This is a genomic window from Streptomyces sp. NPDC023157 (assembly GCF_055560575.1).
This window is the reverse complement of the sequence record NZ_JBVHIL010000015.1, coordinates 1-55,909: the sequence shown is the minus strand read 5'-3', so window position 1 is coordinate 55,909 and position 55,909 is coordinate 1. Positions and strand designations below refer to the sequence as shown.

The window sequence follows — 55,909 nt, the reverse complement described above, 5'->3', positions numbered from 1 at the left end:
TGGATCGGCACAGGGCCTTGATGGACCCCTTGCGGGTCCTTCAGGTGCCATCGGACGTGTGTTGCGTGGAAGGAGTAGTGGGCGGCCTGGTCGTAGCCGCCTACGGCATCGCGCCTGGTGTCTGCCCGCGCGAGGGCTTCCTCGGTCTCCTGGAGCCGGGTGGAGGCGGTGTGCCAATTGCCGGTCATGGCGGCTGCGGCGGCCTGTTGGCCGCGCAGGAACGCGACGAGGTGTGGGCCTGCGACGGGTGTGGCTTCGGCGGCGGAATCGGCGTGATCGAGTCCTTTCTTGCCGTGCCCGAGGTGGGTGGCCTGCAGACTCATTCCGCGTAGGGTGCGGCAGTAGGTGAGATGGTCTCCGCTTCGCCGGCGAGTTCGAGCGCCTTCAAGGAGTTCTGCTGGCCCAGGCCGTGCCTGTTCTCGTACATGGCCACCCAGCCCGTGAGATAGACCAGGCCCGCGGCGGCGGCCTTCCTGTTCCGCTGTACCCGGTCGGTGCCCGACGCCCGCAGGTACGTCCCGACCGTGTTGACGAGGAACGCGGCGGCCTTGGGGCGGTCGTGACCGGCGCCTGCCTGGTCCAAGATGTGCGCGATTTGGTCCGTCATCTTCCGGACGGTCTGCACGTCGGATGCTCCGGCGTGCACCGTCCGGCCGGTGCTCGCGGCCGTCTTCTGGTCGTCTGCCTCCGCGCGCGTGGTGAACGTGGTGAACGTAGGGCCGGTCAAAGAAGCGGCATCCGGCCCGCCTTCGCATACCTCGACGACGCCGCCGCCCGGTTCGCCGCCGCCCAGACCCGCTATGGCCTCGGCGGCACGTTCGTCGGCCCGAACACCGTCCATCTCGGCGCTACGGACCGGGTCGGCGCCTGCGACCTCGAAACCGGGAGGCTCCTCCGGGGTATCACGTCCTCCCTCACCCCCCTCCACCTCCTCCACGCGGAGGCGGGTTCGTCCGCGCTCGTCTACGAGGCCGCCACGCCCAGCAGGCCGGGCGGGATCATCCGTCTGGGCCCGGGCGGCGTCGACACCCAGAAGCGGGTCCTCGATCGTCCGTCTGGGCCCGGGCGGCGTCGACACCCAGAAGCGGGTCCTCGATCGTCCGCCTGGGCCCGGGCGGCGTCGACACCCGGAAGCGGGTCCTGGGCCCATCCGGCCTCGGCCGCGTCCACGGAGTACGCCCTGCTCGCCGGACCCCTGGCTATGCCGAGGGCCGCATCGCGTTCACGCCGTCAGGTGGGATCGGCGACGATACGCATCACCAGGCGCGCAGGGGGTTCTTTGCCCCGGCGGCGCCGTGAACGGTATGGGCACGCCAGTTGTTCGGGTCATCCCGTACGGCGCGGTGGGTACCTCAACTATGTTACTGACGTGGACCAGTTGATCACCGAAGACCCGACGCGTATCGGCCCGTACCGACTCATCGCCCGGCTGGGCGCGGGTGGGATGGGGCTGGTGTATCTCGGCCGGTCCGAAGTGGGGCGGACGGTCGCTGTGAAGGTGGTGCTGGCCGAGCATGCCGAGCATTCCGAGTTCCGTCGGCGTTTCGCACGGGAAGTGGAGGCCGCCCGGCGGGTGGGCGGTGAGTGGACGGCGGCCGTGCTCGACGCCGATACCGAGGCACCGGTGCCCTGGGTGGCGACCCAGTACATCCCCGGACCCGACCTGACGACCGTGGTCGCACGCGACTTCGGCCCGCTGCCCGAGCACTCGGTCCGCACGCTCGCCCACCGTCTCGCCGTCGCGCTGCGGTCCGTGCACGCGGCGGGGCTGATCCACCGCGACCTGAAGCCGTCCAACGTGCTGGTGACCGTGGACGGGCCGCGCGTGATCGACTTCGGCATCGCGCGGGCGATGGACGGCCTCGGCGGCGACAGCCTGCACACCCGTACGGGCATGCTGATCGGCTCGCCGGGCTTCATGTCGCCCGAGCAGGTCCGCGGCCTTGAACTGACCCCGGCGTCCGACGTGTTCTGCCTGGGAGCGGTCCTGGTGTACGCCGCGACCGGCCGGCTCCTCTTCGGCGCCACGGACACCGGGCTCAGCGCGCACCTCTTCCGGATCGCGGAGGACGAGCCGGACCTGACCGGTGTGCCGGACTCGCTGCTCGATCTCGTACGGTCATGCCTGCACAAGGATCCTGCACAGCGCCCGACACCCGCCGACGTGGCGGCGCGCACGGCGACGGACCAAGGCGAGGAATGGCTGCCGGGCGCCGTACTTGCTCAACTCGGCCGCCACGCAGCCCGGTTGCTGGACTTCGCGCCCGAGACGCGCGCCACGCCGCCCGACCCGCGGATCCCCGCCCAGCACCCCGGCGATCCCCGGCCGCTCCTTCCGCGGCCCGCCCACACCCCGGCGTCACCGGCGTCACCGGCGCCGCCGATGGGCCAGGGCCCGGTGCCGCCGGGCTTCGGTCCGGTTGGAGCCGTGCCCGCAGCGTGGGCGGCGCCCACCGCTGCTGCCGGCCTGACGGGCCCGTCCCGCCGGCGGTGGTGGGGCCTGGCCGCCGCCGTCCTCGCCCAGTTCCTGGTCCTCGTCGCTTCGATGAGCGCGAACGTCGCGATGCCGATCATCCAGGCTGACCTGCACCTGTCCCTCGACGACCTCTGGCTGATGTCGGGCGCATACGTGATCGCCTTCGGTGTCCTGCTGCTGTTCGGCGGACACCTCGCCGACCTCCTGGGCCGCAAGCGGGTGGCGATCATCGCCCTGGTGGGCTTCGCCGTGGCCTGCGCGGTCGGCGGAGCGGCCCCGGCAGCCGGCGTGCTCATCGCCGCGCACGCCCTCCAAGGCGTGTTCGCCGCGCTGCTCTCCTCGGCCGCGCTCGCCCTGGTCGCCGGTGGCTTCACCGACCAAAGGACACGCGGCACGGCCTTCGGGATCTACTCCGTGTTCGCCGGCGGCGGCCTTGCCGTCGGCGCTTTCGCGGGCGGCTGGCTGGCCGAGAACCTGAGCTGGCGCTGGAGCCTGTACGCCGCGCTCCCGCTCGCCCTGCTGGCCCTGGTCCCCACCGCCCTCTTCATGGACGACCACCCACCTCGCACCCCTGCCCGCCCGGACGTACCGGGCCTGCTGCTCGGCACCGGCGCGCTGGCCGCCCTCGCCTTCGGCTTCCACCGAATCGAGGTGGGCTACCGCTCCTCGGGCACGGACGGCAGCGGCTGGACCACACCCCTGACCATGCTCCTCCTGCTCGCCGGCACAGCCCTCCTGGTGACATTCGTGTGGTGGCAGACCCACACGAGTAGCCCGCTCGTCCCACCCGGGCTCTTCCGCAACCGTGACCGCGCGGGCTCCCTCCTCGCGCTCGCGCTCACCGGCGTGAGCACGCCCACCCTGTTCCTGATCCTGTCGCTCTACCTCCAAAGCGGCCTCGGCTACACCCCAACCGAGCTGGGCCTCTCCTTGCTCCCCCTGGCCGGCGCCGTCCTCGCCGCCACCCAGGTCACCGGCTACCTCCAGAGCCGGATCGCGCGCCGCCTCCTCGTCGTCCCGGGTCTCGTCCTCGCGGCCGCCGGGCTGGGACTCCTGGCCCGCCTGGAGCTCGACAGCCCGTACGCCTCCGCCGTCCTGCCCGGCATTACCCTCGTCGGCCTGGGCCTCGGCATGGCCCTGGGGCCGCTGCTCGCCACCGCGACCGGGGCGAGCGGCTTCCAGGGCTCCGGCGGCACGGCGGGGACCGTGCTCGCGGCCCAGGGCCTCGGCACCTGGCTGGCCGTCCCCCTCTTCGGCAGCATCGTCACCTCAGCAGTCTCAAGCAGCCTCGACAATCTCAAGGGTCTGCCGCAGCCGCTGGCGCAGGCGGCTACGAACGGCGTCCTGATCAACCCGCGCATGCTCCCGACAGCGGCGGCCGAGTCCGTCGCACAGGCGAACGCGGCCGTTGTGGACGCCTACTCCGCCGTCCTGTGGACCACAGCCGGCCTCCTGCTCCTCGCAGGCCTCCTGGCGGGCCTGATGGTCACGACGAGCACCCCACGGCGAGAGCCCTGACAGCGAGGCCGCCGCAGGGCCTGGCCCCGGGAGGAACGTCGCCGACCACCCGGCGAGCACGCGGTTCGGCTCCAGGCCGTCGAGACACCTGGAACCGACCGGTCAGCGGCCCCGGCGCATCTGCGCCGCACGACGGGCCTCGGCCGCCTTGCGAGCCTCGGCCGCGCGGCGCGACTCGTTCTTCGCACGGCCCGCGCGACCCGGAACAGTGCCTACGCCCCGCAAGGCCGCACCGGTACGCGATACCGAGCGCCAGGCCAGGCCGAGGGCGACGACGGCGGTGGCGCAGAGCACCCCCGTACCGGCGGTGGCCAGCGCCGGCAACAGGGGCAGACTCCCAGAGCGAGGCACCTGGATTTCGGCTACACCCCGTGGGGGCAGGCATGAGCTGCAGCAAGATGTCCGGCCTCGACCTGGCCGAGGCCGCGATGCGGGCCGATGCAGGCGGCACGTGCCGACAGACGCGGCCGGAAGGTGATCTCCGCTCGCGCAGAAAGGACGGTGCCCGTCTTTCGCACTCTCCCATTTTCACAGCGGCACACCTCCGCCCGCGCGGAGAGGACCACTTCGGCCAGCTCGCGGTGAAGAGCGGGGCAGCGGCGCACCTCCGCTCGCGCGGAGAGGACGGGGCCGCCACCGCCCAGGCGTCCGACCAGTATTGCTCACCGCCGCTCGCGCGGAGAGGACGCGACAGCGCGCAGGGCCTGCTCCTGCTCGGTCGGCTCACCCCGGTCGCGCGGAGAGGACGGCCTGTGGCAGGGCGACTACCTGCCGGACCCGGCTCACCTCCGCTCGCGCGGAGAAGGCAGCCTCTGTGCACTCATCTGCGCCGGCAGCGTCGGCTCACCTCCGCTCGCGCAGAGAGGGCAGGTGGCGGCCAAGCGGCTGGCGGACTCACCTCCGCTCGCGCGGAGAGGACTTCCCCGTACGCCCCGCGCCGTTGGCCGGGGCCGGCTCACCTCCGCTTGCGCGGAGAGAACAACACCTCCGCCCCGCGGGGGGCGCCGGGCGGCGGCTCACCTTGTGCCGGGTGAAGAGGTTTGGCTCACCTCCGCTCGCGCGCAGAGGACGACGTGCGGGAACAGCCCGGCGGCGTCATCTGCGGCTCGCCTCCGCTCGCGCGCAGAGGGCGCAGGACCGGGACCGACCCCAGACGCTCATCTCGGCGCCAGTTCACCTCCGCTCGCGCGGAGAGGACGACGAGAACCGGCGGCACGAGCACGTCTGCAACGGCTCACCTCCGCTCGCGCGGAGAGGACAACGCCGGCGCCGCCGTCGCCCTCGTCGACGAGGTGACCGCGGGCCGGCTCCGGGAAGCCGTCGGCCCGCTGCTCACCGATCCCGTGCGACGGGAGTCGATGGCGCAGCGGGCCAGGGAGCACGGCCGCCCGGACGCGGCGGACAGGCTCGTGGACCTGCTCCTGTCCGCCGCCTGCGGCTGACAGGCCGCCCTACAACGGACGTCGCACGCCCATGCCCGTGTGCAGCGCTGTGCTGGCCTCGATGAGGACGGCGTAGTCGTTGAATGCGGCTTCGTCCTGGCCCATGGGGTCGGGGACGTCACGGCCTGGGAGGTAGAGGCCGAGCTTGTACTCCTTGCGCTCCCCGCAGATCGCGCGGAGAGGACAGGGTGTACGCCTGCGACAGGTGCACGGAGTGCGGCTCACCTCCGCTCGTGCGGAGAGGACCCCGGGAGCCCCACCCGCATGATCCGCTCACGGGCTCACCTCCGCTGGTGCGGAGAGGACGGCCCTCCCTCGGGCTCGGTCATGGGCACCATCGGCTCACCTCCGCTGGCGCGGAGACGACCCCGCGCTCGCCAGGTACACGTAGCCCTTGCGCGGCTCACCTCCGCTGGCGCGGAGAGGACGCCCGGTACTACCTGGAGTGGTCCGACTCCCACGGCTCACCTCCGCTCGCACGGAGAGGACGTCGAAGTAGCCGGGCCGGGCGGGGATGCGGCCGGCTCACCTCCGCTCGCACGGAGAGGACCCCCCTCTCAAGAAGCCGCGGCCACGACGTCGCGGCTCACCTCCGCTCGCACGGAGAGGACCAGCACGGGCAAGGCGCTGATCTTGCCGAGGACGGCTCACCTCCGCTGGCGCGGAGAGGACGACGCGGAGGACGGAGACGCCGCCGAGGTTGCCGGCTCACCTCCGCTGGCGCGGAGAGGACGCGGTGGCGCCGCATGTGGGACAGGCCAGGAGCGGCTCACCTCCGCTGGCGCGGAGAGGACACATGAAGCACCGCCTGGGGACAAGCATGTACCGGCTCACCTCCGCTGGCGCGGAGAGGACACATGAAGCACCGCCTGGGGACAAGCATGTACCGGCTCACCTCCGCTGGCGCGGAGAGGACCGGTCCTCTCCGACGTAGACGCGGGCGTGCACCGGCTCACCTCCGCTGGCGCGGAGAGGACGTCCACCACGGCACCGGCGGCGGCCTCGGCGGCGGCTCACCTCCGCTGGCGCGGAGAGGACGGAGATCTACCCGGTGGACCAGTCCCAGGTGGAGGCTCACCTCCGCTGGCGCGGAGAGGACTCTTCCTGACCTGCGGGTTCAGCGCGCCATTGCCAGTTCTTTACCAACGAGCATGCTGTGCATCAGGGGTCCATCCTGACAGATGAGGCAACTAGGTGAGTGACGGCAAGCGGTGCCACATAACGCATACAACCGCGAGGAGGCGTGCGGCCAAGTCCGCTCGAGCTCTACCTCCGCTCGCGCAGAGAGGACCAGGCCGCGACGCCCTCCGCCTCCGCCGTGAGCGGCTCACCTCCGCTCGCGCGGAGAGGACTGGGCCTTCCTGTGGGCGGCCGTGGCCCACGGCGGCTCACCTCCGCTTGCGCGGAGAGGACAAGGTCTGGACGACGCCCTCGACCTACTCCAGCGGCTCACCTCCGCTCGCGCGGAGAGGACAGGAGTTCGGGGGTGCCGCCGTCACGGCCGACCGGCTCAGCTCCGCTCGCGCGGAGAGGACGAATCCTGCGTCGTACGCGACCCGCGCGATCTCGGCTCACCTCCGCTCGCGCGGAGAGGACACGTGGGGCGCCGGCCTGAAGGACTCCGAGGGCGGCTCACCTCCGCTCGCGCGGAGAGGACACCGACCTCTACGCCGCGCTCGCCACCGCCCGCGGCTCACTCCGCTCGCGCGGAGAGGACCGGCCGGGCTCTCACGCACCGACCGGGGCCGTCGGCTCACCTCCGCTCGCGCGGAGAGGTCGCTCGCGGCCATGGTGCGCGAGTCCGTCGGTCCGGCTCACCTCCGCTCGCGCGGAGAGGTCGCCGCATACCTCGCGCCCGGTCTGGTCCGGGACGGCTCACCTCCGCTCGCGCGGAGAGGACACCGTTCCCCCGCCGGGCCCGGACACCTCGGTCGGCTCACCTCCGCTCGCGCGGAGAGGTCGCTCGCGGCCATGGTGCGCGAGTCCGTCGGTCCGGCTCACCTCCGCTCGCGCGGAGAGGTCGCCGCATACCTCGCGCCCGGTCTGGTCCGGGACGGCTCACCTCCGCTCGCGCGGAGAGGACACCGTTCCCCCGCCGGGCCCGGACACCTCGGTCGGCTCACCTCCGCTCGCGCGGAGAGGACCGAGACGAGCTGTTCCGTCGAGTTGCTGACGCCAGCTCACCTCCGCTCGCGCGGAGAGGGCGGATCCCCCGGCTCCAGCGCCCGGCCGAGATGCGGCTCACCTCCGCTCGCGCGGAGAGGACCCCCGCGGCAGTACCCCGGTGACCGCTGGTACTGGCTCACCTCCGCTCGCGCGGAGAGGTCCTCAACCCCCGTTTTGCAGACGTCTTCGACACCGGCTCACCTCCGCTCGCGCGGAGAGGTCGCGCGCAGGTACTCGAGGTCTCGTTCGAGCGACGGCTCACCTCCGCTCGCGCGGAGAGGTCGCGCAGACCCTAGGGCTCACCGTCTGGCAGGACGGCTCACCTCCGCTCGCGCGGAGAGGTCAAGACGAATCACACAGAGGCGATCGTCAAGCACGGCTCACCTCCGCTCGCGCGGAGAGGTCGACGTGCCCGACGGCACCCGCTTGGTGCTGGGCGGCTCACCTCCGCTCGCGCGGAGAGGTCTCTTCCTGACCTGCACGGCTAGAGGCCCTTTGCCGTTTCTTTGCATGGATTGCCGAGGGGGTTGAGTGGGCTGTCCATGGACGTGGGGGCCTCGTTGTCAGTGGTGCCTGCTATCCCTGGTCGCGTGATGCAACGTGAGGGCAGTTTAGGTGCTGGAGTGTCTGTCGACCCACGGCTGTGGGGGAAGCGGCAGGGTCTGACTCGGGCGTATCCGGTGATGTGTCATCTGCTGGACGTGGCGGCCATGTTCGGCGCTTTGTGGGATGAGCTGCTCGGTGCTGCCATGCGTGAGCGTATTGCGCATGGGCTGGGGCTGACGCTGGATGAGGCTCGTTCTGTGTTGTCGTTCTGGGCGGGTTTGCATGATCTGGGGAAGATCACGCCGGTGTTTCAGGCTCAGGTGCCCGAGTCGTTCGCCGCGGTGAGTGGTGATCCGTTGTATCGGTCTGCGCCGGGGGCTGAGGGGGAGCGGGGGTTGCGGCATGAGATGGCGACGCATTGGGCGTTGGCGGCTCTGTTGGAGGAGGTTGGGTATCCGGAGGGCCGGCGGGTGGGTGGTGGCCGGCAGCTTCTGCGGGGTGCTGTGGGTCACCAGGTGGCTCAGCTTCTTGGGGGGCATCACGGCTGTTTCGGCGGTGTGTTGCAGGAGCACGAGGTGCGGCAGGCTAGTGAGTATCAGCCGGGCCTTGGGGGGCCGGGGTGGGATGGGCAGCGTCGTGTTCATTTTGCCGAGCTGCGGCGGGTGACGGGGGCTGGGGCGGTGCCGCTGCGGGCGTTGCCGGCTGGCCTGGCCATGGTGGTGACGGGGCTGGTGGTCGTCTCGGACTGGCTGGTGAGCCAGGCGGAGGTCGTCGAGTCGCTAATGCCGCCGTTGGGGTGGCGAGGTACTGACCTCGAGGTCGATGCTCACTGGCGCCGGGCTCAGCGCAAGGTCGGGGGAGTAGCTGCTGCTGCGGGGATCGGCCGTGCCCGCTTCACTGCGGGCAGGTTTGATCAGATGTTTCCGTTTGATCCGAATCCTCTGCAGGCTGATCTGGTGGCGAACCTGTCCGAGTTGGTCAGGGCTGAGGGTCCGGGGCTGCTGTTGGTCACGGCGCCGACGGGGGACGGGAAAACGGAGTCCGCCTTGTTCGCGGCGTCGGTGCTCGGTCGTGCCGCGGGGTGCCGGGGGATGTTTGTGGCGCTGCCGACGATGGCGACGGCTGATGCGATGTTGCCGCGGGTTGGCAGGTTCAAGGATGTGGCGCTGACGGGTGAGCGGGCGTTGATGTTGTTGCATTCCCTGGCCTGGCTGCGGCCAGCGGGGGTGGATGGCGCAGGGGAGGGGGAGGTGAGTGCCGGTTCGGCGGCGGAGGCGTATGCGTGGTTGCGGGGGCCGCGGCGTGGTCTGCTCGCGCCGTTGGGTGTCGGGACGATTGACCAGGTCCTGAGTGGTGTCCTGCCGTTGAAGTACAACGTGCTGCGTTTGTTCGGTCTGGCGGAGAAGGTGTTCGTCGTCGACGAGGCCCATGCGTATGGGCCGTGGATGCATCAGCTTCTGGTACGTCTGCTCGAGTGGTTGGGGGCGCTGGGGGCTCCGGTCGTTCTCCTGTCCGCGACGCTTTCCGGTCGGACCGCGTCGTCGCTGGTTGATGCGTATCGTCGCGGGGCGGGGCATCTCGAGCCGTCCGTGGTGGAGCCGTGCTATCCGGGTTGGCTGTACGTGGGTTCGGCGTCGGGCAAGGTGTCTGCACCGCGGGAGGTCGGCAGTCAGCGGGCGCGGACGCTGGATGTTGCGGTCCGCGGGGTGGTGTGGGATTCGGAGGACGCGCCGGGCGTGCCGCTGCGGATGGGTGGGCGGCGTGAGGTGTTGCGGCGGGAGCTGCTGCCTGTCGTGGAGGGGGGTGGTACTGCTCTGGTGTGCTGTACGACGGTGGCGGAGGCTCAGCGGACGTTTCGTGACCTGGCCGAGTGTTTTCCGAGTCTCGTCCGGATGTCTGGGGGTCTGAGGATCCTGCATTCGCGTTTCCCGGGGGTCGACCGGCAGAGGGTCACTGCGGAGTGTGAGGTTGCCTACGGGAAGCCGGCTGATCCGGGGGATCTTGAGCAGCCGCGGCCGGCGTCGATTCTGGTCGCTACGCAGGTGGTGGAACAGTCACTCGACTTCGACTTCGACTTGGTCGTCTCGGATCTGGCGCCGCTGGCGCAGTTGTTGCAGCGGGCGGGGCGGTGCCGGCGTCACGACCGTGGGGTGACTGGGAGGCCGTCTTGGGCGCGCGGGGAGGATCGTCCGAGGCTGGTGGTGCTGGATCCACTTCAAGGGGATGCGGCCGCGGTCCGGCTTCCTGCGTCGTGGGGGAAGGTCTATGACCCGGGGCTGTTGAAGCGGACGTCGTTGCTCCTCGGGCGGGAGTCGGCGTCTGGGATCGCTGTGCCGGGGGACGTGCAGCGGCTGGTGGATGAGGTGTACGCGGCTGACTTCGTGGACGGTCTGGATGGCGCGGTTCGCCGGGAGCTGGAGCGGCTGGATGGTGAGCGGCTTGCCGGTGAGGCGGCCGAGTCGTATCTGGCTGACCTGGCCGGCATCTGCGCGCCGGCCGATGTGGCCGGGGACCTGCACCGGCTCAGCCGCCGGGAGAGCGGTGTGACGCAGGAGATGCTGACGACGCGCCTGGGGGCGGATTCGGGGCGTGTGCTGTGCGTGTACGAGCAGGAGGGTGGGGTCGTGACCCTTGATCCTGAGGGCAAGGTTCCTGTGCCGGTGAGGTCTGGCGGTCTGTCGCGTGAGGAGCTGGTGCTGCTCGTGGAGCATGCAGCGCCCGTGCCTGGACGCTGGCTCCTTGGCGACTCCGACGGGCAGCCGGCTCCGGAGGGGTGGGCCAAGCACCAGCTGCTCCGTGACCTCGTCGTGCTGAAGATGAAGCCGTCCGGGGTGGGGGCCTGGAGCGGCCGCGGTCCTGGCGGGCGGACGATCACGATCTCGCGTGTGGGACTCGAATGCGAGTGACCAGTCTCGCCAAAGCTGCTCCTACGCCCTACTAGCTTGCCTAGAATCCAACTGCCGGTCTATTAGAGCCTGTTGGCTCTCTGTTGGCAGGTTTGTGGTGGATTGGATCAGCCCGCTTGCGCGGGCATGGGGTCGGCCAGAGGAACGCGCTGCGCCCCACTCGTGGCTCACCCCCGCTCTCGCGAGGCCCCTGTCTCATTCTGTCCTATTGGATCGGACGTTCCCATGTCTGATGGCGTCTTCAACTTGATCGACGAGCCGTGGATCCCGGTCCGATGGCGGCCAGAGGGACAGGTTGAGCCTGAGCAGGGTCCCAGTCACGTTGGCTTTCGTGACGTGTTGCTGCGGGCCTCGGAGATTTCCGGCCTGGCAGTGGCGGACCCGCCGGCCCACTCGGCTTTGCTGCGGATCCTGTACGCGCTCGCTGCGAGGGTGAGCGGGCTTGATGAGGCAGGGCCCGGGGACTGGAGCGATCGGCGCATCGACGTCCTGGAGGAGGGGCGGCTGGCGTTCGAGGGGGTGGATCGCTACTTCGGCCGGTGGTGGGAGCGGTTCTTTCTGTACGACCCCGTCGGCGGGCGCCCGTGGATGCAGGATGCGCGGCTGGCAGAGCAGTGCGACGGGGGCAACGCCGCAGGGGTGAACAAGCTGATCGTCACGCGCCCGGCCGGCAACAATCACGCGTGGTTCCGGCACGGGAGCGATGCGAGTCCCGACCTGCCGACCTCTGCTGAGGCCGTGTTGAATGTGCTGGTCTGGCACTACTACGGGCCCTCGGGCCGGTGTTCGTCCCGTGAGGTGGGCGGGGTGAAGTCGGCCTCGTCGACGGCGGGACCACTGCGGACGTCACTGTCGTATCACCCGGAAGGCGACAGTCTTTTCGAGACGCTCCTCGCCGGCCTAGTGCAGCCTGCGCATACGGTGCGCCGCGTGGCTGATCTGTGTCCGTGGGAGTGGGACGAGCTGCCCGACCCGGACGCCGCTCCGCGGATGCCGGCCGGTCCGTGTTCTCGCCTGACCGCCTGCTCACAGCACGCCCTGCTTCTCGTGCCGGATAAGGACGGTGCCCGTGCACGTGACGCGTACATCACGTGGGCCTACCGGGCCGGCCGTATCGAGCGCGACGACGACTTCTTGATCTGGCAGATCAGCCAGCAGAACAATCGCTACCCGCGGCCGGCTGATGCGTCCAGGTCCCTGTGGCGTGACCTGGACGCTCTGCTGCTCCTCGAGCCTTCCGGGTCGGCGCAGCCCCAGCGGCCGAAGATCATTGCTTCTGCGCTGGAGGTGTCGCCGCAGCTGCGTATCCGGGCCCTCGGCTTTGACCAGGAAGGGCAGGCCAAGGACACCCAGTTCGTGGACGCGGTCACCCCGCCGGTGTTCCACCTGGCGGAGCGTGAGGCCGCCGCGACCGCCCCGGCGGTGGGCCGGCTGCGGCAGCTGGGCGAAATGTTCGGCTGGCGGCTGCAGCGCGCGGTCCAAAAGGCCTGGGCGGCCTATGTCCGGGACGCCAAGGCCGACGCCGGCACGTGGGTCGCAGAGGCGACGGGCCGCTACTGGCCTGCGGCCGAGGCCGTGTTCTGGCAGTACTTCCGGGAACTCGACCGCACCGGGACGCTGCCGGGAGCGGGGCTGGACGCGGCTCAGGCGCGCAAGGAGTTCCTGCGCCTGGCCGAGGACGCCTACGAAACGGTGACCGCGACTGTCACCCGTACGCAGCGGGGGGCCAAAGCCGTCGCGGAGGCCCGGATCGAGCTGTACGGCGGCCCTGCGAAGAAGAAGCCGAACGACTGACGCCCTGCAGCCCGATCCGACCCCCTGGAGAGATCCACACCCATGACGATGACCACCCCCCAGACGCCGGACTCCCTCAGCACCTCGGAGCCCGCTGTCCCCAGGCAAGTGACCCGGCAGCACGATCGACGTGAGGTGAGGTTCGTCGCGTGGGTCGAACAGCTCTGCGCGGCTGATCCCGGCGCGCGGTCCGCTCTTCGCACCGGACTGAGGAAGAACCTCGACGCGGTCCCCCAGATGCACCGCTTCGTCGCATCCTGGCTTCCGTCCGACACCACACCAGAGGACACCCAGCGCGCCTACTACACCGTTGCCTCCATGATCGCGGCACAGCCCCGTACGGCTTTGGCCACCCCCGCCCCGGAGGGTGAGGGCGATGTCCCTGACGTGTCAGCCGTTACCGACACGCCACTGCCGGCGCCCTCAGCGGCACCTGGCTACGGCCCCAGCCTGGGGATCGCCTTCGCCCGGGCCGTGGTCCAGTCGCCGGGCCGGGACAAGGCGATGCGCGAGGCGACGGCGGAGAGCCGCCTGAACCTGCTGACCCGGCAGAGCCTGCCGGGCCTGCACCGCCACCTGCCTGCCGCCGTCGCCTACCTGCGCGCCTGCGACGTGCCTGTCGACTGGGCGCAGCTGCTGACCGACCTGACGCGCTGGCAGCAGCACGCAGGCCGTATCTCGCGCCGCTGGCTGCAGGACTACTACCGGCTGCGTGAGAAGGACACCCGCGAAGCCGCCGCCCAGCGCGACGAGGAAACCGCCGCCCAGCCGTCCCCGGCTGACGCCGCGTCCCCGTCGTGACGCTCCGGCCACGTCGATCCGATTCACAGGCGCAGCAGCACGCTGCCGTCTTACGAAACCCGCAAGGAGCCCGATCCATGACCACAGCAGCCCGCTTCATCGACGTCCATGTCCTGCAGTCCGTGCCGCTGGCCAATCTCAACCGGGACGACACCAACAGCGTCAAGACCGTGCAGTACGGCAACACGATGCGCACCCGGGTGAGCAGCCAGTCCTGGAAGCGGGCGTTGCGCGGCGCGTTCGAGGAGTACATCGGTGAGGCGGCGCTGCGCACGCGGCGTATCGGCGAGCGGGTCAGCCGTCTGCTGGTCGAGGAGCGTGGTTGGGAGCAGGGTCTGGCTGAGCGGGCCGGGGCGCACGTGGCTGCGGCGAGCAGCATCAAGTTCGAGCTGGGCAAGGAGGGCAAGGAGACGGTGGACAACAGGGTGCTGACCAACGCCATGGTCTACGTGCCGGAGTCCGCTGTCGCCGAGCTGGCGGACCTGGCGCAGGAGCACCGCGCGGCGCTGGAGGCGGCCAAGGACATCAAGAAGCCGGCCGACAAAAGCGTCTTGCCCAAGGACCGGGTCGAGGCGGTCCTTCGGTCCCGCAACGGTGTGATCAACCTCTTCGGGCGGATGCTCGCGGAAGTCGACGACGCCGGTGTCGACGGGGCCGTCCAGGTCGCCCACGCCCTGACCACCCACCAGACCGACGTCGAGCTCGACTACTTCTCCGCGGTGGACGATGTCACCGCCTTGTGGAAGGACGTCTCCGGCAGCGGGCACATGGGCCACGCCGAACTGAGCGCCGGCACCTTCTATCGGTACGCCACGCTCGACCTGCGCGACCTGGCCCGCAACACCCAAGGCAGCAACGTCACCCTGCGAGAGCTGTCCCACGGGTTCCTGAGCGCGTTCATCCTGTCTTTGCCGCAGGCCAAGAAGAACTCCACCGCCGCGCACACCATCCCCGACCTCGTCCACGTGTCCGTGCGCACGGACCGGCCGCTGTCCTACGCCGCCGCGTTCGAAAGCCCCGTAACCGCCGCGCGCGAAGGCGGCTACGCCAGCCCGTCCCGCGACACCCTCGCCGACTACGCGCGCGCCGCCAACACCATGCTCGGCACCGGCAACATCCTCACGTCCGGCTGGACCAGCCTGGAGACCAAGGAACTCACCGGGCTCGGGACCCGCCACGACGCCTTCGACGACCTCATCACCACCGCACTCGACACCGCCCTGGCCTCCCCCCAGGAGCCGTCCGCGTGACCACCACCGCCCACCGCCCGGGACCCGAACACGGACTGCTCCTCCGCTTCACCGGCCCTCTGCAGTCCTGGGGCACCCACAGCCACTTCAACGAACGCGACACCGCCCCCTTCCCCACCCGCTCCGGAGTCATCGGCCTGCTCGCCGCAGCCCTGGGACGCCGGCGCCACGAACCCATCGACGACCTGACCGGCCTCTCACTGACCGTGCGAACCGACCGGCCAGGCGTCATCCTGCGCGACCTCCACACCGTGGGCGGCGGCCTGCCCGCAAAAGCCACCGTGACCACCGCGGAAGGCAAGAAGCGCAGCGGCGACACCACCACCCTCCTCACCCACCGCACCTACCTCGCCGACGCGGCCTTCACGGCCGCCCTCACCCACCCCGACGGCAACCACCCCATCCTTCAGACCTGCGCACACGCCCTCATCCGGCCCCAGTGGCCCCTGTATCTGGGGCGCCGGTCCTGTCCTCCCGAGGGGCCCCTGCTGCTGGGGGTCACGGATGACGCCCTGCACCACCTGCTCCATCTACCGATCGCCGCACCCCCGCCGAGCCGCCACGGTGCAGATCGCGGCATCACCTTCACCAGTGACCGGCCCCTCGACCAACTGCCTCCACTCGCCACCTGGCCGGACGCGACAGCACGCGAGCCGGTGCTGACGACCAGGGAGATCACCGACCAGCCGGTCACCTTCCATCCCCGCCAGCGCACCTACCGCACCCGCACACTGCACCAGCTCACCCTCCGGCCACCCCACACGCAGTACAAGGGCCTGGGAACCGCCCAGCTGCGCGCCCTCGCCTCCTATCTCACCGACAACCTTGACTCGACACGAAGGAGCGGATCGTGACCGTCTGGCTCACACGCATCACCCCAGACCCCCGCTCCAAAGACGCCCGACGCGACGCACGCGACGCCGTCGGCACACACCGCCGCCTGATGTCCCTCTTCCCCGACGACGCCGGCCCCGACCCCCGCGCCCGCTTCGGCGTCCTCTATCGCACCGACGACACCCCCACCGGCCCCCAACTGCTCATGCAGAGCAACCACGAACCCGACCTCTCCCAGCTCCCCGCCGGCTACGGCGCCGGCATCACCCGCCCGCTGGACGCACTGCTCGACGCCCTACGCGCAGGCCTCGCCATCCGATACCGGTGCGCCGCCAACGCTATTCGCAAGCCCGGAGCCACCACACGAGCGCTCTACAACCTCCCAGCTGTCGTCCCACTCAGCGGCCCGGCCGCCGCTGAATGGTGGACACGCCAAGCCGACACCGCAGGCCTGAAGGTGCTCACCCTGCACTCCCAGCCGCTCGATACGGCCCAAGGCGTCAGGGGAACCAGAGGATCCGGCACCGAACAACGCATCCGCCACGTCCGGACCCGCTTCGACGGGACCGCCGTCATCATCGACCCCGACACCCTCCGAACGAAGATCACCGAAGGCATCGGCCGCGGCAAAGCCTACGGATGCGGAATGCTCAGCATCGCCCCAGCACCCGGCACCGAACGATGAGACAGCCCCGCACGACGACAGCCACCAAAGTCAACTCCTCCAACGCCCGACGCAGACTCGCAGCTCCCACCGTCGCCATGCTGCCGCGGATCGCCGACTCCCTGTCGTTCCTCTACCTCGATGTCGTCCGTATCCGACAGGACGACACCGGAGTCAGTGCTGAGGTGACCAGCGATCAACGAGGCACCGAAACCGTCTATCTGCCCACCGCCGCGTTGAGCTGCGTCCTGCTGGGACCAGGTACTTCCATCACCGCCCGCGCACTCTCCACTCTCGCCCGCCACGGAACGACAGTCCTCATCACCGGCTCCGGCGGAGTCCGCTGCTACGCTGCGGCGCTCCCCGACTCGCTCACCACCGTCTGGCTGGAACGCCAGACCAGAACTTGGGCAGACGACGCCCAGCGCCTCAGCATCGCCACCGCCATGTACGAAATGCGGTTCGGTTCCGGCACGGTGCCTCAGGGAACGACCCTTGAGCAACTACGCGGTATGGAAGGCCAGCGCGTCAAGGCGCTCTACCGAATCCTCGCTCAACAGCACAAGGTAGGCCGCTTCCGACGTGCCTACGACCCCGCCGCGTGGGACAGCCAAGATCCCGTCAACCTGGCGCTCTCCTCAGCCAACACCTGCCTCTACGGCATCGTGCACGCCGCCATCCTCGCTCTTGGCTGCTCACCCGCTCTCGGATACGTACACAGCGGAAACCAGCAGGCATTCGTCTACGACATCGCCGACCTCTACAAAGCCGAGCTCACCATCCCCCTCGCCTTCTCCCTCAATGCTTCAACAAACCCTGAAGCCGAAGCCCGACGCTCCTTCCGCGACGGCCTACGCCTGTTCAAACTGCTTCCTCGCATCGTCGCGGACATCCAAACGCTCCTGGACCCTCACTCAACGCAGGCGACACCAGACCCCGATGAGCAACTGGTAGACCTATGGGACCCAGTGACCGGCGTCGTCCCTGGCGGCACAAACCACGCAGTGGCCACCTGATCGCACAGCCGAAAGGCCACTCACCATGGCTTCGATGATCTCCATCTCCGTAACCTCAGTACCGGATCATCTTCGCGGTGCCCTCACCCGATGGCTTCTCGAAGTGACACCCGAGTTGTACGTCGGCACCGTCTCAGCCCGCGTTCGTGACGAGCTGTGGAGTGCAGTGGCCGCCTGCGCAGGAGACGGCGTCGCCGTACTTACATACCCGAGCAACAACGAACAAGGCTTTGAACTCAGGACAGCCGGGTCTCAACGCCGCAACCCTCTGGACTTCGACGGGTTGACATTGATCGGCTTCCAGGCCGTCGGTAAAGAATCGGCAAAGGGCGGCTAGAGCTGCAGGTCGGGAAGGGTCCTCTCCGCGCGAGCGGGGGTGAGCCGTTCGGCGAGCAGCGGCACCCCGACGGCACGGCGTCCTCTCCGCGCGAGCGGGGGTGAGCCGTCGGCGTTGGACGCGATGTTCAACTCTTCCAGGTCCTCTCCGCGCGAGCGGGGGTGAGCCGGAGCAGGCGGAGGAGGAGCGCCGGCGGGAGGTGTCCTCTCCGCGCGAGCGGGGGTGAGCCGCTGGAGTACGGGCTGCCACGGATAGCGCGGGTGTCCTCTCCGCGCGAGCGGGGGTGAGCCGGGGAACGGGTAGCGGGGTCGGTCGACGATGTCGTCCTCTCCGCGCGAGCGGAGGTAAGCCGCCGCGGAGCGAAGCGGCGCCCCGGCATCAGCCGCGCTCTCCGCACGCTGGCCGATGTACTCCACGCAGGCCGCCTCGAACCACGCCACCCGCTCGGCCACGATCGTGCGCAGCAGCTCGACGTCGACCCTCGTGCGCAGCAGCTCGATGTCGACCCTTTGTACTCGTCGACGGCGACCAGTGCCTTCCGCTCGACGAGGCGTGGCGTGCTCCGAGGCCCTGTCCTCTGACAGTCCAGGGCGCCATGAGGCGCTCGCCTCGTGCTCTCCACGCGAGCGGAGGAGAGCCCCCGCTGGTCAACGAGCTCGTCGAGGCAGCCGACGAGAAGCAGCTGACCAAGACCATCACCCGCTACGGCCGCGTCGATCTTTTGTGCATCGACGAGCTCGGATACATGGAACTTGACCGCCGCGGCGCCGAGCTCCTCTTCCAGGTGTTGACCGAGCGGGAGGAGAAGAACAGCGTGGCCATCGCCTCAAACGAGTCCTTCTCCGGCTGGACGAAGACCTGCACCGACCCCCGCCTCTGCGCAGCCATCGTCGACCGCCTCACCTTCGGCGGCAACATCATCGAGACCGGCACCGACTCCTACCGACTCGCCACCACCAGGGCCCGAGCTGAACAGCAGTCCTTGGGCTGACGTCGACGCGGGAAGCATGGCCGACAGGAATCTTGGGCGCGTTCAACGGCAGTCGTTGAGCCAGTCGCCCGGAATCTGGTCACGAACGCGGTCGAGGTCTTCGGGTGTCCGGCCACGAGCCAGGACGGCCATGCCGTCGTCGCGCAGAAGGGCGTCCTGGCCCAGGAACCAGCGAGTCGCGTGTTCTTCCTCGCCGATGGGATAGGCCGGGAAGGGCAGCTGAACGCAGGTTTCTTCCAGCAGCTGGCTGCTGTCGTCATCGGGGTCGAGGAAGTCGCACGACTCTCCGTCGGCCTGCACGGACTCGGACAGAACGATCTCGACGAAGCAGAGGGAGAGCCGCTCCAGCCAGCCCTCCCACCGCTCGGCGGTCTTGTCGGCCAAGTCGAGCCGAATGAACACTGCAGGGTCGTCGTCCTGGAGTCGTTCGAGGAGGACGCCCCAGGATGCGGCTCCCTGGTTCTCGTGCCGGAAGACCAGGGCCTCTTTGGCGTCATCAACATACAGTTCTGCCGGGCTGAGCAGCTCGTCATGGTTACTGGTGAGATCCCGGCGGCGCCCGAACAGCAGATACGCCTCGCGCATCGCCGCCGGCAGCTGGACGCCCAGCCTCTCCTCCGCCGCGGCCAGGTCCGCCTCAGTCCACCCGTCGCCGCTCTGCAGCGCGTCGGCCCAGTGGGCGGCGAAGCCCTGGATGAAGCTCCATGCACCGCTGCGGCCGTCGACGCCTCTGGCGAGAGATGCAGCAAGATCGAACCCTTGTGTCATGCCAGGACGATATCCGTCCGGCTCAATCTGTCCTCCGTTGCCCCGACACGCCGGCCAGGCGCTCTCGGAAGTCAGCCACATTCCCGGCCTGCTTGATCACCATCTGCTGCCCAAACTCGGCATCAAACGCTCTTGCCTTATACCGACGAAGCCAGTCTGGACGACACCGGCGTCTGCGCGGAAGTGACCAGCGAACAGCGCGGCACCGAAACCGTCTACCTGCCCACGTCGTGGTGCTGTGCTCTCCGCGCGAGCGGAGGTACCAGTACTGCTCGCGTCCGACGGACCTCAGGGACGAGAGCAGGGCACCTTCGCGCAAGACGTGTTCGGATGCACAACCGCACGCTCGCTGATTGACGGATCAGTCACGGCAGATCGCCTCTGCCGGGGGCGGCGTACGCCTGTCGTTCAGCGGCCTGATGTCGCGCTCGGGCAACTGCGCGACCTCCGCCGCCGCGTCCCCACCCAGGCCGCGACGCAACGCGACTGACACTCTCCCAGCCCGAACGCTGGACGAATCTCTCCGAGGCGGAACCGACGCATGCCATGATCAACGCATGGACGAATACTCGTGGCCCGACGACGGCGTCGACGCCGGAGCTCGGTCGCGGGCAGCCTGGCCCGTGACCTGTCAGGCCCTGCCCGTCGGAACCTCGGTGACCGGCGATGTCATCGGCCGCCAGCCATTCGGCGTTTTCATCTCCCTCGACAACGCCCCGGACGCGATCGGCCTGGCCGAGATCACGACGATGCCCAGGGATGCAGTGCTCCCGCTCATCGGAACCATCGTCAGCGGCGAGGTCATCTCGCATGCCGACCACAACTGCCAGGTGAAGATCAAGCTCGACGAATGGAACGCAAGAACCTGATGCCCAGGCCCAGGCAGGACTGGCGCGGCCGACTGGGCCGACCCGCCACGGCCGTGCTGTTCCGGACCCCACTCAAGTGGCGCTTCGCGGTCTACTTCGCCGAGCCCGGCGGCGTCCTGGACGGCGCGCTTCCCAGCGAATCGCCCGACGGTTCAACCGAGTCCGCTCAGGAGGCCGTGTGCCGCTGGGTTGAGGACACCTTCCAGCAGCCGGTCAGCATTGACTGGACGCCCACCGACAAGCCGGATTGGTGGACAGGGGATATCACCGAAACCCGGCCCGGAACCGTCGTGGAGCAGCAGGAACCCCTGGCCAATGGGCACATCCCAGGAGCCCCCTGAACAAAACAGCCTCGCAGACACTGTCAGCGAGATAGATGACCTGCTCAGCCTGGCCTCTCTTCAGATCAGGTACAGATAACGGCCTGCTCATCCGTCAAAAACTCGACCGGCACCCCGGACCTCCAGACAATCGATCAATACGACTGCCGAAGGTTCGACCCCCACAGAAGCCCAGGTCAAAGCCCTCCCAAGGGCGGACAGGGCTTAGCGCCGGTTTCGTTCCGATGTTCCTCAAGCCCCGGGTGGTGGAGATCCTCGACGGCACGCGCAAGCTGCGTCCGTGGTCCTCGCCGGCCGCCGCAGAGATCACCGGCAGGCATGTGGGCGCGAGCTCGCTCGTGCTGTCCGCCGAGGAACGTCAAGCCGTCGTGACTGCAGCTGTGATGCGCGACGCCTCCGAACGCCTTGAAGCTGCTCGCCTTCGCGCTGGCGGGAAGCACCCTCACTCGCCGGATGACGTGGCTGCCCTTTTGCCAGGAGGCGATACGGCAGCGTCTATGGAGCGAGGCCGGCTACTGCTTCTGGCCACCCACCTGGATCACCCTCTTGTCCATTCGGCTCTGCAAGAAGTTCACCGACTGGACGAGGCGGGCCTTCTAGAGGAGGCCGCTTGTAACACCAGGGTAGGGTCCTGATCAGCCGCTTCAAAGGCGGCGTCATCAGGAGCTGTTGGACACCCAGCCGACGCGCTGGGTTGGGGGGGCATATGAGGCGGGCCATTGTCATGGGCGGCAGCTATGCGGGGCTTTTCGCTGCCCGCGTGCTGAGCGATTACACCGACGAGGTCTTGGTGGTTGAGCCCGACGAGATCGCCGAGGACGGTCTTGGCCAGCGCGTCCCTCAGCGGCAGCAGCTTCACGCTCTTCTGTCGATGGGCCACACCCAGCTGGAGAGGTGGTTCCCGGGAATCACCGACGAGCTGGTGAAGGGCGGTGCGCTGCTCGGTGAGGGGGAGGATGTCCAGTTCTACCTGGATGGGCGCCTCAAGGCCCCTGCGTCGGGAGCGCGCATGCTCGGGGCGACCCGCCCCTTCGTGGAGAGCCACCTGCGCCGCCGTGTGAAGAGCCTCAAGAACGTCCGCTTCATTCAGGCCGAGGTCACTGACGTCGTCCTGCGCAACGGATCTGTGGCTGGCGTGTCTGTCGCCTCCGCTCGCGGCGGCGAGACGATCGACGCCGAGTTCGTCGTCGACGCGATGGGACGCACGAGCCGCCTGAGTGAGTGGCTACTCAAGCAGGGATGGAGCTCGGCTCCTATCGACAGCATTCGTATCGACCTCGGGTACGCGACCGCGACGTTCCACCGCGGGGACGAGCTGGGAAGCACGGTCATCGCGCACTCCAGTCCCGGCCCCGACAGCGACTACCAGCCGAAGGTCACGGAACCTGGTGCCCTGGCCGCCGTGGAGGGAGACCGCTGGTCTGTCGTTCTGGCCGGCTACGCCGACTACCGTCCCGGCCCTGACCCGGAGGAGTTTCTCCGGCGGATGCGCCGCTGTGTGAAGCCGATCCAGACGGTGGCGGAGGCTTCCACCATGATCGGCGGTGTGAAGACGTACCGCTTCGTCGAGAGCCGTCGCCGGGTGCACACGCGCCTGAACCGGTTCCCCGGCGGCCTGGCGGTCGTCGGAGATGCGCTTGCGAGCGTGAACCCGGTCTACGGTCAGGGCTTGACGTTGGCGGCTCTGGAGGCAAACGCACTGGCCGTCTACCTCAGCTCCGCACCAGCATGGAAGGACCCTGCGTGGGGCTACTTCCGCCTCGCGGAATCTGTCGTCGAGGGAGCCTGGCAGCTCTCCACCGCTGCGGACCTCGCACAGCCACATGTGACCGGCCCGTACCCGCGCGGCTACCGCGTCCAGAAGTGGGTTGCCGACATGCTCACGCGGGCATCCGTGATCGACCCTGTTGTGAACAGCGCCTACATGAGTGTGGTCAACATGGAGCAGCCGCCGGCCGCCCTGACCGATCTCCGGCTCCTGACCCGAGCCACCCGAGTGCTGCTCAGCAGCTGAAGGCAGCTCGAAGAATGTGGCAACGCGTGCTCACCCGGGCGGGGATCCTGGAGCAGCCTGTCCGCCGTGCCTACACGGCCCAGCGCAGAGCGGTACGACAGTTCGCGCCGGCTGAGTACGCGGCGGCTCGACTCCTTCTGCCTGCGCCGCTGCAGCCTGACGTCGTGGTGCTGGTTTCCTTCATGCACGAGACCACGGAGGTCTCTACGCCGCGCTCGCCCGGGGCCGGGTCGATGCGGACCGGATGCGGTGGGCCCTGGCCTCGGTGCCGCTGCCGCGGGCGGCCGATGGCCGGCTGGTCCTGGCCGTCGATGTCACATGCTGGCTGCGGCCGGACGCCCACACCTCACCGGAGCGGATCCTGTGTCACACCTACGGCCGGGGCAAGGACCAGCACATTCCCGTTCCCGGGTGGCCGTATTCAATGGTCTGCGCGCTGGAGCCGGGCCGCAGCTCATGGACCGCTCCGCTGGACGCGTTGCGTCTGGCACCCGGGGACGACACCGCGACCGTCACCGCGCGGCAGTTGCGCGGGCTGGTCGAGCGGCTGATCGCCGCAGGCCGGTGGCAGGCCGGCGACCCGGACGTCCTCATCATCGCGGACGCCGGATACGACGCACCCCGCCTGGCCTTCCTGCTGAAGGATCTGCCGGTGCAGGTGCTGGCCCGGATGCGGTCAGACCGTGTCCTGCGCAGGCCGGCCCCGCCGCGCCAGCCCCACACCATGGGCCGGCCACCCCGGCACGGCGGCGAGTTCGTCTTCGGACAACCCGACACCTGGGGCACCCCGGACACCCACACCGTCACCGACACCCGTCTCTACGGCACCGCCACCGCACGGTCCTGGGACCGTCTCCACCCCAAGCTCACCCACCGTTCGTCCTGGGCCGCGGCCGACGGCAGCCTTCCGATCGTCGAGGGGACCGTGATCCGCCTGGACATCGACCATCTGCCCAGCGGAGCGACCCCGAAGCCGGTCTGGCTGTGGTGGTTGGGCACCGACGCAGACGCAGGGGACAGCGACCGGCTCTGGCAGGCATATCTGCGTCGTTTCGACATCGAGCACACCTTCCGCCTGTTCAAGCAGACTCTCGGCTGGACCTGCCCGAAGATCCGAACCCCCGAGGCGGCGGACCGATGGACCTGGCTGATCCTCGCGGCCTACACCCAATTGCGACTGGCCGGCCGCTGGCAGCCGACCGGCGCCGTCCGTGGGAGAGGCCCGTTCCACCGGACAGGCTCACCCCGGCGTGTGTCCGCCGCGACTTCCGGCACATCCGCCCGACAGCCGCCTGCCCGGCCGGGGCACCGAAACCCACCCGCCCCCGGACCGGGACGACCACCCGGACGCAAGAACACCCGGCCCACCCCACGCCACGACGTCCACACACCCCGCAAGACGGGCCACACCGCGTCCCGGACCAAGAAGTCGACCACCCCACGACCCCGCCGCACAGGTTAAAGATAAAGCTAGGGCCTGTTGCGAAAGTGGATCAAGGTCGTAGATGATCACGGTCCGTGGGACGTGGTGATCTGACGAATGGGCAGTGGGAGCGGTTGGAGCCGTTGCTGCCGGTAGGCAAGAAGCCGGGCCGCCCGCGGACCTGGAGGCGCCGGCAGTTGATCGACGGCATTCGGTGGCGGACTCGAACCGGGGCGCTGTGGCGTGATCTGCCTGAGCGGTACGGGCCGTGGGACCGGGCCTACGACCTGTTCCGGCGCTGGGAGCGCGACGGCACCTGGAAGCGGATCTTCGAACAGCTGCAGGCCGAGGCCGATGCGAAAGGCCTGATCACGTGGGATGTGAGTGTCGATGCCACCATCGCCCGCGCCCACCAGCACGCTGCCGGAGCGCGTAAAAGGGGGATCTCCAGAAGGAGCCTCCCGGCGGCGTCGACACCGAGCCCGACGACCACGGCCTCGGGCGCTCGCGCGGCGGGCTGACCACGAAGCTGCACCTGGCGGTCGAGCAGGGACAGAAGCCGCTGTCCCTGCTCGTCACCGCCGGCCAGCGGCACGACAGTCCTCAGTTCCAGCCGGTCCTGAACGCCATCCGGGTGCCCAGGACCGGCCCCGGCCGCCCTCGCACGAAGCCGGACAGGGTCCGGGCGGACAAGGCGTACGGCTCCCGCGCGAACCGCTCCTACCTGCGCCGACGCGGCGTGAAATGCACCATCCCGGAGAAGGCGGACCAGATTCGCAACCGCCGAAAGCTCGGCTCCCACGGTGGCCGCCCGCCCCGCTTCGACAAGGACGACTACAAGCAGCGGCACGGGGTCGAGTGCGGGATCAATCGTTTCAAGCGCCACCGTGCGGTCGCCACCAGGTACGACAAGCTCGCCGTCCGCTATCACGCGACGGTGCTGGTCGCCGCCATAAACGAGTGGCTGTGAGGCACCCTGGCTGCGACCATGCGGCAGTGAACGCAGATCTCCCGGACGGATGGACGATCGAGCGGGTCCGTTCGGCGTCGGGCGATGCCGAAGCGGATCTGCTCTCGCTTGAACGATTCGTCGTTGTCGAGCACTTCAGCAGCGCCGACTACGACGTCCTCCAGCCTGACGTCATCCTGTCCTTCCATGGCCTGTGCCTCGCCCGAGCTGACGGCGAGTGGTTCATGGGAGAGCTCGACGCCAACGGCTCACTGATCTGTTGGTCTTCCTATGGCTCCGACCTAGCCGAAGCCATCCGCGGGCTGTGAGCTTGCCGCAGTTCTTTGATCACTTTCACACATCGAGCAGCTGATCGCGGATGGCTTCGAGCGTGTGTACGTCGAGTTGGAGTGGTACGACGGACCTCGCGCCGGCCTCGCCGACATCGACGGCAAGCCCCACTACTTCCAGGGCTACGACTACGACCACGCCGACGAAGCCGACGAGTACCGCGTCTGGCCCGCGAGTGAGGCTGCGGTGGAGTTGGAGCGCGAGCAGTGGGCGATCTTCGCCAGGTGGAACCAGCGCTCTGAGGCCGGGCCGGAGAGCCATCCGGGTCACGGCGGGATCGACGCCCGCTACGACGAACTGTCCCTGCTGCTGGCGCCGCACCGCCAGGCACCGGACAACGCGCGGCGGCTTGTGGGAGAGCTGCGGTTCGACGCCGGCGCTCGCTACCGGGTCGAGGGGCTCGACTACTGGTTCCGGTGGTTCGTTCGAGCAGATGAGGCCGCCGTTGATCATTAGGTGTCGTGTGGACAACCAATGATCACGCGGCGGCCTCGGACGCCAGCGTAGTGCCTGCCCACTGGCAGGAGTCGTTCGCACTCCACGCAGCGCCTGTTCCCCAGGTCGTTCGTCGCGACCGTGCAGCGCCTCGCGGATCACGGGCACCTGGGCCTCGGCTACACCCAGTGGGGACAGGCATACGCGACAGCGAGGTGACGGGCGCGAGACGGTGGGGCCTGGGGCGCCGCGATCAGCGCGCTGGTCACCCGAGCTCGCCGGTCACGTCACCGCCGTGTCGTTCAGCTCTCTTCCTCGGCACGGGTGCGGACGTCGGGGTGATCGGGGCCTCGTGTGCGGAGGCGGGAGTCCCGGTTCTGGCGTTCGAGCTCTGTCGATTCTTCCTCCCGGCCGAGCCTCGCGAGCACGACAGCGAGGTTGTGGCGTGTGGTGAGGGTGTCGGGGCTGTCGGGTCCGATTACCCGGACGCGGTCGTCCAGGAGCTGCTGGAGAAGGCCAGCGGCTTCTTGGATGTGCCCGAGGAGGTAGAGGGTGGTGGCAAGGTTGTGACGGCTGGTGAGAGTCCCAGGGGCATCCGGGCCGACGAGCCGTACGAGGTCGTCGACGTTCTGCTGGTGTACGGAGACCGCTTCCTCGGACCGGCCGAGTTGCACGAGCACGGCAGCGAGGTTGTTGCGGCAGTTCAGCGTCGCGGGGTGGTCGAGGCCGTGGACCCAGATACGAGTGTCCAGAGTCGGCTCGAGAAGGTCGAGCGCGCTCTGGTATTCCCCGCACTGTTGCAGAGCGTAGGCAAGGTCCTCGCGACTAGTGAGAGTCTGAGGGTCTTCGGGGCCCAGGTCCCGTAGGCGAGCGTCCACGACTTGATTGAGAAGGCTGACCGCTTCGTCTGCCTGGCCGAGTTGCAGCAGTGTGATGGCGAGGCTCCTCCGTGTGTGGAGCGTGTCGGGGTGGTCATGGCCCAGTACCCGGACCCGGGTCTGCAGAATCTGCTGGAGAAGGCGGGCCGCCTCCGGCGCCCGGCCGAGTGTCATGAATGCGTGAGCGAGGTTGTGGCGGCTGATGAGGGTGTCGGGGTGATCGGGGCCCCTCTCCTGGAGATGGACCTCCAGGTTCTGCTGATGCAGCTCGGCGGCCTCCTGGAACCGCCCCAGGCCTGCGAGCGCTACGGCGAGCCTGTGGCGGCTGAGGAGGGTGTCGGGGTGATCGGGGCCCCTCTCCCGGAGGTGGACCTCCAGGTTCTGCTGATGCAGCTCGGCGGCCTCCTGGTACCGTCCCAGGTCTGCGAGCGCTTCGGCGTAGGTCGCCCGGCTTGTGAGGGAGTCGGGGTGATCGGGCCCCAAGAGGCTTGAGAGCCCCTCCGTCGAGCGTTGGCCGAGTGCGAGCCGCTGCGTGTAGACCTCCCTTCCGTTCTCGAAACGCACCAGCGTTGCCAGGCTCAGAAGAAGTGGTGTGTTCTCGCTGTTGCCTGGCAGTTCGATGACGGCGGCGGTGTGGAGCGTGAGCCGCTGGAGCGTGGCCCGGTCGCCGGTCTGAACGTCGGTGAACTCCTCGATCAGCTGGATGGTGCGGTCAGCGACGGCGTGGTGCCAGCGGGCTGCGCCGCCGGGCTGCGCGGTGAGCGTGTGGGCGGTGATCTCACGGACGAGCGGGTGCAGCACGACCAGGCCGAGTTCCGGGCTCCCGCCGGGGAGGGTGGGGATGTCGAGGAGGCCGTAGGTGTGCAGGCCGTTGACGGCGGCCTCGACGGCTGGGGCAGAAGAGGGGTGGCCGCTGGCGGCGGTGACGAGCTCGGGCGTGAGGTAGGAGAGGGGGACAGGCGCGGCGGCCAGGAGAGAGAACAGGCGCAGAACCGGGCGGGCGAGTGTGGTGCCGTCGGCGGTCAGCTGGTCGAGGGACAGGTCCCAGGTGTGCCGGACGATCGTCCGGGCAACACCGGGATCGGAGGCGCGGGGGTGCTCGGCGCCGAGGAGCGTGTCGAGTTCGGTGTCCAGGGCCTGCCGGTAGGCGTTGAACGTGCGGTGGCGGCTGCCGGGAGCGGCGAGGTAGCGGGCGGCGGCCTGCAGGGCGAGCGGAAGTCCGCCGAGCCGTTCGGCGAGCGCTCGCGCCTCGGCTGCGGAGCCTGCGGTGAGGGCGGTGTCGAGGAGGATCCGGCCGCCGTCAGGCTCTTCCAGCGGAGCCAGCCGGAGCACCGTTGCCGAGCCGCCCCAGACGGTGGGGTCGGTGACCCGGCTTGTGACCGCGAGCAGGCCAGCGGGCCAGGGGCGGATCCAGCCCCGGTACTCGTCAACGGGGCCGGAGCCGTGCGTGAGGGTTTTGGGGTCGTCAAGGTTGTCCACGACGATCAGACACCGTCGCGCTGTCCGGCCCAGGTGTTCCCAGACAGTGTCGGCGAGGCTCGTCCGTCCAGCGCGCGCGGCTTCCAGGGCGTGCTCGGGCAGACCGTGGGCGACGGCGATCTGCACCATCCGTTCGGCCAGGTCGTGCTCACCCTGCCAGCGGATCCAGAACACCGGCACACCGGCCGCCCGCGCTCGTGCGGCAAGCGCGGCAGCGACCGTCGTCTTGCCCATGCCGCCCGCGCCGGCGAGGACCGCGAACCGGTCTTCGACCCGCGTCCGGGCATTCCTCCACCGACGCCAGCGGCTCGCGAACGCCGCCGGGTCGAGCAACAGCTCCAGCTGCGCGATCACCTGGTCGCGGCCGCGGACCGGCTTGTGCAGGGCGGGCGGGCCGAGCGGAGCGGCTGCGCCCGCGACAATCCGGCCCACCGGCACCAGCCGGCCGGGCGCCGGGCCGCTCTCGGCCACGTCGAGGTGCCGCCCGTAGAGGTGCAGCCCAAGCGCCGCGAGCACGAGCACCGCGAACACGCACCACACCACCCACGGGCTGGTGGCCCAGTCCGGCACCGCCGCGGTCACATAGTTCGTCACCACCGCCAGCCCCGCCGCCACCAGCGCCCCGCCACTGGCAACAACCGACCCCCGCCGTACACCCCTGCTCCGCACCCTGCCCCCTGTTTCCCGCACGCCCCCGTAGAGCAACAGGATGCCCCCGGGCGGGTGTTCGGGGGAGGCGAACGGCGCGCGCGGGAACGGCGGGTGAATACCGGCGGGGCCCGGTCGGCAGACTCAAGAACTCCCGAGCCGTCGCCACCCGCTACGACAAAAGGGCCTATGTCTTCCACGGCACCGTCACCGCGGCCGCGGTCCGGCTATGGCTCAAGGCATGAGCCCAGCCTAGGCCGCCGCCTCCAGAGCATCGGCCCGTCGACCAAGATCGGCGGCGATGTCGTCCCAGTCAGGCCCGTGAAGATAGAGGCTCTCGGCCGCTGCTCGCATCAGCACCGGCTCGTCCGGCCGCTGCAAGAGCACCAGCCGAAAGGCCAGATTCCGGATCCACACCGGCAGGTAGCCATCGCACACGTTCGGGCAGAGCTCGCGCAGCATGGTGAGGATCGACTCCGCGTCGGCGAACGTGAGCTCCTCGACGAAGTAGTGCTCCCGATGTTCAAGGCCGCACTCCGGCGTCGGTTGGTACTCGTCTCCGTAGACACACCTGGCGTGCTCTATCAGCGTGCTGTGCATGCATTGGAGCCTATGCCCCATGATCCGCCGGACAGAACCTAGGCCTCAGCGTGCCCGACTACGTCGTCCCCGACGAGCCGTCGCACCTGTACGTGACGGGCACCGACGACCCTGCGGGAGTGCGCTGCACTGTCTCCGCCGTCGACACGGACCACACCACCAACGCGGCGCTGGAAGCAGCCGACAGCAACAGACTCCGCGCCACCCTGAAGGTCCCGGCCGTCGGCCTGTACCGGGTAACGATCGCATCCGACTACAGCCCCATGCTCACGCAGCTGGTCTTTGCGGGGGCCGACTCGGATTGACCCCCGTCCCCAAGCATGGAGGAACCTGCTCGCGGGAGCGCAAGGGTCACGCCCGATCAGAATCAGGCAGGCGAGGTAGGCCGAGCGTCGCGCAACGTTCCCGCAGGACACCTTCTTCGCCCTGGGCCCGATCCGGACCGCCGCTCAGGCCGGTCAGATGATCACGATGGCCGACGCCCTGTCAGGCAGTCGTCGGTTCGCCGGCGATGCGAGCTAGTCGGCGGGCTAGACATCGCCCTGGCGCGATGGCGCGTGCGTCACTGCCAGCGGGGCGTCGGCGTGCCGTCGGCATCAAGGCCGTACGGCCACGGCTGCTCTCTGTGCCGGAGCCACCGGCCGGTGTTGCCGCCGTAGTCCGCTGCCTGCCGGTAAAGCGTTTCAGCGCCGCTCCGGTCCCCGGCTTCTTCCCGCCAAACGGCGAGGAAGAGCAGGGCGTCGGTGTCGCCGTGGTCGGCGGCCTTCCGAGCCGCAGCTTCGGCTCCGTCTCGGTCCCCGGCGCCCTTCCGCATCACGGCCAGGCGGAACAGGGCGACGCCGTCGTTGCCCAGTTCAGCAGCCTGTTGTGCCAGGGCCTCAGCGGCGTCCCGGTCTCCGGCCTCCTCCCGCCTCACGGCCAAGCAGCACAAGGCCTCGGTGTCGCCCCGGTCGGCGGCCTGCTGGACCAAGGCCGCAGCTCCGTCCCAGTCCCCGGCCTCCTCTCGCAGCATGGCCAGGCGGTACAGCGCGTTGGTGTCGCCGTAGCCAGCGGCCTCCCGGACTAGGACCTCAGATCCGTCCAGGTCCCCGGCCTCCATTCGCAGCTGAGACAGGCTGTACAGAGGGTTGGTGTCGCCGTGGTCGGCGGCATGCCGGGCTACTGCTTCGGCTCCGCCCTGGTTCCCGGCCTTGTCTCGCTCAATGGCCAAGAGGTGCAAGGAGCTGGTATCGCCGAGGTCGGCGGCCTTCACTGCTGCTGCTTCGGCTCCGTCCGGGTCTCCTGCCTTCTCCCGCATGATGGCCAGGCTGTGCAGAGCCTTGGTGTTGCCCCGGTCGGCAGCCTGCCGGATCAGGGCCTCAGCTCCATCTCGGTCCCCGGCCTTCTCCAGCATTAGGGAGAGGTAGAAGAGCGCGTCCATGTTGCCGCGCGCTGTGGCCTGGCGGGCCAACGCTTTGGCGCCGTTCCAGTCCCCAGCTTGCCGCCGCATCAATGCAAGGTCGAACAGAGCATCGGTGCTGCCATAGACGGCGGCCTGACGGGCCAGGAACTCGGCGCCGTTCTGGTCCCTGGCCTCGCCCCGCATCATGGACAGGCGGAGCAGGACTTTGGTGTCGCCGCGGTCAGCGGCCTCCCGCGCCAAGGCCTCGGCTCCGTCCCGGTCTCCGGCCTCCTCATACATCACGGACAGGTCGTACATCGCACTGGCATTGCCTTGGCTGGCTGCACGGCGAAGTAGGTGGTGTGCCCATTGCAACCGGTGCCGGTCTTCGGCTTCCTGGGCAAGAAGGGCCAAGTCATCGGAGTGGACTAGGTGGGTGTGGGCAGCGTGCCAGAAGGAGGCGGGTGGGCACAGGCGGCGACGGGTAGTGCGGCCGTGTTGTTCGAGGTAGTCGGCGAGCAGGAACACGTGCCCTGCCGGCCGCGGGAAATCAGTGTCTTCACGCTGGCCGGGTGGGCGCCGTCGTGGGCGAGGGTTCACCCGTCGCAAAGGGGCCTGCTTTCCGTGGACCTGCTTGGCGAGTCCGGCGTAGGCGTGCTCTGCCCAGTCGTCAGATAGCTGGTCGTAGTCGGTGTCGTGAAGGTAGTCGGAGGCAGCATCGGTGAGGAAAGCCTGGGGCAGGTGCAGGCCGACTCCGAGACGGCGGGCGTCCATCGCCACTTCGAGCAGCGCACGGGCAGCCGGGTCGCCAGTGCGGTAGCGCTCCAGGAGCGCAGGGCCTCCGGCGAGGTCCTGGGTCAGGCGACCATCAGCACGAGCGCGAGTGAGAGCATCGGCCAGCAGCCCGTCACCGCTTTCGGCCAACGCAGTCGCCTCATTCAGAGCACGGGTGTCGAAGGTGCTGGGGAGGGGCAGGGTGCGTCCGGCGAGGAGTTCCCGCACCCGGCTGTGCGGGTCCGGTGCGCCCGCCGGGGGCAGGGCCGTGTACTGCTGAACGTAGTCGGGCCAGAGTGTGCCGAAAATCAGGACGGGACTTCGATCCGGCTGGAGGAGTGCGTGGACAGCCGCCGCGATCCGCTCTCCTGCCCTGGCGTCGCCGAGGTAGTGCTGGGCCTCGTTCAGCCACACCACCGTCCGAGGCCCGACCCGGTGCATCTCCTCCAGCGCGGCTTCCGCCCGCGTCGGGTCGAAGGGATGCCACAGCCGCCACCCCAGTGCAGCCAGCGGCTGCACGGCCTCCCAGCACGCCCGTGTCTTGCCCGTCGATGACTCACCGACCAAGACCGCCATCCCGCTGCGCCCCTGCCCAGCCTGTCGCACCATCTCCGCGAGCGCACGGTCATGCTCACGAGGCACGTACCCGGGCAGCACTCGCTGCTCGAACCTGGTGGAGCCCTCGGAGGCAGTGCCAGCGGGGTGGACCTCGAGTGCGTGAGGGTCCCACTGCGCAATGGGCCTCCCCGGCCCCAGCCTTTCTGTGATTCCGCCGCCAGCTGCACTCCGCTGCAGCGCCAGCAATTCCTCCACGGGCAGCTTCAGAGCGTTGGCCAGCACCTGCACCGTCTGCGCTGACGGCACCGGGCCGCCGGCCTGGAATGCCTCCGAGACCGTGGTGCGCCCCAGTCCCGCCCGACGGGCCAGATCCGTCTTGGTCAGCCGCATACGGACCAGCCCGGCATCCAGCCTCCTGCGCAGGTCTTCCAGCGCCGAGTCAGGCGTCTGACGGGCATGTTCATCGCGCACGTGCTCCCCCGAGGTGGTGTGTTCGCCGATGTTCATCTTCCTCCCGGCGAACCACGGCGAACACCGATTCCTCGACCTTCGTGCACGTCAGCATCACCTCCCGTGAAGGAAATCTGCCGTGAACGTCGCTGTCGTACTGCTCACCACCGTCCTGGTCACCGTGCTCGCGCTGCTGGCCGCCGCCGGCGCCGCATTCCTCGCCCGCATGGACGGCGCCACCTACCCCGCTGCCGTCACCCGTGCTGCCATCGCCTTCACCGCCGCCCTCACACTCGCTACCGCCATCACCGCGGCCTTCGCCACCCTCCTCACCTGACTGGCATGCCACAAGCCAGCGCCCGCCCGGAAGCTCTTCCTGAGCGGTGCCGAGGCGATTGGACTGGAGCCTGACCAGCAGATCATCGCCTGTCGCGGCGAAGACGTGAGCGAACTCGACCGACCAGAAGCCAAGCTCGCCCCCCCGCCGCCGCAGTGAAGGACTTTCTGCCAGGAGCTCGCCGACCGCCACGGCACGACGGTGTTGGCGTGGCACTCCCCGTATTCGGGCGGGTGGGAGCTGGACTGGGCCCGCGCCGAGGATGGCCCGACGAAGCAGACGGTCCGCGCGGAGCTCGCCGCCGACCCGCTCGTCGGCTCCTACGCCCAGCGAGATCACCCTGTGCCCGACGTGGGGCAGGATCACCCGCTGGGCCAGGCAGCTCCTGAAGCCCGGCGCCGCGGTCGTCCTGGGCACCGAGACCACCGACCTGTACGGGCAGACGATCGAGCTCGGCGTCGTCGAAGCGGCCACCGGAAAGGTGCTCCAGGACACCTTGGTGAGGCCCACGGAACCGATCACCAGCGGGGCCCGCCACGTGCACCGGCATCTCCGACGAGGACGTGGCGGACTCATCCGAACTGCCGCAGTGACGCGGGACGTGGGCGACGAGAGGCTGGAGGCGACGATCGAGCGGGAGCTCGCAGAGGAGGCCGGGCTCGTGCTGTCGGGCCTTACTGATCGTTTCAGAATGAGTTCCGGAGGCGGCGGAGGCATATGAGGCTGCAGGCCAGGTCGAGCAGACCCTGATGGAGCTCCGCGCGTCGTTCGTAGCGGGTGCGGAGCCGTTTGAACTGGTGCAGCCAGGCGAATGCGCGCTCGACCACCCAGCGCACTTTGCCCAGTCCGGAGCCGTGGGCGACGCCGCGTCGGGCGATCAGGGGTTTGATGCCGCGTTTCCACAGCAGGCGGCGATACTTGTCGAAGTCGTAGCCCCGGTCGGCATACAGACGCCGGGGTTTGCGGCGGGGACGTCCCCGCAGTCCTCGGACCGGCGGGACGGCGTCCAGCAGCGGCAGGAGCTGGGTGACATCGTGCCGGTTGCCGCCGGTGAGCGTGACGGCGAGCGGGGTTCCGTGTCGGTCGACAATCAGATGGTGCTTGGAGCCGGGGCGGGCACGGTCGACGGGCGAGGGGCCGACATGATCCCCCTTTGAGAGCCCGGACGTGCGATCCGTCCACAGAGCAGTCGTCCAGGTCCAGTAGGCCGGCGCGGTGAAGCTCGGCCAACAGGGCGGTGTGCAGGCGTGGCCAGACGCCTGCCTCGGTCCAGTCCCGCAGCCGACGCCAGGCCGTCACACCGGAGCAGCCCACGGTCTCCGCCGGAACGTCCCGCCAGGCAACACCGGTCCGCAGCACGTACATGACGCCGGCGAGCGCCACTCGGTCGGGAACGCGCAGCCGCCCGGGGTGGCGACGGCGCCGTTCGGGAGTGGGCGGCAGCAGCGGGGCCACCCGCTCCCACAGGTCATCTGGGACAAGATCAGCACGCACCTTGGACTCTGCTGACCAAGATTGTCGAGCACAAGACCCACGGCTTATCTCGCGCTCAGCCTGGCACAGCCTCCAGCGGGAGGTGGTCTCGGAAGTACTGCGACTCCAGCCACTCCTCCTTCACAAAGAGCGGGCGCGTGAGGCGGGCTTCCCCGACCAGTTGCGAACGCAGAAGAAGCCCGAGATCAGTCAGGGAAACCGAGTCGTCGGGCGTGTAAAGCACCCAGTTTCCATGCTCCGCAGCGTGGTCCAGCAGGAACTGATGGCCCTGCTCGGGATCGCTCCCTGCCAGCGGGAAGCCAGACAGGAAGACTTGCGGACCGGTGACCGCATCCAGCGCGACGCAGGCGAGCCTGCCCGCCTCGTAGAACGCCTTCACCCCATCCGGAAAGTCCTCCTGCTCATACGGACCACCGACCCGTTCCGGCAGTCCAGAGACCAGCAGTGCCTTGGCAACCTCGGCTGGAGACATCCCAAAGTGCAACGGACCCACACCGACTCCGGGTCGCATTGCCCAGCACTCCCGCTCCACATCTGCGCTCATCCACCCACTCCTACGCCCGACCGGATCTGCTGCATGCACAAGGCCAGGGGCCAAGGTGCCAACTCAGCTGCACAAGTGCCAACTGAAGCGCTCGGTCAGACTCATTCTGAAACGACCAGTTAGTGGGCTCCAAGACTCTCCGGTTCTGGGTGACGGAGGAAGACCGTGATCGGCTGGCAGATCACAACGCTGGCCGGCCCGTGCTGCCGGCGGTGGAGCCGGAGGACGAGCGGGAGGCACCGCACCGTGCCAGCCACCGACCGCCGACGTGCCGCCCATCGCCGACGGCGGACGACGACGTCCCTGGCGACTCGGCGGCTACTCGAACGCAGCGTCCCTTGATCCCCACCCAGCCGGCGCGTCCCGTCGGCTCGTGGCCGTCCCTCCGACCTTCGCCTCCTCCACCGCCGGTGGTGGATGCGCCAGCCGTGCCGCTACCGGCCGCCAAGCCGACGGTGACGGTGCCGCCGGTGCCGCCGCGGTGGAGGCCGGGCATCGCAGCTCCTGCTTCAGCTGCTGCCGCTCCCGTGGTCCCGCGGCAGCCAAGCGCTCAGAATCAGGTGGCAGAACGACTTCTGGACTGGGGGGGCGAGCAAGCACTGGTTGCCGGAGGCACAGCCGTGCAGGCACTGCTCCAGACTCACGAACCTGAGGGATGAAGAGGGCGCACCGTCCCACAAGACGTGCGCAGAGGCGCGGAGCCCGCAGCGGCGGTAGCTGCCTGTCGGACTCCAGGCCTTGGTCGGACTGGGGCTGCGTCGCGCGGTGAGGGCATCCGGTGGCGTGCCTCAGTCGGCTGAATGCTGAGGGGTGCCACCGACCAGTTCGGCGTCTGCTCCTAGCATCTGGCGAGCTTCCGTGATCAGTTCTTGCACAGCGATCCTGATGTCGTCGACTGAGGCCGCCGGAGCCAACGGGGGAATGGTCGCGTCCACCATAAGGAGGTCATATTCCTCTTCGTCGAGCCAGGTGATGTGGCTAAGCGCGTTGCTGGCGGCGGTCTCAAGGCCGTGTGTCTCCGCGCCACGGGCACCGTCTTCGACAGCCTCACGAAGGTCTCTAAGCCGGAGCAGCGACACCCGCGCTGCTTGCGCCCGCTCATAGTCTCCGTCATTGGCAGCTGCTTCCAGAGCTTCTCTTATCTGCCTACCCTTGGCGTGGGTAACCGCAATTTCCTTGGCCCTACCCGCCGCCCAGAGAGCCTTCTCGGCGAGCTTCCGGACACGTTCCGGTGCAACGAGCTCGAGCTGCCCAAAGCACTGGCCCAGCTCCTCCCAGATCTCGCTCACGGTTGTATCGAACCGGCGCTCCTGGTCCATCCGATAGAGATCTATCGCTAGCCTGCGAGCACTGCGTACGAAGGCCGCCACCTCGGCCTTCCGGTCTTCACGCAGTGCTGCGGCCTGCTGGGCCTCAACCGCGATCCGCGCGGCGTTCAGGGCGGCATTCGCTTGATCCTTGCCTCCGGCTGCCTGGACCGCCGCGGATATCCAGTTGCCCGCGATGCCCCCGAAGATGCCAAGCGCCGCGACAAGCGCCGCGAACGCCTCCGGGTTGTCCTTGATGAAGTCGATCGCTGTCTGCACGTGCGCATCCTGCCGGGCGGAGGGTAGGAGGGCCCTCGATTCCAGTGAAGGGGCTCGATCCACATCGGCAAGCTCGCCCCCGGGGAGGCAGACGTGACGGCACGTGACACATGGACGGTGGACCGGCTCCACCACGCCCTGCCGCACTCCGCCTCCCGCCAGCAGCTCCTCGCCGACGTGAACCTCACCCCGATCGACGAGCTGCCCGCCGTCCTGGACCGCTGGGCGGCCGCCGCGGAGACGCTCCGCAGCTCCGCCCACCTCATCGAGTCCGCCCGCATCGCAGAGAAGTTCGCTGGCCGGCTCCCCGAGGACGTGGCCACGGACGACCGGACCGCCGACGTGCTGCGCGATGCCGGCCCCCGCGACCAGCGTGGGCAGGGCGCGGCGTGACCTACCGTCTCTCCTTCCCCGCCGACGTCTTCGACAGCACAAGCAGCTCCCCGACCGTGCGCGCCGGGACCTAGGCAGTTTCTTACGGATCACTGCGCTAGCCCCGAGCTGTTGGTGGTGTGATGGCTTCATGCGACCTGAGCAGTGTGTGACCAGGAACCACATCGAGGTGTGGCAAGAACGAGTGCTGCAGTCGGGGCCGGAACGGATCAGGTTCGGGACGGTGCTGCGCGGCTCGCTCCTGCCCGTCCTGGTCTGGGCCGGAGTCGCGTGCTTCGTGTACTTCGTCTACAACCCGCTCGTAGCGACGGTTCTCGGCGGTCTCTTCGCGTTGTCGTTCATCGTGGGGTTCGCGCTGCGTCGCAGGGCGAAGCACTCGGTTCGCTGCAGCGTCTACGGTGCGCTGGGCGGAGTGCTTGACAAGTCCATGGCTGGGTTCTGAGTCGTTGCGGCACAGGTGGCCCCTCGTTGTATTGAGCGTGTTGACCGACGCCCAGTGGGCCAGGATCGAGCCCCTGTTGCCGACCCGGACTCCCCGCCGAGGGGGAAGGTGGCGTGATCACCGGCAGGTGATCGACGCGATCGCCTGGAAGTACCGGACTGGATCTCCGTGGATGGATCTGCCCGCGGAGTTCGGTTCGAGGAAAGGTGCCTACAGCCGTCTGCGGAATTGGGCGATCGACGGGACCTGGGAGCGATTGTTCACCACTCTGCTGGGCCAGGCGGACGCCGATGAGGACCTGAGCTGGGTGGTATCCGTCGACTCCACGGTCGTTCGGGCACATCAGCATGCGCCTGGAGCCCAAAAAAGGGGGCTCCACCCGGCGAGCCAGCGGACCACGCCATCGGCCGTTCCCGCGGCGGGCTGAGTACGAGGATCCACCTCGCCGCCGACGGCAACTGTCGGCCGCTGGCTTTCGTGCTTACTGCCGGACAGGCCGGCGACGCGCCCGCCTTCACTGAAGTGATAGCGCGACTGCGCGTCCCCCGCCGTGTCGGGCGTCCCCGGATTCGGCCCGACATGGTTCTGGCCGACAAGGCGTACTCCTCCCGGGCCATCCGCGAACACCTGCGACGGCGCGGGATTCGGACGGTCATCCCGGTCCCGGCCGACCAGCAGGGCTACCGGCTCCGTCGGGGCAGCCACGGCGGCCGGCCGCCCGCCTTCGACCGCGAGGCATACAAGCAGCGCAATACCGTCGAGCGATGCATCAACCGCCTCAAACAGTGGCGAGGAATTGCCACCCGCTACGAGAAGACCGCCACCATCTACCTGGCCGGACTCCACGTCGCAGCCATCCTCATCTGGTCAGCGCGATGATCCGAGAGAAACTGCCTAGCCGTGTGCCTGGTCGATGCGCAGGAGGACCCGCTCGGGCACTCCGAGCCGTACGGCGAGGACGACGGCATCATCCGGACCGTTGCCCGCGGGCACGTCACTGCCGTCAGTCTCTGCGGCCACGCCACCTCAACGCTCACCGTGCTCGCCATCGCCTACCCCGGCATCTGACACCCGGGGCTAGGGGGTTTCGTTTGGATCACCTCGCGGACCAGAGGAAGATGCCCGCGATGTGCAGCCCAGCCAGGTAGACGGTTGCTGTCTTCTCGTAGCGGGTAGCGATGCCGCGCCACTGCTTGAGGCGGTTGATGCATCGTTCGACCGTGTTGCGCTGTTTGTATGCCTCGCGGTCGAAGGCAGGTGGTCGGCCGCCCATGCGGCCGCGCCGCAGCCGGTGGCCGCGCTGGTCCGCGGGGACAGGGATCACTGCCCGGATCCCGCGCCTTCGCAGGTGCTCGCGAATGGCGCGAGACGAATACGCCTTGTCGGCCAGGACGACCTCTGGCCGGGTCCGGGGGCGGCCGAGCGGGCGGGGAACGCGGAGGCGGGCCATCACGTCTGGGAAGGCGGGCGCGTCGCCGGCTTGTCCGCCTGTGAGGTGGAAGGCCAGCGGCCGGCAGGCGCCGTCGGCCGCGAGATGGATCTTCGTGGTCAGTCCGCCGCGGGACCTGCCGATGGCGTGGTCGTCCGGTTCACCCGCCGGGGCCCCTTTTTGCGGGCCCCGGCCGCGTGCTGGTGAGCACGAACGATCGTGGAGTCCACCGAGACAACCCAATCCAGGTCTTCTTCGGCGTCGGCCTGCGCTATCAGAGCGGTGAACACCCGCTCCCAGTTGCCGTCGAGGGCCCACATCCGCAGCCGGTTGTAGACGCCTCGCCAGTTGCCGTACTTCTCGGGCAGGTGCACCCACTGCGACCCGGTCTGGAATTTCCACGCGATCGCGTCGATCACTTCGCGGTGATCGCGCCACCGGCCACCCCGCTTCGGTGTCCGGTCCGGCAGCAACGGTTCGATCCGCGCCCACTGCGCGTCAGTCAACGGCACACCCGGACCAACGATCAGACGATCGGAAGGGAGCGGCTATGCACCGGCCACGTCACCAGCCGGGCTGGTCGAAGTCCACCAGTTGATCACTCGGGCGGCCATGATGTCTGGCCGCAGGCCCAGAGGGTCGAGACCGAAATGATCTTCCAGCTCGTGCCGCAGGAACTCACCGATCGCGGCCCGGTCGGCGCCGGAACGAAGCCGCTGGAGCAGAGGAGCCAGCATGCAGTCGTACTCGTCCTGCACATCGTCAGCGACGTCGATCGGATCCCACTCATTGAGCAGACGCCGCAGGTCGTCCTCGGCGGCGGTGTCCCAAGGTCTCATCGCCCCAGAGTGCCACCCACGGACGACCGCCATCACCCGCCCCCCTGATCCAAACGAAACCGCCTAGGCCCTGACGCTCGCGGAGAAGCCCTTGGTCCGCCTGTGCTCGCTGTGCGGCGCTGCTGCCGAGTTCACCCCGCTCCTGCGCGGCTTTCAGGACGGCCTCGACTGATCAGCCGCCTGGCCCGCTCCCCACGGGCCCGACCCGAGGCTGACGGCTGGCTACGCGATGTCAGTACGTTGAGGCTGTGGCCGACAACGAGGCAGACCGTAACCCTTTTCTTGAAACATGTCCCGAATGCCTGGAGAACACGTGGATAGATTCCTATCCACCCGAACGCGGTCGCGGGCGACCGCGGCTCTACTGCTCGGAAGCCTGCCAGCGCAGAGCGAGACGGAAGCACACGGCCCCGTACCAGCCTGGCGAAGACCGCCCCTGTGCCCACTGCGGTGAGAGCTTCGCTCCCCGAGCCGCGACCGGCCGGCCGCCGCTGTACTGCTCACCCAGCTGCAGACAAGGCGCCAACCAGCAACGCAAGTACGACGACTACCGTGCCTGGTCCCAGGTCGCAGCCGTCACTGCTCGCCTGGCTGACCTTCGCGACGACCTCCACTCAACGAGGACCCGAGGCTCCGTCAAGGAGCTCCAGGACCTTGAGGCCGAGCTCAAGTCCCTGCTCACCGTGGTGCAGTACAAGCTCCACGCCGCATCCCTGGAGGGGCCGCCCAATTAACCGCAGTTTCGTCAATGACGAAACTGCGGCGGAAAATTGTGGACCCCCTCCAGCGACCGGATCATCTTTGTAGCTCGCCCCGCGAGTTCTGAGTCCGACACCACTCCTTAAGGAGAGGTGCGGGCTCTTTCGCTTGTCAGGAGCCCTGCACCTCTCCCTCAGGAGTGCAGGGCTCTCGGCACTCCCGCCTGGGGCTCTCAGCAGAGCCTGCTCGCCCCCACCTGGACAGTGCGGCGAGCAGGCCCGAGCCGAAGGGCACATGGATGAACACCTGGCACCTCGACCTGGACGTCATTGTCTTGCTCCTGGTCGGCCTCCTGGCTGCATACGCGGCCCACAAGTGGAAGGAACTGGCGACACCCATCACCGTCGGCGCCATCGTCGTGACCCTCCTCGTCCTTTTGCTCCAGGGCCAGGGAGGAGACACCCCTGAACAGCGGGGCGAGCAGCCGACCTGTTCACCGCGATCGGCTCCCGACTGCGAAAACGGCAGGTCGAGTCGAAGCTGAGGAAGCCTTGACCAGGCCCTGCGACCCACGTTCAGGGCCACCGCTGGCTCTGTTCACGTCGCAGGGCAGCGTTCGGCAGCGGGAGACAACCGCCCCCGCCGCGCTAGCGGGGAACTTCGGCTCCGCTGCCTTGCGTGACGGCGGCGAGGACGGTGGTGTGGAAGTCGGTCAGGGCGCCGACCGGGACTGGGGCGGGGCTGCCGGTGAGGGTGTACCACTCGTCCGCGCCGGTGTACTGGACGGCGACGTCGACGAGCTGGTCGGGGCGGCGGCTGGTGCGGATGGTGAGGTCGCCGGTGATGACGCCGACTTCGACGGTCATGGCGCCACCGGGGCCGGCGGTGACCTCGTCCTGGCACACCGCCGGCTCCGGGCTGGTCATCAGGCGGCGTCGCAGGTGTTGAGCATCTCGTGCAGCGCGGTCTTCTCGTTCTCGGTGACGTTGAGCTGGTAGACGTGCTTCACGTCGATCCATGCCCGCGAGTAGGTGCACCAGTAGGCCCGCAGCGGCGGCTTCCACAGGTCGGGGGTCTGGTCGCCCTTGGACCGGTTCGACGCGGCGGAGACCGCGATCAGCTGCGAATGCTGCAAGTCGTTCGCGAAGGCTTCCGCCGCGGGGTGTCCCACAGGTCGGCGCCGGCGCGCCAGCCGGCAGCGAGCGGCACCATGTGGTCGATGTCGACCTGGCTCGCGGCGGTGAGCACCTTCCCGTCGTACTCGCTCCACCAGGTCCCGGACACGGCACGGCACTGGTCGTCCTGGACGACGTCCTGGCCGTCGCGCTGCAGCACGACCTCGCGGGTGTCGCAGGCGCTGTCCTGCGAGGCCCAGTGCGGGAACTTCGCCCGGCTGTACCCGGCCATCGAGTGCGGCGCCTCGACAGTCAGCCCTTCGAGCTCGGCCCGTGCGACGTCGGCCGGCGGCGGCTCCGGCATCACCCGCCGCACGGTCGCCTCGCCCAGGGGAAGCGCTTCGGCCGCGGCCGCGCCTTCGGCGCGGCGAGTGCGGTGTGGGGGAGCGCGAGCGGGGTCAGGGCAAGGGAGAGCGCGGCGAAACCGCGCATCGTGTTCTTGATCATGACCGCAGGCATACCGGCCCGACGCCCCACGGCGCAGGGGATTGCGGCAGGTGGCGAGCCGTTTGGGGGAACAAGATCACCGGAAGAAACGGTGCTGCTGCCCGGCGCGTGCGAACGGCTGCGCCCCTCGCCTTGCGAGGTGAGGGGCGCAGCCGGGGTGGGTGTCAGTGTCCGCAGCCGGGTTTCGGGTAGTCGAGGTATTTCCAGGTGTCGGGGCCGACCTGACCGTCGGCCTTGATACCGGAACAGCGCTGGACCGTTTTCACGGCGGCGGTGGTCGCGGGCCCGAACGTGCTGTCCTCGTCCAGGTTGTAGTCGTAGTTGTGGTTGAGCAGGCACTGGGCCTGGCCCACGTTGGTGCCGACCATGCCCTGGGCCAGGACCACGCGGCGGTTGGGCCGGTAGTGCGCGCACGCGGCGCGTCCTTCCGCGCCGAGCTGGGCGGTTGTCGCCGGCGCTGTGGCGGGCGGGGGAGGGGGCGTCGTTCCTGCCGCGGGTGGCGGGGCTGAGGTGGTGGCCGGGGACGAGGGGGGTGTCTTGCCCGGTGGTGTCCGGTGGGCGGGGGGAGTGGTGGTACCGGGGCCGGCCGACGGGCCGTCTTGAGGCTGGTCGTTCTGCTTTCCGTCGGGTTTGTCGTCCGGTCCGGCTGTCGTGGCCCCGGCCGGGCTATCGGCGATCGTGTCGCTGCCCCCGGCCGTGTCCTCGGTGCCGGGTTGTGACTTGCTGGTGGGCCCGGGCGCGGCGGTGTCGCTCTTGTCGTGGTCGGGCAGGGCGGCGAACCGGCCGATGAGGAGGACCACGGTGAGTGCCAGGAGGGTGATCAGCAGCTTGGCTGCCCTCCCGGTCTTGGTGGCCGGCGCCGGCACCGCAGTGGCCTGGACGATCCCGATGTCCTGGCTCGCAGATCCCGCTGAGGCCTGTGCGGGCATGGCCGGCTGAGCCGCCGTCACGCTCTGTTGGGTGGCGCCCGGGGCCTTCGCCGTCTCCGATGTGGTGGAGGCGCCGGGCAACCGCCCGACGGCACCGTCCCCCGTCGGCGTCGTGGTGGCGGGGGTAGCGGGGGCAGCCTGATCTGCTGGAACGCCGGCTGGAACAGATGGAACGCCTGCGCCCAGGTCCGGTGCGTCCCGTTCGGACGGCCCAGGAGCGTGCGACGCCGGTGGGCCGGACAGAGTCGGCTCGTCGACGGGAACGGGCGGGACGGCACTGATACCGGCCGACGTCGCGTGGCCAGGCGCGAGGACCGGCGCCGGCCGCGCCGGGGCTGATCCTCGCGCCCCGTCCCCCTCGTTTTCGGCGCCGAGGACAGCATCAGGCAGCAGAAGAGGACCAGAAGCGCTGCCCGCCGCTGAAGCCGCCGTCCCCGTCACGGCAGCCGGACGGCCTTCAGCCGTCTGCGGCCGAGACCCGGCCAAGCCGCTGTCTGCAGGGGCCCCCTTGCCTTCAGCCCGCTTGATGGCCGCGTCGGCGGCCTCCCACAGGCCCACCAAATGCTGCGCCTTCAAGGTGGGGCGCCTGCTGAGCCGTTCGATCTCCTTGCGGGGCGGGAACGACGTCCCCTGCAGTACCCGGTTCCAGGTCGACCGGGAGATGTAGCTGTCGCGGGCCAGAACGGTCAGAGACAGCCCCTGCTCCTCCCTGAGCTGGACCAGTGCGGCCCGTAGGGCCTCGACCTCCGCCAACTGCGTACCTCTTGGGCGGCCCTCGTCCTCGGACACCACGCGTCTCCCTCGACACGATCATGGAATCCGCGTGTTCCAGACCCTTCGTTTCCGCAGGTCAAATTCCTCTTGGAACAGGTGGAACAGGCGGAACGGCTGGAACAGTGGATCAGGCTACCGATGGAACGCCGGTACCCCGAATCTTCACCTCGTCAGCGCCGCCCACAAGGACGGCGAAGCACCCTCCACGTCTCCCTGACCAGTGGGAACGTGGGCCACGTGAGTGAGGATGAAGATGCGTAAGAACGTCAGGAACCTGCTCCTCCAGGGCCTCGCGGCCGTGCTCCTCGCCGGCGGCGCCCTCGGCGCGGTGAACACGACCGGCGACGAGGCGAACGCCTCCACAGCCCCTCACACCGGTGCCGGCGCAACCACCAGTGAGGGCAGGGCCGTCACCGGCGTGTGGCCGAAGCTGCAGGTCGGTTCCCGGGGCATGGACGTGTTCACCGTCCAGCACCTGCTCGCCTCCCGCGGCTACGCGGTCGAGGCGGACGGCGTGTACGGCAAGAAGACCGCAGGCGCTGTGAGCCGGTTCCAGAAGCGTGCCGGTCTGAAGGTCGACGGCGTCGTCGGGGCGATGACCTGGACCAAGCTGACCACTGTCAGGCTCGGCTCGGGTGCGAAGGGGCCGGCGGTCAAGGCGGTCCAGGTCCAGCTCGGCATCAACGTCGACGGCGTTTTCGGCAAGAACACCACCAGCGCCGTCACCCGCCTCCAGACCAAGAAGAACCTCCCCGGCAACGGCATCGTCGACGCCAGGACATGGAACGCCCTGATCACCGACTCCTCCGTCAAGCCGTCCATCAAGGGCTACTCCCTGAAGTTCGACAAGAACTGGGAGCACCCCACCTCCTCCAAGCTCTCCCTCGTCCGCGACGGCAAGACCCTCAAGTCCTGGCGTGCCGGCTCCGGCATGAACAACCGGGACGAGTGCGCCTCGGGCAAGGGATGGCTGCCCAGCGGCACCTACAAGGTGCAGGCCCACTTCACCAACCGCGACGGCAACGCGATCGACGGCTACGCAATCCAGCTCCCCGACAAGCCCTGCCGTCCCAAGGCCGGCACGAAGCAGAAGAAGGTCCTGCGCACCGAGCTGTTCATCCACAGCGAGATGACCCGCACCGCGAGCCAGGGCAAGGACAACCCCAACCGTGACGACGCCGACCGCTGGGAGGGCGCAGACGACTACAAGTCCCTCGGCTGCATCAAGCTCACCCCCGCCGACATCAAGGACCTCTTCAAGCGCCTCGACCAGGCCCGCTGGCCCAAGAACCTGACCCTCTACGTCAACTGACCCACCCACACCCCGACCCGCCCCCGGCAGCCTCCGCCGGGGGCGGTCGGCGTATCCGCCCCCGGTGACGCCCCGCTTCCTCCGCAGCCCCCTCCAGCAGCCCGGACATCACCCCCTGCCCTGGACAGGGACCGACGCTTCCGGCCCGCCACATCGCCGGCAACAGGCCCCGCCATCCCCGCCTCCAGGCCCCCGTTTCACCAGGTCAGGGCCTTGCCCAACAGGAACGCCGGAACACCGGAACGCCAGGAACGCAAGGAACGCGGGTCCGACTTCCAAAGGAACGGCGGTACGCCAACTCTTCACCTCGACGGCGCCGCCCAGCAGGACGGCACACCACCCCATGCCATGCCACGAGCGGCACGGCCACCACACACGAACGAGGACAGACATGCGTAAGAACGTCAGGAACCTGCTCCTCCAGGGCCTCGCGGCCGTGCTCCTCGCCGGCGGCGCGCTCGGCGCGGTGAACACGGCCGGCGACGAGGCGAACGCCTCCACCAAGCACACCGCCCGCGGCGCCACCCACGCCACCGCCACGGCCAGGACCGGCGTCTGGCCGAAGCTGCGCGTCGGCTCCCGCGGCACGGACGTGCGCACCCTCCAGCACCTGCTCACCTTCCACGGTTACGCGGTGGAGGCGGACGGCATCTTCGGCAAGAGGACTGCAGGGGCTGTCGGCCGGTTCCAGAAGCGTGCCGGTCTGAAGGTCGACGGCGTCGTCGGGGCGAGGACCTGGACCAAGCTGACGACCGTCAGGCTCGGCTCGGGTGCGAAGGGGGCGGCGGTCAAGGCGGTCCAGGTCCAGCTCGGCATCAAGGTCGATGGCGTCTTCGGCAAGGACACCACCAGCGCTGTCACCCGTCTCCAGAAGCGAGCCGGCCTGAAGGGCAACGGCATCGTCGACGCCAGGACCTGGAACGCCCTGATCACGGTCTCCGCCCCGGCCAAGCCCAAGCCGGGCACCACCAAGCCCGCCACCAGCGCAGCCGCCCTGGCCCGCCAGCTCCTGACCAAGCGCGGCATCACCTACGCCACCAGCCACGTGAAGACCGTCGACGCGCCCTCCACCGCCTCCCGGAACATCCACGACATGGCCAATGGCGGCAGCGCCGCCACCAGCCGCAACAGCCACGTCGGCTACAAGCGCGTCCAGCTCGACCCCCGGATGCTCCGGGCGCTGATCACCCTGCACGACAAGCACGGATACCGGCTGAACATCTCCGAGTTCGCCGGCGGCTCACACAGCAAGAACTCCCGCCACTACCGCGGCCTCGCCTTCGACGCCAACGTGATCAACGGCAAGCACGTCGGCAGCGGCGCACCCCACAAGCGGGTCATGGACATCTGCCGCCAGCTCGGCGCCACCGAAGTCCGCGGCCCCGGCGACAGCGGCCACGACACGCACATCCACTGCGCCTGGAAGTAACCCCGACCGCACCTCCCCGCCGCGCCCTGCCCGGGCGCGGCCCCACTCCCACACCGAGAAGGACACCCCGCAATGAACCGCTCCCTTCGCGCCCTTTGGACCACGGCCCTCACCACGCTCGCCGTCGCGGGCGTCACCATTGCCGGCGCCGCCGAGGCCCCCGACACCGCCGCCGCCCGCTCCACCCAGGCCGGCACCGCCACCCACAGCGCGGTCCTCCGCACCGGCAGCAAGGGCCCCGCCGTCGCTACCCTCCAGCGCCTCCTCACCGCCCGCGGCCACACGGTCGCCGTCGACGGTGTCTTCGGCAAGAACACGCGGACCGCCGTCAGCGCCTTCCAGAAGCGGGCCCACCTGACGATCGACGGCATCGTCGGACCGAAGACCTGGAACGCCCTGCGCACCGGATCCCCCGCAGCCAGGCCCGCCCCCAAGCCGCGGACTCCCCGCGGCTACTCCCTGAAGTTCACCAAGAACCACAAGCACCCGATGTACTCGACGCTCTCCCTCGTCCGCGACGGCAGGGTGCTCAAGACCTACCGCTCCGGCTCCGGACTCGGCAGCAAGAACGAGTGTGCCAGCGGCAAGGGCTGGCTGCCCAGCGGCACCTACAAGATCAAGGGACACGAGACCAACCACGGCAGCTGGCTCAGCAAGGGGATCAGGGGCTACGCCATCCATCTCGAAGACAAGACCTGCACGCCCAAGCGCGGCCAGAAGCCGGTCAAGCGCACCCAGCTCTTCATCCACAGCGAGATGCTCCAAAACGGCGCGCAGAACCCGGTGTACGTCCAGGGCGCCGACAACCTCTACCGGTGGGATGGCGACATCGACTACCAGTCCTGGGGCTGCATCAAGATCACGCCGAAGGACATCAGGGATCTGTTTTCCCGCCTCAACCAGGCCCACTGGCCCAAGAACCTGACCCTCCAGGTCATCGGCTGACCCGCCCCGTCCCGTGTGCCCGCACCCTTCCCCGGGTGCGGGCACAGACAGCTTCTCGAACGTGAGGGCGTCCCGGCGCGGACAGCGATCGTCCGCCGTGTTCCGCGTCCGCACGCGGGCCAGGGCTTGCTGTGTCCCGTCTTCACGGTCATGTCGCGTCGGGAAGCGACTGGGACGGATCTGATCATCTGAGGAAATGTTCGGTCGCGCGGAGGATAAACGGGGGGTCGGGATCGTCGGGTGGGGCGAAGGCGCGTGATGCGCCCCCCCGTTTCTCATGATGGAGATCAAGCCCATGACGTCGTGCTTGGCTGTGTCCGAGCTCGCCGCGGTCGCGGTGGCGGCGGTGCAGACTGCGGCCGCCGTGGTCCAGATGTGGTGGGACCGTCGGTCGTACCGGGCCGGGACCGCGCTGGAGCCCGGGCCCGCCGACGCCGAACCTTCCCCGGCTCCCGGCCCGGTTCCTGCCGGCGTCCAGATCACCGTCCTGCCCGGCGCGCAGGTGGAGATCTCGGTCTTCGTCCCCACCGGGACTGGTGCGGGGCTGGGCTCGGTGAAGGAGAACGGCCCGTGGTAAGCGGCGATATGACCGTGCGGCCCTCCCTGAACGAGGTGGAGCAGCACCTGCTGGACGGCTACACCGTGTTCATCGCGGCGGAGCCACGGATCCTGTTCAACATGTACGGGCCGGCGCTGTCGCGGGCGTCGTGCGAGGACATCGCGCAGGAGGCCTACGACAAGGTCGCGGCCAAGGCCGCCACCGGCGACCTGGACTCGGTGAAGAAGCTGCCCGCCTACCTCAGGACCGCCTCGCGGAACCTGGCCAAGGACGCGATGCGCAACTTGCAGCGCCACCAGGTCCTCTACGACAGCGACCTCGTGGCCACAGTCCCGCCGCCTCGGGTGTCCGCCGATGACGCCGAACTCCTGGAACGGCTCGTCATCCCGATGATCGACGCGATGCCCCGCACCCAGCGCCGCAAGATCGTCCAGCTGCAGAGCCAGGGCCTCGAAGACGCCGACATCGCCACCGCGCTCGGCATAGACAGGCTCCGGCTGCACAAGGACCGCTCACGCGTCGTCGGTGAGCTGCGCGGCAAGCTGGGCAAACACATCCGAGACGGCCATCGCAAGCAGACACGACGCGTAGAGAAGAAGGATGGGTGACGGCGGTGCGCCGCTTCAGCGAGGACAACGGCGCCGGCAGCAGCCCTGCGCCCGAATCTGCTGGCGGGCTCCTCGCCCTCCGCAGGCAGTTGCAGGGACTGCCGGACTTCTGGGACCGGCCCGACGGCGACTTCGGCCCCCTGGACCGCCTCTCGCCTCTCACGGTCGAAGCCCGGCAGCGGGCGAACTCGCTCTACCGCCTCGGATCGAAGGCGCTGCAGCGGGACGAGCTCGCCCCCGCGGTCGACTGGCTGGGCGCCGCCGCAGCCGCCGGCCACCCCGGCGCCCTGTTCCGCCTGGCCGTGATCACACTGCGCGAAGGCGAGGAATGGGAACAGGACGCACGCTTCCTCCTCGCCGAAGCGGCCCTGCTCGGGCACGACGACGCCCGCCGCCTCCTGCAAGCGCCGGACGACGCGCATGCGGCAGGGGAGAGGCCGAGGCCCGAGGACGAGCTCTTCTTCGACGAGGTCCGCGACCACCTGACCCGCTCCACCGCAGCAACCGCCCCGCCCCCCGAGAACCCCAGCACACAGACGGCCGCCGACGCGCCCCGTGAGACATCGGCACAGGCTGAGGCGGTGCCGTACGAGGAAGCCGAGGCAGAGCCGTACGACACGCCCCCCGCAGCACCCGCGCAGACGGAGACGGGGACCGGACTCTCCGACCTGGTCCTGGTGTCCGCGCCCGTCCTGCCCACGATGGAGAGCCCACCCCCACGCACCGAGGACGACCCCGCCGTCCGCAGGGCCCATATGCATTCCGTCCCCGTCGGCCTGTCACTGCCACTTCCCGAACTGCAGGAGGAGCCGTCCCGCGGGCACGGCCTGATCCTGCCAAGAGGCTCCTCCCTGTGGTCGGCCAGCGCTCTGCGCCCCGCCAGCCTGAACCAACTCGCCCGCCCCGCATCTCTGCCCGCGGCCGTACCGGAGAAGTGGCAGATCACCCGGCGGGCTCGGGACCTGCTTCAGCTCATCGGGCCGGACGGCATCGACACCCGCACCCTCGCCCGCCGCACCGGGGCCGCCCTGAGTCTCGTCGTTCAGATGCTCCACTGGCTGCGCGAGCAGAGATTCCTCGAGTCCCGCGACGGGATCCACTACCCCGGCGAGCTCATGACGAGCCTCACCCGCGGCTCCCTGCTCACCAAGACCCTCGCCGAGCTCCGTGACGAGCTCGGCGCCGCCGTCTACATCAGCTCCTACACCGACGGCGAGATCGTCATCCAGGAGGCCTCCTCCAGCGACACCGCACCCGCCGTCAACGAGCAGACCCCGTTCGGTCTGAGCGCCCACGCTAACGCCGTCGGCAAGAGCCTGCTGGCCCAGCAGACCTTCGCTTCGCGCATGGACCACCTCAGCCGCTACCCGTTCATCCAGCTGACCGACCGCACCATCACCGACGAACGCGCTCTCTTCCACCACCTCGACACCGACGGCCCCCACGCCGCCCAGTTCGACCTCCTCGAATACGCCGACACCGATCTCTGCGTCGCCTACTCCCTCGGCCTGCCCCGCCGGGCCTCCAGCCTCGCCCTCTCGATGCCCGCCGACCAGCACCCACGCCTCATCGGCGCCGCCCGCACCCTCAGCCGCCGCGCGACCGGCATCCTCCTCGCCCACCTCCTCGCCGACGACCTCCACCAGCCCGTCGCCCACCACACAGGACGGTGGGAGCCAGTGGCACGGCACGCGCTGCCCTAGAGATTGCTCAGGTCCGGCGCACCAGTGCCAGGCCCGAGCGCAGAGTGGTCCGCGTGCAACCGAAGCGGGGGGCGGGTTCCCGAGAAGAACCGGTGCGCCTGACAGGCCGTCGGCCCCGGGGACGGCGCCCGCTTCGGGTGCACGAGACCTGCAAGCTCATCTACAAGGAGATGGACCTGGTCTTCGACGAGGGCGACGAGCCTGCAGGACGGGAAGCTGTTCTTCCCGAAGAACGGCTTCTCCGGTTCGCTGACCAGGGGAAACAGGAAGAGCCCCACCGTGACGGTGGGGCCCTCCATGGTGCTTTGTATCGGGCTTCCGGAGGGAGCCACCCTCCGGAATGCCCGATGATGCCGAAGTCCAGGCGAGTTCAAGGCCCATGTCCAGCACGCAGTATGTAACCGTCTCTACCCACTGGTTATGCCTCAGTTTTACGGGTTGCCAGCGGCCCGGGGCCGATAGCCCGTAAAAGTAGGGGTTATTTGGCCCGGGAAAACATGTTCTGTGTTCAATCCGTCACGTTGTGTACAGGTCTGCGGCAGAGGTCTCCGGAACACCTGAATCCGCTTGTATTCCCGTACGCCTACGGGTTGTTGGGCGGCTGTCCGATGTGTCGGTAGAGTCCTCGGACAACTGGTCGTAGAGGACCCCTCAACGACCCGTGCCTGAAGTTCGAAGAGTTCAATCTGGCGGTCTCCGACTCCACGTCGGGCTCGGCTGTCCCCCCTCGCCAGGGAAGGACAGCCGAGCAGTCGACCGCCCCTCAACCCCATGGGGTCTACTTGTCCATGCCTGCACTCGTCACCGTGGCAGTGCTCTTCCTGATCGTCTTCGGCGTCGCTGGCTACACGGGTCTTCCACCTCAAGCCCACGCCCGTGCGCATCGCCGCCGTCCTCATCGCGATGGGCGGTCTCATCGCGGCCATCGTGCGCATCCTCGCCGAGCCGCCGCAGTCTGCCCCCAAGCCGGCCGCGCCCCCGGCGGCCGCCGCCCCGCAGCTCGTCGGCGGCACCCCGCTCAAGCACCGCGCTGGGAGGGGGATCTGACATGTCCACCCCTCCTTCCAGCCCTCCCGATATGGGTCACATCCGCCCCGCGGGGCCCGTCGAGTACGTGCCCAACCTGGTGGAGCCCGTGATGCGCCTCTCCGGCATCGAACACCGGGTACGCGAGCGAACCCCCAGGGCCGCGCGCACGCACACCCGTCCCGGTACGGCGCGGATGGCCCGCTACTTCCAGGAGCTGGGGGCCAACGCCACCGCCGCCACGGCCCTCGCCGACGGAAGCTACCTCCACCTCGCCCCGGCCGGCCCCCTCAGGAGCTCACGGCGCGGCGCCGGCTACGTGGACGTGATCATGTCCGGTGTCGTCAGTGACGGCTTCCGGCTGTGGGCGAGCAACTGGTGGCTCGGGGACCTGGACGTCTTCCGCGACGCCCCGCCCACCGTCACCCGCTCCCGGACCGACGCCCTGTCCACCACGACGTTCCTCCGCATCGACCGGGACGTCCTGCGCAGCTGGGCCATGCGCGACCTGACCGTGCAGCGGATGCTCCACCACGTCCTGGCCGACCGCCTCGCCATCCAGGAGACGGTCTACGGACTCGACCAGCGGCCCACCCTCGCCCGCGTCGCCGAGCTCATCCAGTACCTCGCCCGTCAGCACGACACCTTCAACGTCATCTACAAGGTCAGGGCCCAAGGGGCCATTCACGGCCCCACCCAGAAGGACCTGGCCGACGCCCTCGGCCTCAGCCTGGCCTCCGTGGAGAAGAGCATGAGCGCCCTGCGCAAGCACGAGGTGATCGCCTCCTCGGGCAAGGGCAGGGCGAACCGCTCCTACGCCGTCCTCAACCCCGACATGCTCATGGCCGTCGCCCTCGGACACCCCCTGACCGTCTAGCGCCGGTAGCAGCACCCCGCACAAACTGGGGCCTGCCCTCTCTCCAGGAGCGCGGGCCCCAGCCCGATATCGTCACACCGCCCTGTGAGCACCCGCGCCGCGTCGCTCGTTCGGCGTCGCCACCACCGACGAGCGTGCAGACCTCCACACGGGGCGGTATTCGTGCAGGTGGCGCACTGACACAGAACCGAGAGATCACACTGGGGCGCCAGCCGCTCGTCCTGCCGTGGTCTCGCCGGGTCGGGGCGGGCGGCGGCCGTTCTGGCGGACTCACAACGAGCTCCAGGGGTTCGGGTCGATGAGCTCCTGGACGTCACCGCTGGGGTCGTCGGCGGAGCCGTAGGAGTGTTGCGGCAAGTTCGGGTAGGGCCTTGATGACGGCGACGGTGTCGGCGCGGTCGGCGCGGAGCAGGGCGACGATGCAGACGATGGCCACGAGGGCAATGCCGACGATGCCGGCCAGCAGGGGCAGCACGAGCATCGGGTCGATCGAGATGGGCACAGTGGTCCTCCAGTAGGTGCCATGCATTGGCGGCTTGGTGGGTAGCCCCGCAAGGCCTCCATCCTGAGGGCAAGTTGAATGCCTTGCCGACTCCCAAACTGACGGCCGTGGTGGCCCTGACCTGGGATGTTCTGCGGTGGATCGGGATGGTCGTACAGGACGGCAAAGGAACGGTCTTCCTGACTCCGGGGTGGCTTGCATGTCAGGACACACGTCAGCACCCAGCCCGGGGCGATGAAGAAGCCGTGCCCCAGTAGACGGGGATCGGGTGGGGTGATCCGACGATGCCCGGGCCGCTCCCGGAGCTTCGTCCGCTCCTGCTCTGTGCATCTCAAAGCCCCTGGCCTCATCCGTCGGAGCACCCCATGTACTTCACCGACCGTGGCATCGAGGAACTGGAGAAGCGGCGCGGCGAGGAGGAGGTCACCTTCGAGTGGCTCGCCGAGCAGCCGGCCCCTGGCCGGGGTGGTCTTGGTTTCCTGGTTGCGGTCGGGATCGCGCAAGGCCGGCGGGTTGGTCCCCGCCCGCGCCCATGCCTCGGACCCTGTGCTCCGGATGTTTGCGGTTTCTGCATCCAGCCCTATTCAGTTTCCGCATTTAGCGCGATGCGATCTCTCTATCGCGTCTTATGCGGTTTCTGTATCCGCCTGTATTGTGCTTTGTCGTGCAGTTTCCGTTGGTCCGTCATCTTCGGCTTCTTGCTGAGTTTTTGGCGGGGTGTCAGGGTGTGTTTCTGTGGGTGGGGTGATTTTGTATCATGCGGGTTTTTGGGTGGGGTATTTGGCGAGCAGTCAGCACTTATTCTTCGGGCCCTTCCCCCCGACCCCTTCCCTGATGGTCTGCGGGGGAGTGTCAGTTAGGAGTCGGCATCTGGGTGGCAGCGCTCTAGCCCTAGTGACCTGATGATTAGTACTGACAGGCCCTGACGATCTGGCGCTGACATGAGTGACGAACGACCGTGTCATTCTCACGCTGACTCCCAGTGCGCTGTAGGGAGACGGTGAGCGCGTTGCGGACGATGTCAGGATGTCGCGCTCTCCGGTGAAACTCACGCCCATGCGCAGCCATTAGTGCCAAGGAACGACTTGCTCGCCTGGCACGGTGATCCTTGCCATCGACCGAACGCCTCGATGAGACTCTCAAGTCCGTGGCTGAAGACGACAAGCAGCACAAAGGCGACTCACAAGGGCACATGACGCCGGTCCGGGCCGAAGCCGAACGCCTGCTGATCGAAGCGGAGCGTCTGGAACGCGCTGCCCACAAACGTGTGGTCATGTGGGGCGTGACGGACATTGCGCTCGGCTTTCCGGCCGCAGTTGTCGGCGTACTCCTGTGAGTGCTCCACCAAGTACGGAGATACGTGCACCAGCAGGGAGGCTGTGAGCCAGCCACGTCATCGCGTGGGCATGGAGGTGGCAGGAGGGTGAACCTCCAGGATGACAGCGGTGCCGGCGACGGTTCGGTCCTCGTGCATGGTGATCTGCTGGCCAGCCTGGACGTGCATCCAGTGGGCGGGAGTCAGAGGCACGAGGCGAACCGTGGCTCGCCCGCCGGGCTCCAGAATGGGCATGTTCTCAACCCAGAGCGCGGCGATGCTGACCGAACGTCCACCGGTGGGTGAGAGGTGTCCGATGTCCCACATCGGTCGCAGAACGCCGGAGTGGATTGGCGTCGTGCGTCGCGCCTCGGCGGCAGCGCGGAGCGTCAGATCCGCCCGGATCACGCCGTTGCGGATCTCGGAGCACCGCCAATGACACCAGGCCGCGCTCCGCTCAAGCCGGAGCTGCCCAGCCGCTTCGGCGAGCTTCTCCCAGAACGTCAGAGGGAGCGAGCGAGCGGCCCCGAGTTCCTCCAGCAGCCCCAGGGCGATCTCCCACTCGTCGTGGACGAGGTAGTCCCAGATGTCTCGCACCGTGATGTCGTTCTCGGTGGCGGTATCTTCCGGAACCAGCAGGGAAGCTGATTCGAGCAGCTCGGGGACGTCCATGCCCTCATTGTCGACCAGCCGAACGATTAGGCCGCGTCGTCCTGGTCTCGTTCGATGGCGGCGAGCCGGTTCTTGAGCCGGTAGCTGGGGCCGTTGATGGAGATGACACCGCAGTGGTGCAGGAGACGGTCGAGGATGGCGGTGGCCAGGACTTCGTCGCCGAAGAACTCGCCCCACTCGCTGAACGCCTTGTTCGAGGTGAGGATGATCGAGCCCCGCTCGTAACGCTTGGAGATCACCTGGAACACCAGATTGGCCTCGTCGCGGTCGAGAGGCTGGTAGCCCACCTCGTCCAGCACGAGAACAGCCGGCCGCAGATAGCTGCCGAGCTTGTTGGTCAGCCGCCCCGCTGCCTCGGCGGCCTTGAGGTTGCGGACCATGTCGTCGAGGCTGGTGAAGTAGATCGAGTAGCCGGCCCGGCAGGCCGCGACCGCCAGGGCGACGGCGATATGGGTCTTGCCCACGCCGGGCGGCCCGAGCAGGGCCGCGTTGGCCTTGGACTCGACGAACGAAAGGGTGGCGAGGTCCTTGACCTTGCGCGGGTCGAGCTCGGGCTGGAACGAGAAGTCGTAGTCCTCAAGTGTCTTGTGGTGCGGCAGTTTCGAGGTCCGCAGGCCAGTGCGGAAACGGCGGTCCTCACGGACGGCGAGCTCTTCGGACAACACCAGGTCGATGAAGTCGAGGTAGCCGAGCTTGGCCTCATCAGCCCGCTGCGCGTACTGGGCCAGGCTCTCGGCCAGGTGGGGCAGGCCCAGCTTGCCGGCCGTGCTGCGGATGCGGGTGGAGACCAGCTCGCTCAAGACGATTCCTCCGTGCTCGGGTGGGTGGTGAAAGGCCGGGTGCCGGTCAGCTCGTCATAGACCGACAGCGGTCGGCGGCCGACCTCGACCTGGGTGGCGGCGGACCGGTTCAGCAACGCCATCAGTGACCCCGGCCCGGGATCCTGACCTTCCTTCCGCCGGGGTGCGGGGAGTTCTCCGCCTGCCGTGACGCGGCGTCCGGCTCCCGTGGGAAGGCCGTTCCAGTGCGTCTCATCCACGACGCGGGCACCGCGGCCCACCGCCCGAGCAGCTTTGGTGCACTCTCATCCGTACGAGGTGGTGCACGTCCACTTGTACGCCGGCCGCAGTGCTCGCCGGACTGGCAGGAGCTGCGGGGCTTGCCTCGCCGGGGCTCCGTGTCCCTGCAGCACTGCTCGCTCTCCTGTCCGCCGG

51 protein-coding genes, 6 pseudogenes and 4 CRISPR repeat arrays are annotated in these 55,909 nt (G+C 68.9%); of the genes and pseudogenes, 38 read left to right on the top strand and 19 right to left on the bottom strand.

Going from position 1 to position 55,909, the window contains the following annotated elements:
• The first annotated feature begins 77 nt into the window (after positions 1-77).
• Positions 78-332: a hypothetical protein gene (locus tag ACZ3ZE_RS35980; protein WP_467262068.1), complete on the top strand. Its 255-nt coding sequence runs from the start codon at positions 78-80 to the stop codon at positions 330-332.
• On the opposite strand, the gene ACZ3ZE_RS35975 is transcribed toward ACZ3ZE_RS35980, so the two are convergent.
• Positions 320-937 (bottom strand): hypothetical protein, encoded by a 618-nt coding sequence (locus ACZ3ZE_RS35975; RefSeq protein WP_467262066.1) that lies wholly within the window; start codon positions 935-937, stop codon positions 320-322. The genes ACZ3ZE_RS35980 and ACZ3ZE_RS35975 overlap by 13 nt on opposite strands.
• Before the next feature lie 432 nt (positions 938-1,369).
• On the opposite strand from ACZ3ZE_RS35975, the gene ACZ3ZE_RS35970 reads away from it, so the two are divergent.
• The 11 genes and pseudogenes from ACZ3ZE_RS35970 to ACZ3ZE_RS35920 form a co-directional block, all read left to right on the top strand.
• A complete protein-coding gene (locus ACZ3ZE_RS35970) occupies positions 1,370-3,994 on the top strand; it encodes an MDR family MFS transporter (RefSeq protein ID WP_467262064.1) in 2,625 nt (874 codons plus the stop codon).
• Positions 3,995-5,256: 1,262 nt separating this feature from the next.
• Positions 5,257-5,436 (top strand): annotated as a pseudogene (locus ACZ3ZE_RS35965) (UDP-N-acetylglucosamine--N-acetylmuramyl-(pentapeptide) pyrophosphoryl-undecaprenol N-acetylglucosamine transferase); the annotation flags it as partial.
• A 216-nt stretch (positions 5,437-5,652) separates the two neighbouring features.
• Positions 5,653-6,533: a CRISPR direct-repeat array (repeat unit 27 nt).
• A 225-nt stretch (positions 6,534-6,758) separates the two neighbouring features.
• Positions 6,759-7,091: direct repeats of the CRISPR family, unit length 27 nt; unit sequence CGGCTCACCTCCGCTCGCGCGGAGAGG.
• Positions 7,092-7,184: 93 nt separating this feature from the next.
• A CRISPR array of direct repeats spans positions 7,185-8,066; the repeat unit is 27 nt; unit sequence CGGCTCACCTCCGCTCGCGCGGAGAGG.
• A gap of 159 nt (positions 8,067-8,225) precedes the next feature.
• Complete coding sequence (locus ACZ3ZE_RS35960) at positions 8,226-11,054, top strand: CRISPR-associated endonuclease Cas3'' (RefSeq protein WP_467262063.1); 2,829 nt, start codon at positions 8,226-8,228, stop codon at positions 11,052-11,054.
• 225 nt (positions 11,055-11,279) lie between these two features.
• Positions 11,280-12,848 carry a type I-E CRISPR-associated protein Cse1/CasA gene (gene casA / locus ACZ3ZE_RS35955; protein WP_467262061.1) on the top strand — a complete coding sequence of 523 codons (1,569 nt, stop codon included), beginning with the start codon at positions 11,280-11,282 and terminating at the stop codon, positions 12,846-12,848.
• A 42-nt stretch (positions 12,849-12,890) separates the two neighbouring features.
• Entirely contained in the window at positions 12,891-13,649 is a 759-nt protein-coding gene (gene casB, locus ACZ3ZE_RS35950) for a type I-E CRISPR-associated protein Cse2/CasB (RefSeq protein ID WP_467262059.1), read from the top strand.
• A 77-nt stretch (positions 13,650-13,726) separates the two neighbouring features.
• Positions 13,727-14,899 (top strand): type I-E CRISPR-associated protein Cas7/Cse4/CasC, encoded by a 1,173-nt coding sequence (gene cas7e, locus ACZ3ZE_RS35945; RefSeq protein ID WP_467262057.1) that lies wholly within the window; start codon positions 13,727-13,729, stop codon positions 14,897-14,899.
• Positions 14,896-15,753, top strand: a complete 858-nt coding sequence (gene cas5e / locus ACZ3ZE_RS35940; protein ID WP_467262056.1) for a type I-E CRISPR-associated protein Cas5/CasD — start codon at positions 14,896-14,898, stop codon at positions 15,751-15,753. Before cas7e ends, cas5e begins: the two co-directional genes overlap by 4 nt.
• On the top strand, positions 15,750-16,418 hold the full coding sequence (gene cas6e / locus ACZ3ZE_RS35935; protein ID WP_467262054.1) for a type I-E CRISPR-associated protein Cas6/Cse3/CasE: 669 nt from the start codon (positions 15,750-15,752) through the stop codon (positions 16,416-16,418). Before cas5e ends, cas6e begins: the two co-directional genes overlap by 4 nt.
• A 77-nt stretch (positions 16,419-16,495) precedes the next feature.
• The gene (gene cas1e, locus ACZ3ZE_RS35930; RefSeq protein ID WP_467262053.1) at positions 16,496-17,413 is read left to right on the top strand and encodes a type I-E CRISPR-associated endonuclease Cas1e; all 918 of its coding nucleotides are present in this window, start codon (positions 16,496-16,498) and stop codon (positions 17,411-17,413) included.
• A 25-nt stretch (positions 17,414-17,438) separates the two neighbouring features.
• Positions 17,439-17,750 carry a type I-E CRISPR-associated endoribonuclease Cas2e gene (cas2e, locus tag ACZ3ZE_RS35925; RefSeq protein ID WP_467262051.1) on the top strand — a complete coding sequence of 104 codons (312 nt, stop codon included), beginning with the start codon at positions 17,439-17,441 and terminating at the stop codon, positions 17,748-17,750.
• A gap of 18 nt (positions 17,751-17,768) precedes the next feature.
• A CRISPR array of direct repeats spans positions 17,769-18,102; the repeat unit is 29 nt; unit sequence GTCCTCTCCGCGCGAGCGGGGGTGAGCCG.
• A 291-nt stretch (positions 18,103-18,393) separates the two neighbouring features.
• Positions 18,394-18,741, top strand: a pseudogene (locus ACZ3ZE_RS35920) (ATP-binding protein); the annotation flags it as partial.
• Between the two features lie 42 nt (positions 18,742-18,783).
• On the opposite strand, the gene ACZ3ZE_RS35915 reads toward ACZ3ZE_RS35920, so the two are convergent.
• Positions 18,784-19,509, bottom strand: a complete 726-nt coding sequence (locus ACZ3ZE_RS35915) for an SMI1/KNR4 family protein (protein ID WP_467262049.1) — start codon at positions 19,507-19,509, stop codon at positions 18,784-18,786.
• 557 nt (positions 19,510-20,066) lie between these two features.
• Here ACZ3ZE_RS35915 and ACZ3ZE_RS35910 point away from each other — a divergent pair.
• From ACZ3ZE_RS35910 to ACZ3ZE_RS35875, 8 genes and pseudogenes are all read left to right on the top strand, one after another.
• Positions 20,067-20,378: a hypothetical protein gene (locus ACZ3ZE_RS35910; protein ID WP_467262047.1), complete on the top strand. Its 312-nt coding sequence runs from the start codon at positions 20,067-20,069 to the stop codon at positions 20,376-20,378.
• Positions 20,360-20,719 (top strand): hypothetical protein, encoded by a 360-nt coding sequence (locus ACZ3ZE_RS35905; RefSeq protein ID WP_467262045.1) that lies wholly within the window; start codon positions 20,360-20,362, stop codon positions 20,717-20,719. Before ACZ3ZE_RS35910 ends, ACZ3ZE_RS35905 begins: the two co-directional genes overlap by 19 nt.
• A gap of 35 nt (positions 20,720-20,754) precedes the next feature.
• Positions 20,755-21,354, top strand: a complete 600-nt coding sequence (locus ACZ3ZE_RS35900; protein WP_467262043.1) for a DUF6545 domain-containing protein — start codon at positions 20,755-20,757, stop codon at positions 21,352-21,354.
• 89 nt (positions 21,355-21,443) lie between these two features.
• Complete coding sequence (locus tag ACZ3ZE_RS35895) at positions 21,444-22,733, top strand: FAD-dependent oxidoreductase (protein WP_467262042.1); 1,290 nt, start codon at positions 21,444-21,446, stop codon at positions 22,731-22,733.
• Between the two features lie 181 nt (positions 22,734-22,914).
• Positions 22,915-24,195, top strand: a pseudogene (locus ACZ3ZE_RS35890) (NF041680 family putative transposase); the annotation flags it as partial.
• Positions 24,196-24,251: 56 nt separating this feature from the next.
• Positions 24,252-25,126, top strand: a protein-coding gene (locus ACZ3ZE_RS35885) for an IS5 family transposase (RefSeq protein WP_467262041.1) whose coding sequence is annotated in 2 segments (ribosomal slippage) — positions 24,252-24,641 and positions 24,644-25,126 — 873 coding nt in all. Because the reading frame shifts where the segments join, the coding sequence is not laid out codon by codon here.
• Between the two features lie 26 nt (positions 25,127-25,152).
• Positions 25,153-25,434, top strand: coding sequence for a hypothetical protein (locus ACZ3ZE_RS35880; protein ID WP_467262039.1), 282 nt, complete (start codon positions 25,153-25,155; stop codon positions 25,432-25,434).
• A gap of 64 nt (positions 25,435-25,498) precedes the next feature.
• A complete protein-coding gene (locus tag ACZ3ZE_RS35875) occupies positions 25,499-25,912 on the top strand; it encodes a hypothetical protein (RefSeq protein ID WP_467262037.1) in 414 nt (137 codons plus the stop codon).
• A gap of 281 nt (positions 25,913-26,193) precedes the next feature.
• Here ACZ3ZE_RS35875 and fxsT read toward each other — a convergent pair whose 3' ends face one another.
• Positions 26,194-28,863: an FxSxx-COOH system tetratricopeptide repeat protein gene (fxsT, locus tag ACZ3ZE_RS35870; protein ID WP_467262035.1), complete on the bottom strand. Its 2,670-nt coding sequence runs from the start codon at positions 28,861-28,863 to the stop codon at positions 26,194-26,196.
• Positions 28,864-29,036: 173 nt separating this feature from the next.
• Between fxsT and ACZ3ZE_RS35865 the strand changes: the two are divergent.
• Positions 29,037-29,141, top strand: a pseudogene (locus ACZ3ZE_RS35865) (IS5/IS1182 family transposase); the annotation flags it as partial.
• Between the two features lie 7 nt (positions 29,142-29,148).
• On the opposite strand, the gene ACZ3ZE_RS35860 reads toward ACZ3ZE_RS35865, so the two are convergent.
• Positions 29,149-29,496: a hypothetical protein gene (locus tag ACZ3ZE_RS35860; RefSeq protein ID WP_361180263.1), complete on the bottom strand. Its 348-nt coding sequence runs from the start codon at positions 29,494-29,496 to the stop codon at positions 29,149-29,151.
• A 50-nt stretch (positions 29,497-29,546) separates the two neighbouring features.
• Between ACZ3ZE_RS35860 and ACZ3ZE_RS35855 the strand changes: the two genes are divergently transcribed.
• Positions 29,547-29,801, top strand: coding sequence for a hypothetical protein (locus ACZ3ZE_RS35855; protein WP_467262033.1), 255 nt, complete (start codon positions 29,547-29,549; stop codon positions 29,799-29,801).
• Between the two features lie 257 nt (positions 29,802-30,058).
• Here ACZ3ZE_RS35855 and ACZ3ZE_RS35850 read toward each other — a convergent pair whose 3' ends face one another.
• Complete coding sequence (locus ACZ3ZE_RS35850) at positions 30,059-32,716, bottom strand: hypothetical protein (protein WP_467262031.1); 2,658 nt, start codon at positions 32,714-32,716, stop codon at positions 30,059-30,061.
• An 82-nt stretch (positions 32,717-32,798) separates the two neighbouring features.
• On the opposite strand from ACZ3ZE_RS35850, the gene ACZ3ZE_RS35845 reads away from it, so the two are divergent.
• On the top strand, positions 32,799-32,996 hold the full coding sequence (locus tag ACZ3ZE_RS35845) for a hypothetical protein (RefSeq protein WP_467262029.1): 198 nt from the start codon (positions 32,799-32,801) through the stop codon (positions 32,994-32,996).
• A 262-nt stretch (positions 32,997-33,258) separates the two neighbouring features.
• Positions 33,259-33,717, top strand: coding sequence for a hypothetical protein (locus ACZ3ZE_RS35840; RefSeq protein WP_467262094.1), 459 nt, complete (start codon positions 33,259-33,261; stop codon positions 33,715-33,717).
• Here ACZ3ZE_RS35840 and ACZ3ZE_RS35835 read toward each other — a convergent pair.
• From ACZ3ZE_RS35835 to ACZ3ZE_RS35825, 3 genes are all read right to left on the bottom strand, one after another.
• Positions 33,683-34,490, bottom strand: a protein-coding gene (locus tag ACZ3ZE_RS35835) for an IS5 family transposase (RefSeq protein ID WP_467262027.1) whose coding sequence is annotated in 2 segments (ribosomal slippage) — positions 33,683-34,151 and positions 34,150-34,490 — 810 coding nt in all. Because the reading frame shifts where the segments join, the coding sequence is not laid out codon by codon here. The two genes, ACZ3ZE_RS35840 and ACZ3ZE_RS35835, sit on opposite strands and share 35 nt — an antisense overlap.
• A 55-nt stretch (positions 34,491-34,545) precedes the next feature.
• On the bottom strand, positions 34,546-35,034 hold the full coding sequence (locus tag ACZ3ZE_RS35830; RefSeq protein ID WP_467262025.1) for a hypothetical protein: 489 nt from the start codon (positions 35,032-35,034) through the stop codon (positions 34,546-34,548).
• A 788-nt stretch (positions 35,035-35,822) separates the two neighbouring features.
• Positions 35,823-36,620, bottom strand: a complete 798-nt coding sequence (locus ACZ3ZE_RS35825) for a hypothetical protein (RefSeq protein ID WP_467262023.1) — start codon at positions 36,618-36,620, stop codon at positions 35,823-35,825.
• Between the two features lie 93 nt (positions 36,621-36,713).
• Between ACZ3ZE_RS35825 and ACZ3ZE_RS35820 the strand changes: the two genes are divergently transcribed.
• From ACZ3ZE_RS35820 to ACZ3ZE_RS35810, 3 genes are all read left to right on the top strand, one after another.
• Positions 36,714-37,013: a hypothetical protein gene (locus tag ACZ3ZE_RS35820; RefSeq protein WP_467262021.1), complete on the top strand. Its 300-nt coding sequence runs from the start codon at positions 36,714-36,716 to the stop codon at positions 37,011-37,013.
• 130 nt (positions 37,014-37,143) lie between these two features.
• Positions 37,144-37,455: a hypothetical protein gene (locus tag ACZ3ZE_RS35815; RefSeq protein ID WP_467262019.1), complete on the top strand. Its 312-nt coding sequence runs from the start codon at positions 37,144-37,146 to the stop codon at positions 37,453-37,455.
• Between the two features lie 31 nt (positions 37,456-37,486).
• Positions 37,487-38,334, top strand: a protein-coding gene (locus tag ACZ3ZE_RS35810) for an IS5 family transposase (protein ID WP_467262017.1) whose coding sequence is annotated in 2 segments (ribosomal slippage) — positions 37,487-37,817 and positions 37,817-38,334 — 849 coding nt in all. Because the reading frame shifts where the segments join, the coding sequence is not laid out codon by codon here.
• 15 nt (positions 38,335-38,349) lie between these two features.
• Here ACZ3ZE_RS35810 and ACZ3ZE_RS35805 read toward each other — a convergent pair.
• The 3 genes from ACZ3ZE_RS35805 to ACZ3ZE_RS35795 form a co-directional block, all read right to left on the bottom strand.
• On the bottom strand, positions 38,350-38,475 hold the full coding sequence (locus ACZ3ZE_RS35805) for a hypothetical protein (protein WP_467262015.1): 126 nt from the start codon (positions 38,473-38,475) through the stop codon (positions 38,350-38,352).
• Positions 38,476-38,551: 76 nt separating this feature from the next.
• Positions 38,552-39,396, bottom strand: a protein-coding gene (locus ACZ3ZE_RS35800; RefSeq protein WP_442304761.1) for an IS5 family transposase whose coding sequence is annotated in 2 segments (ribosomal slippage) — positions 38,552-39,037 and positions 39,040-39,396 — 843 coding nt in all. Because the reading frame shifts where the segments join, the coding sequence is not laid out codon by codon here.
• Between the two features lie 36 nt (positions 39,397-39,432).
• Positions 39,433-39,723: a hypothetical protein gene (locus tag ACZ3ZE_RS35795; RefSeq protein ID WP_361176275.1), complete on the bottom strand. Its 291-nt coding sequence runs from the start codon at positions 39,721-39,723 to the stop codon at positions 39,433-39,435.
• A 997-nt stretch (positions 39,724-40,720) separates the two neighbouring features.
• On the opposite strand from ACZ3ZE_RS35795, the gene ACZ3ZE_RS35790 reads away from it, so the two are divergent.
• Positions 40,721-40,966 (top strand): hypothetical protein, encoded by a 246-nt coding sequence (locus tag ACZ3ZE_RS35790; RefSeq protein WP_467262013.1) that lies wholly within the window; start codon positions 40,721-40,723, stop codon positions 40,964-40,966.
• Between the two features lie 103 nt (positions 40,967-41,069).
• On the opposite strand, the gene ACZ3ZE_RS35785 is transcribed toward ACZ3ZE_RS35790, so the two are convergent.
• The 4 genes and pseudogenes from ACZ3ZE_RS35785 to ACZ3ZE_RS35770 form a co-directional block, all read right to left on the bottom strand.
• On the bottom strand, positions 41,070-41,348 hold the full coding sequence (locus ACZ3ZE_RS35785; protein ID WP_467262011.1) for a hypothetical protein: 279 nt from the start codon (positions 41,346-41,348) through the stop codon (positions 41,070-41,072).
• A pseudogene (locus tag ACZ3ZE_RS35780) lies at positions 41,348-41,901 on the bottom strand (GmrSD restriction endonuclease domain-containing protein). Before ACZ3ZE_RS35780 ends, ACZ3ZE_RS35785 begins: the two are co-directional and overlap by 1 nt.
• On the bottom strand, positions 41,901-42,044 hold the full coding sequence (locus ACZ3ZE_RS35775) for a hypothetical protein (RefSeq protein ID WP_467262009.1): 144 nt from the start codon (positions 42,042-42,044) through the stop codon (positions 41,901-41,903). Before ACZ3ZE_RS35775 ends, ACZ3ZE_RS35780 begins: the two are co-directional and overlap by 1 nt.
• A gap of 164 nt (positions 42,045-42,208) precedes the next feature.
• A complete protein-coding gene (locus ACZ3ZE_RS35770) occupies positions 42,209-43,762 on the bottom strand; it encodes a peptidoglycan-binding protein (RefSeq protein WP_467262007.1) in 1,554 nt (517 codons plus the stop codon).
• A 238-nt stretch (positions 43,763-44,000) separates the two neighbouring features.
• On the opposite strand from ACZ3ZE_RS35770, the gene ACZ3ZE_RS35765 reads away from it, so the two are divergent.
• From ACZ3ZE_RS35765 to ACZ3ZE_RS35730, 8 genes are all read left to right on the top strand, one after another.
• Entirely contained in the window at positions 44,001-45,059 is a 1,059-nt protein-coding gene (locus ACZ3ZE_RS35765) for a peptidoglycan-binding domain-containing protein (protein WP_467262005.1), read from the top strand.
• Between the two features lie 391 nt (positions 45,060-45,450).
• A complete protein-coding gene (locus tag ACZ3ZE_RS35760) occupies positions 45,451-46,488 on the top strand; it encodes a peptidoglycan-binding domain-containing protein (RefSeq protein WP_467262003.1) in 1,038 nt (345 codons plus the stop codon).
• 72 nt (positions 46,489-46,560) lie between these two features.
• Positions 46,561-47,433, top strand: a complete 873-nt coding sequence (locus ACZ3ZE_RS35755; protein ID WP_467262001.1) for a L,D-transpeptidase family protein — start codon at positions 46,561-46,563, stop codon at positions 47,431-47,433.
• Between the two features lie 307 nt (positions 47,434-47,740).
• A complete protein-coding gene (locus ACZ3ZE_RS35750) occupies positions 47,741-48,010 on the top strand; it encodes a hypothetical protein (protein ID WP_467261999.1) in 270 nt (89 codons plus the stop codon).
• The gene (locus ACZ3ZE_RS35745) at positions 48,004-48,600 is read left to right on the top strand and encodes an RNA polymerase sigma factor (protein ID WP_467261997.1); all 597 of its coding nucleotides are present in this window, start codon (positions 48,004-48,006) and stop codon (positions 48,598-48,600) included. The genes ACZ3ZE_RS35750 and ACZ3ZE_RS35745 overlap by 7 nt, the downstream gene beginning before the upstream one ends.
• Positions 48,597-50,303 (top strand): IclR family transcriptional regulator domain-containing protein, encoded by a 1,707-nt coding sequence (locus ACZ3ZE_RS35740; protein ID WP_467261995.1) that lies wholly within the window; start codon positions 48,597-48,599, stop codon positions 50,301-50,303. The genes ACZ3ZE_RS35745 and ACZ3ZE_RS35740 overlap by 4 nt, the downstream gene beginning before the upstream one ends.
• An 876-nt stretch (positions 50,304-51,179) precedes the next feature.
• Positions 51,180-51,350, top strand: coding sequence for a hypothetical protein (locus tag ACZ3ZE_RS35735; RefSeq protein WP_467261993.1), 171 nt, complete (start codon positions 51,180-51,182; stop codon positions 51,348-51,350).
• Positions 51,351-51,381: 31 nt separating this feature from the next.
• A complete protein-coding gene (locus tag ACZ3ZE_RS35730) occupies positions 51,382-52,206 on the top strand; it encodes a Crp/Fnr family transcriptional regulator (protein WP_467261991.1) in 825 nt (274 codons plus the stop codon).
• 313 nt (positions 52,207-52,519) lie between these two features.
• Here the strand turns inward: ACZ3ZE_RS35730 and ACZ3ZE_RS35725 are convergent, their stop codons facing one another.
• Entirely contained in the window at positions 52,520-52,708 is a 189-nt protein-coding gene (locus ACZ3ZE_RS35725; RefSeq protein WP_467261989.1) for a hypothetical protein, read from the bottom strand.
• Positions 52,709-53,073: 365 nt separating this feature from the next.
• Between ACZ3ZE_RS35725 and ACZ3ZE_RS35720 the strand changes: the two are divergent.
• Both ACZ3ZE_RS35720 and ACZ3ZE_RS35715 read left to right on the top strand, forming a co-directional pair.
• A pseudogene (locus ACZ3ZE_RS35720) lies at positions 53,074-53,157 on the top strand (DUF6104 family protein); the annotation flags it as partial.
• Positions 53,158-53,855: 698 nt separating this feature from the next.
• Positions 53,856-54,044, top strand: coding sequence for a hypothetical protein (locus ACZ3ZE_RS35715; protein ID WP_467261987.1), 189 nt, complete (start codon positions 53,856-53,858; stop codon positions 54,042-54,044).
• 57 nt (positions 54,045-54,101) lie between these two features.
• On the opposite strand, the gene ACZ3ZE_RS35710 is transcribed toward ACZ3ZE_RS35715, so the two are convergent.
• The 3 genes from ACZ3ZE_RS35710 to ACZ3ZE_RS35700 are packed head-to-tail and all read right to left on the bottom strand — an operon-like array spanning position 54,102 to position 55,617.
• On the bottom strand, positions 54,102-54,695 hold the full coding sequence (locus tag ACZ3ZE_RS35710; RefSeq protein WP_467261985.1) for a hypothetical protein: 594 nt from the start codon (positions 54,693-54,695) through the stop codon (positions 54,102-54,104).
• Positions 54,696-54,721: 26 nt separating this feature from the next.
• A complete protein-coding gene (gene istB, locus ACZ3ZE_RS35705; RefSeq protein WP_467261983.1) occupies positions 54,722-55,495 on the bottom strand; it encodes an IS21-like element helper ATPase IstB in 774 nt (257 codons plus the stop codon).
• Positions 55,492-55,617 (bottom strand): hypothetical protein, encoded by a 126-nt coding sequence (locus ACZ3ZE_RS35700; RefSeq protein ID WP_467261981.1) that lies wholly within the window; start codon positions 55,615-55,617, stop codon positions 55,492-55,494. The genes istB and ACZ3ZE_RS35700 overlap by 4 nt, the downstream gene beginning before the upstream one ends.
• Between the last annotated feature and the right edge of the window lie 292 nt (positions 55,618-55,909).

Coding starts and splice junctions, on each gene's coding strand:
- cas1e (WP_467262053.1), top strand. CDS start 16,496: ATGCTGCCGCGGATCGCCGACTCCCTGTCGTTCCTCTACCTCGATGTC.
- ACZ3ZE_RS35730 (WP_467261991.1), top strand. CDS start 51,382: ATGGGTCACATCCGCCCCGCGGGGCCCGTCGAGTACGTGCCCAACCTG.
- ACZ3ZE_RS35765 (WP_467262005.1), top strand. CDS start 44,001: ATGCGTAAGAACGTCAGGAACCTGCTCCTCCAGGGCCTCGCGGCCGTG.
- ACZ3ZE_RS35710 (WP_467261985.1), bottom strand. CDS start 54,695: ATGGACGTCCCCGAGCTGCTCGAATCAGCTTCCCTGCTGGTTCCGGAA.
- ACZ3ZE_RS35915 (WP_467262049.1), bottom strand. CDS start 19,509: ATGACACAAGGGTTCGATCTTGCTGCATCTCTCGCCAGAGGCGTCGAC.
- ACZ3ZE_RS35840 (WP_467262094.1), top strand. CDS start 33,259: ATGGCCCGACGAAGCAGACGGTCCGCGCGGAGCTCGCCGCCGACCCGC.
- ACZ3ZE_RS35785 (WP_467262011.1), bottom strand. CDS start 41,348: ATGACCAGCCCGGAGCCGGCGGTGTGCCAGGACGAGGTCACCGCCGGC.
- ACZ3ZE_RS35700 (WP_467261981.1), bottom strand. CDS start 55,617: ATGGCGTTGCTGAACCGGTCCGCCGCCACCCAGGTCGAGGTCGGCCGC.
- ACZ3ZE_RS35795 (WP_361176275.1), bottom strand. CDS start 39,723: ATGAGACCTTGGGACACCGCCGCCGAGGACGACCTGCGGCGTCTGCTC.
- ACZ3ZE_RS35790 (WP_467262013.1), top strand. CDS start 40,721: ATGAACACCTGGCACCTCGACCTGGACGTCATTGTCTTGCTCCTGGTC.
- ACZ3ZE_RS35775 (WP_467262009.1), bottom strand. CDS start 42,044: ATGATCAAGAACACGATGCGCGGTTTCGCCGCGCTCTCCCTTGCCCTG.
- casA (WP_467262061.1), top strand. CDS start 11,280: ATGTCTGATGGCGTCTTCAACTTGATCGACGAGCCGTGGATCCCGGTC.
- cas7e (WP_467262057.1), top strand. CDS start 13,727: ATGACCACAGCAGCCCGCTTCATCGACGTCCATGTCCTGCAGTCCGTG.
- casB (WP_467262059.1), top strand. CDS start 12,891: ATGACGATGACCACCCCCCAGACGCCGGACTCCCTCAGCACCTCGGAG.
- ACZ3ZE_RS35910 (WP_467262047.1), top strand. CDS start 20,067: ATGGACGAATACTCGTGGCCCGACGACGGCGTCGACGCCGGAGCTCGG.
- ACZ3ZE_RS35850 (WP_467262031.1), bottom strand. CDS start 32,716: ATGAACATCGGCGAACACACCACCTCGGGGGAGCACGTGCGCGATGAA.
- ACZ3ZE_RS35755 (WP_467262001.1), top strand. CDS start 46,561: ATGAACCGCTCCCTTCGCGCCCTTTGGACCACGGCCCTCACCACGCTC.
- ACZ3ZE_RS35815 (WP_467262019.1), top strand. CDS start 37,144: ATGCGACCTGAGCAGTGTGTGACCAGGAACCACATCGAGGTGTGGCAA.
- ACZ3ZE_RS35905 (WP_467262045.1), top strand. CDS start 20,360: ATGGAACGCAAGAACCTGATGCCCAGGCCCAGGCAGGACTGGCGCGGC.
- cas2e (WP_467262051.1), top strand. CDS start 17,439: ATGGCTTCGATGATCTCCATCTCCGTAACCTCAGTACCGGATCATCTT.
- ACZ3ZE_RS35860 (WP_361180263.1), bottom strand. CDS start 29,496: ATGCACAGCACGCTGATAGAGCACGCCAGGTGTGTCTACGGAGACGAG.
- ACZ3ZE_RS35760 (WP_467262003.1), top strand. CDS start 45,451: ATGCGTAAGAACGTCAGGAACCTGCTCCTCCAGGGCCTCGCGGCCGTG.
- ACZ3ZE_RS35895 (WP_467262042.1), top strand. CDS start 21,444: ATGGGCGGCAGCTATGCGGGGCTTTTCGCTGCCCGCGTGCTGAGCGAT.
- ACZ3ZE_RS35830 (WP_467262025.1), bottom strand. CDS start 35,034: ATGAGCGCAGATGTGGAGCGGGAGTGCTGGGCAATGCGACCCGGAGTC.
- ACZ3ZE_RS35900 (WP_467262043.1), top strand. CDS start 20,755: ATGACCTGCTCAGCCTGGCCTCTCTTCAGATCAGGTACAGATAACGGC.